This window comes from Legionella waltersii, assembly GCF_001468085.1.
Lineage (GTDB): Bacteria > Pseudomonadota > Gammaproteobacteria > Legionellales > Legionellaceae > Legionella > Legionella waltersii.
On the sequence record NZ_LNZB01000060.1, the window covers coordinates 378,790 to 436,460 of the forward strand.

A 57,671-nucleotide genomic window follows, 5' to 3' on the forward strand; every position below is an offset into this window, starting at 1 on the left:
AAAATTTTTTAAATCATTTATTTTCAATAAGTTAAATCAATTATTCGTGTGGAACTCTCAGGGTCCGTCCCCATTCAGCCATTTGAATTTTAGTCACGGTTTTTATTTTAATGCCCAACCATTAAAAATTAAGTTAGAATCGCTGATTTACCGGTTGTACAAACTAGCAAATATTATGGCAGTAAAATACAAACCCTTTGATGATCTCGATCTGAGCATTCAACTTAAACGTGGCCAGAAGTATAGAGAAAATCAAATTGATTTTGACAATGCGTCCATTGTTAATAGTGCTTCACGTGTACTTAAGAGTCTGAATATCGATGATTTTATTGCCGTTATGGTAGGTCCAGACAGAGTAGGTCGCAGTTTTATTCTTGCTGATCAGCTGCAAGAAAAGAAAATGGATTTTAGTCAATCTGCCCCCCGATACGTGTTTTTCTCTTTGCCAACAAAACTAGGTGAACACTCAAATGCAGTGGTTATCGATAAAAAAAAGAAAAAAATACATATCATGGATTCCTTAAGTGAAACCTATCCCGAAGCAAAAAAGCAGCTGACTCGGTGTATAGAACAGGGAGTACTGAAAGGGTATGAAATAACCTGTGCTTCTGGAATACAACAAAAGGATAAAATAAGTTGTGGGGTACATACGGCAGCAAACATGATAGAACTGATTTCTGGACACATTGAGCCTTGTGAGGGACATCAATTACCAGAGCGCTCAGAGAACGAAGTCATTAGGCTAACTGGTCTTTTGAGTACGGCAAATGACGATGAGGCAGTTGACAAACAAAAGCGTGAAAAAGAATCGCAAGTCGCGTATCGTCAAAAAGCAACAATTAAAGCGGTACTTTCGAAACTGACACAAAATAGAGATATCGTGCAGTTCTTAACAGCGCTAAATCAAGAAATCCCACCAGACAGTGACTTCAATCAAAGACCTTTGCACGATTTTCTGAACGAATTTGAAAAACGATGTCCTAAGAATGCATTAAATGCCGTGTTCAAAAAGCCAGCGTTCAATAATCTATTAAAACAATTTCCGCCGCTGGATGGAAAACTTAGAGAATCCTTAGAACATGGAATTGCTGAACTATTCCGTAAGAAGAGCTCTTTTGAAAAGCTAAAAAGCCTATTAGGCCGACGAGCTTCTTTTCCGTTGAGTAGTCAAGAATCAAAGAAAGTAAAGCTAGCGATGAAACAGATCGAACTTGAAATTGAAGCAGCTAGTAAATCGCTCAGTGAGGAGGCACGGATAGATTTAGACCGCTTCAGAAAAATATCGGAAATTGATAAGGATTGCTTCGTCAATGGGATTACAGGATTTAATTGCCTCGAGGCAATAAAGGAACTACTAGAAAACAAAAGAGCTTTCACGGAAATGGGTTATGAGATGATAAAATTAAATCCCGCTCAACCTAGATTATTAGTGATCCAAGGGCTGGAGTTACACATTGATCCCTATGCTCCTCTTAATTCCTATTATGCGCATGTGAGTTTGCTTAATGGCCTAAATAGTATTATTGATTCCTTTATTTCTCAGTATGAGAGAGCAAAAAAATTAGATTTATTGTATGAATGGAGCAGTAATTTTTTGGGTTATTGTCTAGATGGCCAGCTTGAGTCGGCCTTTAATTTTTTACAAGTTAGAGATCAACCTAAGATGTCACTTCACGTTGGGATGCACGCTTTTTTATCAGAATATGCGAGAGATTTTGCAGAGGAACAGTTTATAAGGTGTGTAAAAAACTGGGAAAATTTATGTGCTCTTTATGAGGATTACGGGCTTGCACTAACAAAAGTGAAACAAGGTCAACATTACCAAATGACTCGCTCAGACATCAAGGAAGTTTTCACCGAAAAGAGTATTGGTATCGTAGAATGGCATATCTCTCATTTGAGAGTAGCCTTTAGTCCATCCCGGATAGCAAAATTTATGTTAGAAAAGCATCCTAAGTACGTGTTGAGTGATGACCAGGAATTAACTGAGGGATTGATAAAAAGTTATTTAAAAGAGTTTTTAAAGATGGAAGAGCCTATTCAATCAGAAAGTTCCTATACTCGTATGAGGGCACTACATGGTATGGATACAAACTCAGCTAAAACAACGGTTAAAGTTGATCTTGAAAAAGATAGTCAAGTATTCGCGAAACCCAGAAGCGAAACTAGATCAGACGTTTTAAAGTCTGAAATTGGCCATGAGTTAGTGCTTCAAACTCATGGCATCTGATGGCGAGTGGTTTAAACTTTCCGGTATATTTTTCCAGCTTAGGCTGTATGGCTTATATTTGGGGAGTTGGAGTTAACTCATCTTCCTTTTTTTCAACAGATTCTTCTTTCTTAAGTTTAAAACCTCTTTTAACGAGGTCAGCTGAGTCTACAGGTAGGATTTTTCCCCAATAACTTATGCTAATATTTTTCGCTGGGTGAGATTTTTCAAGCAATGTATTTACCACATCATTTTCAAAGCCAGCCGGACCACAAACGAAAACGGAAGTTTCTGGATCAATCTTTCTAGTTTTTAAATGTTCTGTAATACGACCTGATTTAAATTTGCCGCCCGTTTCTTCTGTAAGAGTAATGTAGTGATTGCTGTCACAATTAAGTTTCTTCACCAGCTTAGGAAAGGGGAGGTCTTCAAGGCGTTTTGCAGAATAAATCACTGAAACTTCTTTGCCTTGAGCCCATAGATTCATATATATGTTTCTCATGATGGATTCTGCGGATCCAGCACAAATGAGTAATACCTTTTGTCCTACCGGTTTAAATTCATTTCCACAGGGTGCATCAACTTGAAGTTTCGCATTAACAGCACTTTCAGTTAGAATATTTTTAGCACCACCTTTTAAAAGTTGGCTAATGTATACGTATGAATCATTTGGCCCAGATGCAACTGCTAAATAAATGGGTTTCTTGTCTCCATGAACAACTACATATTGACCGCTCTTACAATCCTTTGGTGAAACATTTTCTATATTAAGAGTATAGACTTGACTCTCTCCATGAACAGATTTTCCGATAAGCTGAGCTTCATGACGTGATAACATAATTTTATTCTTCCTCCAGAGGCATTATAAAAGTCATTTTGAGCTGTTCAAGCCAAAAATGACTCAAAATTATACAATGTATTCCTTAAGGGATTATTAAGCATCCGTTGAACATGTAATCTCGCTGTGACTCAAATGACTTTTTTCAAAGTTTCTATCCCGGGAGAGGGGGAAGTTCGAAGTGAAATTGAAAAATCGGTGTTCAATTCAGGATGAAATCCTGTAAATAGTGAACAGTAATTTTAGTTCTAGATTGAGGCACCCAAAGCGCTATCGTTGCGATTCTCCGCACTTGGTTTTACTTGCTTTAACGTTTCTTTGTAAGAAGTAAACACAAAGGGATCTGGAGAAAATTTAGAGGATTCAATTGCGGCAAGCTGGGCGTTAGACGAATTGATGGTGGTTTTTAGTGTTGATTTTAAAGCCGCAGGTAATACCTTGTCTGGCATGGATTCAATTGTGGCAGACATGTCCATGATCAGTGATTTTAATACTGGGATACGAACTTCTCCCTCTGATTTTTGCATAACAGCAAGTATTTCTTTTACTTCTCTGGGTAAAACTATTTTCTTACCATTCATGTTTAAGGTTATTACGTTTTCATAATCACCAAAAATCCCATATTTTTTGGTTAAATTCCATTTTTTAAAGGCAACTAGCTGATCGAAAACAGCCGAAAACTCACCCTGCATCTGGGCAATGTTTTTTTCATAGGAATCAAACAAGGGTTTTAATTCCGCGACAAGTTGACCTTCCTTCATCAGTGTTTGGCTGAGCCCCCATTTTGTGTAAGGGTTTGCGTGGTGTGATAGTAAAAATTTACACCGTTCAACGTTTTTCTCGACAATCGCAACCCGCAAAGGCGGCAGAGGGGTTCCTCTAATAGTATCTACTTCTGCGTTGACGATCTCTGGGTATTTTCCCAAAATCGCATCCGCAACCTCGTAATTGTCATCCCTCAAGGCTTTAATAAACATTTTTTTGCACCACTCTTCTCCTGCATTTTTAGCCAAAAATAATTCTTTGAATAAGGCAGTGTTTTTGTTCTCATAGCAAAGGTCTAAATCGTCTGTACGGGAAAGGTACAGAGAATTTTCTTTTAAAAGTAGGATGCATTTTCGATAACTATTTTGATGATTATGGAGCAAACCTAATTTGTAGACTTGGTTGAGTGCCTCAGGCTTTAAATCAGCCAAATTAATGTGGCCTATCATTTGATTGAATAAAGCCCCATCTTTTGCAAATAGTTGATTGGGATCGATATGACAACGCTGGCTTTCGGCAAATAGAGTATTTTTATCTTTGATATGCTTGTTAATGGCTACACATAAATCGGTTTGTTTATACCTCAAGGCAATCAAGTAAAAATCAACCAACTGCTCTTGAGATAATTGGGTCATGTCCACGTTTTTTGCAACAAGTTCAAACGCAGAAGAATTTTGAGACAGGAGTACTCCTGGGTTGATATGAAGGTGAGGGCTCTCTAGAAAAAGGGCATTTGGATTCATCTTACCTGTTTTAAGTACATTGGTGATAATATCCAACTTATTATTGGCAAGCGCTAACAAATAGATGTGGTGTAATGTGTTAGCCTCTTGTTCTGAGTAATTCAAACCAGATAAAGCTTGGATAAAAGGATGTATTCGTTGATCAGGTAATTCTTGTGTCTTGCAGAGTTCAATAAAAACACCCATTGATTTCTTCGAGTTTATATCGCGAGTAAGCATGTCTGCAAAGCTGATGTTTTCCTGGCACTTCTTAATCATGACTTGATTATTGAGCATCAAGGCTATCAGGTATGCTTCGTACCATTTGCCCTTTTGGGCTAATAGAGGAAAGAGTCGTTCACTTAATTTACCCCCAGCTTTAAGTACACGATAAAAAGGTTGTTCAGCAACTTTCCCTTTATCTGGAGTGAGTAGATCAGGATTTTTCATTGCTATTTGCGCAAAAAGATCAACTTGTTGTGTCGACAAATAATGCAAGCAATTCTTACCAAAATCATCGGTTTGGGCCAAATCAACCCCTCTTGCTATTAAGAGTCGCATGACTTCAACGCTATTGTATCTTGCCGCAATATTCATTAATGGCATTGGACCATCGGACTTTTTCTGCTGAACTTTAACGTGTATAGGGTTCGTTAACTGAGTAGGATTATTGTTGTACTTGTCGTAATATTCGAGTAATAAACTAAACGTATAACCTTGGTCCTCTTTTGCTGCCTGAGCCAATAGGTAATTAAATGCTTCTGTCTCAAAACGATGACCTTTTTCAAGAAGAAAATGAATCACATTTAGGTCACCTCGATAAAACGCTTTGATCAAGGTATTCTTGTCGACAAACTCTTTTTTATAGTAACGTTCAACAAACCCAATCTTCCCTGATGAAACAGCTGCTTTAAATGCCCGAGGTTTACAAGCCTCTAACTTATCAGGTCCAAGAGTGGCTTCAAGGTAGCGCACCAATTCCTTATCTCCATTTTGAACTGCTTGGGATAATGCGGTGCTGTTGGTGTGTTTATCTTGTTCTCCAAGAGTGTCTGTTCTTTTGCTGTAAATTGCTTTTAATTGTTCACTAGTACTGGGGTAAATCGTCGGTCTTGTTTTAGGATCTTGCAATCGTGAATACACATGCATGCGAACTTCGTGGTAGGTTCCCTCATAGTTGGGGTCATCAAAATTCAATGCATCACTAAGTACTTTCTCAAAGAGATCATTGACTATTTTAGTCAATTCTGCGGCACTCTCTTGTGGCGTATCCTTTTGAGGTATTTCGATAGGAATAACCACTCCTGTTTCAGGATCAACCACTTCAATGAGATTGCCCACACGAGTCATGGATATGGCGTGATTATGAATACTCAAAGTAAACCCTACTCCTTTTTGTACTTTGGGATCGGTGGTTAAATAATTAACAAGAGTTGCTTTAATTTCCTCAACAGTAAGTACTCCAGAAAAATGATGGTGATACGTCAGTGGAAAGGGCTCGCCCTGCCTCTTAAATAAGGCTTCTAAAGCTCCAGCCATTCGATCTTGAATTGCTCCACTCTCTACAGCCAAAAGACGATGCAACCATAGACTATTTTGAATCACGGTTTCATACGCTTTATGGGTTTCAGCGCTTAAATCGCCTGATTCTGGCTCCGATTCATCGATGAGTTTGAGCAGCTTTTCATACTCATCGTATTTTCCAGTTAATGTGCAATACAATCGCCAGACGCTTAAACCCAAACATAATCCTTCATTCATTTCTTCAGTATTTAAGCTGGCTGTTTCGCCCAGAAATCGGCTTTGCCACTGAATGGCCTTCTTGATTAGGTTTTTTTGAGGAAATCGAGGCATAGTGAGCTTTTTGGTTTAAAATAGCACCCATTGTTAATATATAGCACATTAAGTGGTTTTCTGACAAAATAAGCCTGAAAAACAGACCATTAGCCTAATTAATAATTTCTTAATAATTTAATTGTATAATTTGGATTCAATCTTTAAGGGGTGAACCTATTATGCAAGAAAAAAAGGAAGAGTTTGATATTGATGCAGAATTACCACCAATGCCGCCTACGTTGAGAAGGCAAAATGCCATGATCCCTGGAGAGACCACTCAGCCAAGATTTTTTGACACAAAAACCCATGAGTTAGTTTCTGGAAATCCAGATCTTGAACATAAAACAAACAAAGACTTAGTGAAACTATTGTTCTGGCAATCAGGACGATGTAAGCCAAATCAACTTTCCGACATGAGGAAGAATGATAGGAGTGATAGGGATGATGCTAGCGCAAGTTCGCTAGTAGAATGCAAAGCATAAGATTGTTCAAATTTTGATTATTGTGAATGGGGCGTTACATGATAGGAAAGAAAGATACAACAGCAGTACCTCAGGTACCGATTGAAGAAAGAGTTAAGAAGAAGAAATCAGTGCATTGGAATGATAACAACGATCAGGGAAAAATAGATAAACAATATCTACAGTTTTTTGAGGCTTCCAGTCCAACCAAAGAGATTTTGGATGCGGAGATACGTCGTTTAATGCAAGAAGAAGGTTTTTCAGAAACTGATGCCTGTTCTTATGTAGCAAAACCCAGCCTCTCAACAGGTGAGCATCTCTTATACAACCCGGTTTTTTACGATTCTCAGGAAACCATTAAAAAGCGATACGCTGATGTCACTCCAGTTTCTAGTTCAGACTCGAGTCCAGCGACGAATCAGAATAGTTTCTTTACCAGAGAGAATCTCGAAAAGGGCATTGCTGCTCTAGGTATTGCAGTGACGATTGGATTTGCTTTGTCTAAAATTAGGTAATCGGATATCTTATCTCAGTGAGTTTAGTTGTGCCGTAAACAAATAACGACACAACTATTTCTTACGAACTATCGAGTGGAAATGAAAGGAGTCGTCTATGAAGAACGGACATCATCATGAGCATCCTAATGAAACTGAACACCATGCATGTTGCCATAAGAGCCATCCGGTAACCTATCCAAAGACTGCCTCACCTACAACGAATGATGAGGTACTGTACACATGTCCTATGCATCCAGAAATTCGCCAACCATCACCGGGGAATTGTCCTTTATGCGGCATGGCCTTGGAGCCTTTAGTGGCAATGATCTCAGAGGATGAAAATACTGAATATGTTCTCATGAAACGACGATTCTGGATTGCTTTCGTTTTGAGTCTACCTGTGGTAATCATCGAAATGGGTGGGCATGGATTAGTGCAGCTTATTCCATCTAGGATTTCCACCTGGATCCAACTTGTACTTGCAACTCCTGTTGTTTTGTACGGTGGCTTTCCCTTTTTTGAGCGTGCCTGGCTCTCTCTTAAAACCCGTCAATTTAATATGTTTACTTTGATTGCGATGGGAACTGGTGTTGCTTGGATTTATAGTATGATAGCTGCAGTACTGCCTGGTTTGTTCCCCGATGCATTTAGAAATCAAGAGGGGCAGGTTGCCGTTTATTTCGAAGCAGCTGCAGTGATAACGACATTGGTTTTATTAGGTCAAGTGCTGGAGTTAAAAGCTAGGGAGAAAACTGGAAGTGCTATTCGTGCATTATTGAGACTTGCCCCAGAGATCGCTAATCGCATTAACTCCGATGGCAATGAAGAGGAAATATCTCTCGATAAGGTGCATGCTGGTGATAAGCTTCGTGTTCGTCCTGGCGAAAAAATACCCGTTGATGGAGAAGTATTGGAAGGTCTTAGTTATATCGATGAGTCGATGGTTACAGGAGAGCCTCTTCCGGTCACTAAAACAGTTGGGGACAAAGTCATTGGAGGGACTATCAATCAAACTGGTAGTTTTGTAATGACAGCCTTGCTTGTGGGCAGTGATACGATGTTGTCCCGTATTGTGCAAATGGTCAGTGAAGCACAGCGAAGCCGCACTCAGATTCAACGTGTAGCAGATAAGGTTGCAGGATGGTTTGTTCCATTCGTTCTTTTGATAGCTATAGTGTCCTTTATTTTATGGGTGTTTTTAGGACCAGCTCCTTCATTAAGTTATGGTTTGATTGCAGCAGTCTCAGTGCTCATTATTGCATGTCCCTGCGCTTTAGGTTTAGCTACACCGATGTCCATCATGGTTGGTGTTGGAAAAGGGGCACAAAATGGGGTGTTGATAAAGAATGCTGAAGCCTTGGAGCTCATGGAAAAAGTCAACGTCTTGGTTGTTGATAAAACAGGAACACTCACCGAGGGACGACCTCAATTAACTCAAATAGTCAGTGATGGCGTGCTCAGCGAAGAGGAGCTCCTTAAGATGGCTGCTACTCTTGAACGTTTGAGTGAGCATCCGCTTGCGCACGCAATTGTAAAAGCGGCAAAAGAAAAACAACTTGCTTTAGGGGCAGTTGATGGCTTTGAGTCGGAGACTGGCAAGGGAGTCACCGGCCTAGTAAACGGACACCAGGTTGCTATCGGCAATAGGAAATTAATGCAGGAGCAGGGCAATAATAACCTGGCACTTCTTGAAGAAGCGGATGAGTATAGGAATAAAGGAGCCACTGTGATGTTTATTGCAGTGGATGGAAGTACTAGAGCTCTACTGGTAGTCGAAGATCCCATCAAATTAAATACCCCTGAAGTGGTTCAAGAGTTAAAACAAAATGGCATCGACATAGTCATGTTAACCGGAGACAACAAAAAAACGGCTGAAGCTGTCGCGTCTACTCTCGGCATAAGCAAAGTTGTAGCGGAAATTATGCCAGATGATAAAAGTCGAATTGTAGGTGAGCTCAAGGGCAAAGGTTCAATAGTGGCGATGGTTGGTGATGGTGTGAATGACGCCCCTGCATTAGCGAATGCAGACATAGGTATTGCCATGGGTACAGGTACTGATGTCGCTATTGAAAGTGCTGGCATTACACTCTTGCATGGTGATTTACAAGGCATTGTTAAAGCAAGGCGTTTATCCGATTACACCATGAGTAATATTCGTCAGAATTTGTTCTTTGCTTTTATCTATAACGTACTAGGCGTACCCTTAGCTGCGGGTATTCTCTATCCACTAACCGGCTTGCTCTTAAGTCCTATCATCGCAGCAGCAGCCATGACACTTTCATCAGTTTCAGTGATTATCAATGCTTTGAGGTTGAGAATGATGGATATTTCACCCCGTAATCGTGTAAAAAGATGAGATCTCATTTGCTAAGCAATAAAAGTCGTCAGAGAATTGGAGAAACCCAAAAGTTGTATTATAGTTGTACAGTTCTTGCGAAAGGAATCGTAGCCATGTTTAAGTCACTGATTGGTGCCAAAATGCCAATCCAAATCAGCAAAAGGAAAAACAATTGACTAAGAATTTTCTGAGTTACCCGCAGCCGGTGGATTTTATGAAATAATTCTTGGAAGGACGGTCATGGAGTTGATCTAAACTCCCTCAATAAAAACACTGTTTGCCTCAATCTTGGATTTTTTCGTAAGTCCTGTAAATGTACTAAATGTTCCAATATATTAAAAAATAGACTAATATTGGTTTGCCTAATCACCTAATGATAGAGAACAAAACATGTTAAAGCGGGATATCACTACAACCAATATTTTAATCGCTTCTGCTGGAGGCATGATAGGATCAGGGTGGTTGTTTAGTCCTTTTATCAGTGCTCAGATTGCAGGGGGAAATGCCTTAATTAGTTGGGTGATTGCAGCTGTCTTTATGCTCTTTATCGCCTTGCCCTTATGCGAGTTAGGCACTATGTTCCCTGTTTCAGGAGGCATGTCAAATTATCCTTCTTATACTCATGGCCAGGAGGTGGGGTTCCTATTTGCGTGGACTTCTTGGTTGTCTTATGTGGTGATGACCCCAATTGAAATACAAGCTATTTTGCAATACGGTAGTCATTTTTTCCCAGGCCTCGTGGTTGATAGTTCGCAAACCTTAAGTTTGTCGGGAGTGGGCTATGTGGTTGCTTTTGTCATCATGCTGTTCGTGGTCTTACTAAATTCCTACGGTATTAAGTTGTTGGCTGAGTGTAATAAATACGCCAGTCTTATTAAATTTATACTTCCAAGCATCGCTATAGTGGCTTTGATATCACATGCGCCAAATTTTGCGAATCTTGAAATTAATCTGAGTCATCAAAGCAGTTGGCAAGATATTTTTAGTGCTCTTTCTCTTGGGGGGGTCGCTTTTGCCTTTACGGGTTTTCAAAATGGTTTAATGCTCGCAGGAGAGGTTAAAAACCCTCAAAGAAACATCCCAATCAGTATATTAGGTGCTGTACTAATCGGCTTTTTATTGTATTTTATGTTGCAATTGAGCTTCATCATTGCAGTACCCTCACAGTATCTTTCTAATGGATGGCACGCACTGAGCTACCCTGGCGATAGCGGCCCATTAGTGGGATTAACTTTATTATTAGGTTTGGGCATAGTCGCCAGTTTGCTCATGTTTGATGCGGTGTTTTCACCCTTTGGTACGACCCTTGTGTATACCGCAGCAACTTCACGTATTCTTTATGGTATGGCACAAAACAGCCATTTACCTAAGATTTTTCTTAAAGTGAATAAACATAACATTCCTTACGTTACTTTATACGCGAATCTGGCTGTGGGATTGTTTTCCTTTATGCCATTCCCGGGATGGCAAAAGCTGGTGGCTTTCTTGTCTTCAGCAAGCATTTTGTCCTATTGCATTGGGCCTATCTGCTTAATGGCAATGCGCCGTTTGCAACCAACAGAGCATCGACCGTTTAAATTAAAAAACCATTTGTTTTTCTCCCATATTGCATTTTATGTCTGTAATTTAATGCTCTATTGGTGCGGATTTTCCATCATATGGAAATTGGATGTGGCCTTGTTAATCGGTTTATTGATAAGTTTACTCTACCAACGTAAACGCATCGCTGATTGTGATGCCTCTATAGTTTGGTTCTTAACTTATATGAGCGGTTTAACACTTATTTCCTATCTTGGTTCCTTTGGTGGGATCAATTTATTGGCTTTCCCAGAGGACTTACTGTGTATCTTACCTTTTAGCATGTTCTTTTTATGGATGTCGCAAAAGGTTATTGTTTCTAAAATTGGAACTGAAGACCTTATTCTAACAAATGAGTCTTATTAGACGGTAAGTGGGGTCGTTTGACCCATCCAATGATCCCTTAATGCTTAACGGACAGACCCTCACCAGGGGCTGTCCCCATTCTTTTTTCAATAAATGCTTTCCAAGCAGTAGCGATAACTCAGGTCATTTGCTCCAACAAACGATCCCTATTTACCATTGAGTCTTAAGAGAGCACTGTGTTCATGAGGTACCGATTTGGTGTATAATAAAAGAACACAGGGTTAAATTTGTATCGCATAAATGACTTCCTCGCACCAAAAAATGAAAGATCTAACAACTCTTTCACCCCAAAAACCAGTGGAAGGGAATCAAGCAAAAGCCTCCCAAAATCAATTCGACATTTTTTCAAGTGGATTTTCCCTAAAGGTATCTTTTGTTGAGGAAGAACTACAGAATGCAGCAAGACATGGTGTGAATACGTCTCGTTTTGGTTTACTGACAACGTCTTATTCCGATCATCTACCCATTAAGACAACCTTTCAAGAAAAAGGCATTATGAGTTGGAACATGTTGGCTGATGTGCATCTTAAAAATCAGCTGATGGCTGTTTCTGGGTATAAATTGATTGTTGAAGTCATCAAAAAATATCGAAAAGAACTTGAAGAAGAGGATCTTCTGTCCAAACATAAAAACGATTATTTCAAAAATATGCACGTATTTTTAGCTGAATTCGCTCAATTTGCTCTAAGTACAAAATCACGGGAAAATGAAGTGATTATTGATGTACAGTTAATCAATCGATTTATTAATTCCGACCCAAGCAAGGCAATAGCAAGAAAAGAAATCGTTAATCTATTCAATAATCAGCCAACCGCTATTCGTCAGGAGTGGTTATTAGCAGTTGTCCATGCTTGTCAGATGTATGAGCAGATAAGCAACACCTTAAAATGGGATAAGAGGTATGAACATCTTGCACAAGACAGTGAGCTGATTTCTGAGTTTAGATCGAGGGATTTTATTTGCCTGCAGGAGTGCTCCAAACCTAAAGATATTTTAGACAGCATCAATGCCGCAGACCTAAAAGCAAGTAAACAACCAACCTACGGAATGATTACTCATAAGGTCAGAGGAGATGATCATTGTGTCATCATTTACAACGTTCAAAAATATAAACCTGTTGGAGAGCCTGTCAAATTTGCATTAGGGAAGGGTGAAGAAAAGAATAAACCGTGTATTCTGTGTAAATTTGAAAAAATAGACACTACTCCCGATAAACCCGAGCAGTTTATTATAGGCTCAATTCACCACCCTGGTGGGGACAGGCAACTCCAACTCACGGATATTTTCGAGCATGAGCAAACGTTACAAAACACTGAGCGAACTGTTCCTTATTGTATTTGTGGAGACTATAACAACACAGCGGATACTTTAAAAAGAGGATTGAAATCAGTTTCTTCATCGACTGCCCACTTTCACACAGCCTGTTCATTCGGGGGAACCATGGCAGGCCAGGATTACGGTAATGCAAACAAGGCAATTGATGGTGTTCTAAGCTCTCAAGAACAGATGGAAGTTTCCGTTGTGACTCAAAAAGTAGCAAACCCAGTAGAGAGCCAAATGCGAGTCCGTTTGTCTTAGTCTATGTCCCTGTTTTTTAAGCAAATAGCGCAAGATCGATTCCTATAATTGGTGTGTCTTTATGCACACTAAGATCATCATTTATGCGTTATGAAAAACATCATTATCATTTTGCACACTAACGCTACCAATTTCTGTAAATTAATTGTAAGATTCATTCCACAATTAATCTTCTGAGGAAGGTTGATTGTTAATAGGTTGAGTAATTATTTTAATTGATTAAAGGAGTTTTAATTATGCCTACACCACCTAATTCACCTAAATCTGATCAAAAACAAGAAGAACAAACAGTAAACAATCCTGGACAGAATGGGGTGAATCCGAATGGGGAGCAACAGAATGCTCAGCCTAATCCTGAGAACCAACCTAACCAAAACGCTCTACCACGTGTTAGGGGTGCGGTGTTGTCGTTATTTGGCTTTTCACCAAGAGCTCATGTTAGTTTATGCCCACATTCAGTAGGGACTTTTCATCTAGCAGAAGTAGTGGATGGCGTTTTCAGATTTGGTCATGTTGGAACTAATCATCCAGAAATTTTCTTAATATTATTTGCTGCTGCGTTAAATGAGATGAATGTAGAAGAACTTGATAACGAAAACCAAGAAGTAAACACACCGGCGCAGCCTTCTGAAGAAAAGAGCGAGCCATCACAAGAAGCAAGCTCAGAAAGTGAAGAAGACGAAAAAGAAGAAGATGAAGAACATGATGAAGAGAATCAATCAACTTTCTCTATGTAATTCTTTGCTTTATTGATACGAAACGAAGCTGTAAAAAGGACGAGCCTCATTGAGGCCCGTCCTTTTTTTGTTTTAAGAACATCCGCTCCCTTACGGTCACGGCTCGGATTAGTGTCGTACGGGGACGGACCCCACTGGGGTCCGTCCCCACGAATAGTACAAATCAAATCCGAGCCGCGACCGTAAGGGAGCGGATGTATTTTCTGCAAATGATCATCAAACAAAGGGAAGCCCAACAACAAGCCTTAATTGTCTTTGGGACCCATATCAAGGTTAACACTCGGATCTGAATTCATTTCTGGTCCTCTATCTTGCGGGATGGATGGTTCTAATTCCTCAAATTGATTTTTAAGTATTCCTGCAAGATGTTTTGCCTTTTCTATCAGTTTACTATCGTCCTTATCAGACAAGACGCTCTCAATGTTATGCTTGGTAATTGCCCTATGGATGATGGGTAGTGCATTTTTGAAATTAGCAAGTCGGTCAGAAAGCAAGGAAAAGTTAGCTTTTTCACAGCCAGTAAAATCCACTACCCCAGCTAAATGTTTGACAAAGACTAGGGCGTCATGCTCAGCTGCGTCACTATCGGACTTAGCGACAATTCTTGCTAAGGCCAAATCCAGGTTGTGTATATTTTTTTGATTCGTTACAAACTCTTCTAACTGCTTTTCTGCTTCTTTTCCAAATAAGCCTTCCATGATTTCTGTCATTGAGCTATGTTTTGCATGAGGGTCCAATACTTGGGGCTGATTGCTTTCTTCGAACAGGTTTCTATGTTCATCCTTGTTTTCATCCTCATCCGATTTACTGAAGTATTTTTCCTTTATCGATTTAAAGGCCGACTTAATATAAGGTGCTACTAGTGGTACAGTCACGCGCCCAACCACGTATAACAATCCAAGTGCTGCTGAGCCAACCAATAGTCCTATTCCTACAGGTGGGAAAAACAATGAAAGAATGGCGCCCGTTAGTGCGACCGATGCTAAACCAATACCTACACCTTTATCCATAAAGGCAGTTAACCCCATCTTTTTCAGTTTGGTTTGTTGTTCAACCTGATTGTCCTTTAATTCCCTTAACGTTGTTTCGAGTTTAGGTCTTTCATGTTCCAATCGTGTGAGTTCTTTATTGATTTGATCGAGACTTTCTTGGGAAATATTTTTATTTTCTAGCTGAGTAAGAAGATCTTTGGCTGTTTTAACATTTAACTCTAACAGCCCCTCATTTTCACTAATCTCTTTTTCGGTCTTTGCTAGTGCTTTCTTTATTTTGTTGCGCTGAATAATTAAGTGTCCAAGAGTGACAACACTACCCACTAAAACGAGGCCAGCTGCAGCGATAGCTAATGGAGGAGCAAGTGCAGGTAGAGCTAAAGAAGTGATTGTTAAAGCCAATAAAGCTGCCGAGTATCCCCATTGAGCACCTTTAGTCAGCTCAATCGGAGGTTTTTGACCAGCAATGACACCAGCAAAGAAGACAGCTGGAATTCTTACAACATTAACGGCACTGAACACTATATTCGCGCCATGAAAACCTCCACCCACAGCTTGACTAGTATTTGATAAATGGCCGGTCACTTGAGCTAGTGCAGTGGCTGTTGACCCCACGGCAGTTGCAGATTTGAGAAGTCCTGCAACAAAAGGGAGATCGATTAAAGGCTCTTCTTCAGGCAATTTGCCTTCATAATCAAAAGCCTGACTCAACTGTTCAGCCTTTTTTCGAGCTTCTTTTCTAGCTTTTTCTTTGAGATCTTCCGCGCTCTCTTGGTGTAGAAGGTGCTCTTCTATACTACTGATCATGGATTGATCGGACTTCTGATTACTCATTTTTATGGGCCTTTTGTTACTTTCTATAAATATAGCTTAAAACAGGTGGGGATTAAAACCGTAGTCCTGGTAGTTTTCACTACTTTAGTCTATTAATTAAATAGTTAGGCCAAGGAAATTGGTTCCAATGATAACAATAAAGCATTTCTCATTACGAATTGCCATTCAGAGCATATTCATTGCTACGTTTATAGTTCTTATAGCCGCAGTGATGTATTTATCCACCAATAAATTTTCTGAATCCATATCTTATTACTCTAAAGAATTAATGGAAAAAACGGCTATGAATGTTATCCATGAATTTAGTAATGAAGTTAGTCCCGCTTATTCCTTCAACAAACTCACCCAAACTTTGTTTGAGCAAGACATAGGACAACCTGAGGAGATGATAGAATACACCTATTATATTGCAAAGAATATTCCCCATTACAAACTCAATTACCCAATGCGAATTGCAGCATGGGGGGATGTTGATGGAAATAGCGTGATCACCGTTCTAGAAACGGATGGCACCTTTTCAACGTTTTTGATTAAACCATTTGAGACTCCTCCAATTAATGTCAAGTATTATCGAAATCTACAAGGTGAAATCATTAAAGAGGAAAGCATTTCCGTAAACTATGATCCCCGAACACGCCCATGGTATCTGCAAGCAATTAATGCTGAACATCCTGTATGGACAGACATCTATTATTCACAACCCTACAGAAACTTAACAATCGCTTCTGCTGTTCCTTTGTTCAATAAAGAGCAAAAAAAGTTAGGGGTATTCGAAATCGAGATTAAATTGATAGGCCTTTCAAATTTTTTATCAACGACTAAGATATCTAAAAATTCTCAGATATTTATTTTGAATGGCAAAAACCAACTCAGTGTTTATCCAGGGATGGAAAAAATCACTGGTGAAGGCTCTGAGGTCAATAGGACCAACGCTTTAAAGGCTAAAGGAAAACTTTGGCAAGTTAAAGCAATAGAACTGTACAATCAAACTCAGCGGGATTTTTTTAAATATGAATTCGAAAATAATGTTTATTTGGCGTATTTCAAAGTCATTCCAGGATTAGGCAATCATGGTTTAAAAATTGGGATTGTAGCTCCGGAAAATGATTTTATGGGGGACTTAAAAGAAGCTAATTTCCTAGTCCAATTGATCAGCCTAGGGATTTTAGTCATAGGCATTTTTCTAATACGAATTTTCTCAAATTTAATAACAAGGCCTTTAAAATTAATTATTGAAGATACAAGACGGATCAAGCAATTTCATCTAGACACTTCAACAACAATAAAATCTCATGTCACTGAGATTATTGTTCTAGCTGAAGCCATCCAATCGATGAAATCCAATTTGAAGTCCTTTCAAAAATACGTACCAACCGATCTTGTTCGACAACTGATACAGACAGGACTTACGAAAAACCCCAAGGTCGAGGCAAAAGAACTTTTTAATGAGGGAGTTTAGATGGACTAAATGACCGAATTAAAAAGTTCTTTTAACAAAGAGATTGGGGTTTTTCGTAAGTCCTGACAGAGTGGCGATGACGTAAAGATTGGTGGCGCTAAGCGTTCAATAACCGCTTTTTTTAGCGACATCAGAAATTTTACTGACATTTCAGAAAACATGGATGCAGAGTCTTTAATGTTGCATTTATGTGACTATTTTGAGGAACTCTCCAAAATCATAACCAGTGAGAACGGGACTATTGATAAATACATAGGGGATGCCATCATGGCCTTTTGGGGAGCGCCAATTGAGGATGAAAGCCATTGTTTAAAAGCATGCAATGCCGCTTTGAAGTGTCAACTCCGTTTAAACGAACTTAATGAACAATGGGAAAAACAAAAGAAACCGAAGTTACTTACGGGAATAGGAATTCATACGGGTTCTGCAATCATTGGTAACATTGGCTCTTCCTCTAGACTTAATTACACAGCGATCGGTGATACCATTAATACAGCCAGTCGCCTAGAGTCTTTAAGCAAACAGTATGGCTCTGTCATTGTGGTGAGCGAGGATGTGGTCAATGCTACCCAAGATCATTTTGAGTTTCGGTTCTTAGAGCAAGTAAGCATTCGAGGGAAAACGGGAAGCTACAAAATCTATGAATTAGTGGGTGTTAAGAGCATAAAATCATCCTCTTAATTTTTACAGGACTTACTAAAATCTCCCAATCTCTTCATTAACACTACAGGTCAATTCAGTCATTTAGAGCATTGAAATTCCTTCATTGACATGTATTGTTACCTCGATCTTGAGCTTTTTCGTAAGTCCTGTTTTCAACACGAATCCCGTTCATGTGCTAAAATAATAATCAAGAAATTAAATTATAAATCAAGTTAAACCATCATAGCTATTTAAAAGGATTTCATGATGAAAACAATCATAGTAGCGATTATGTGTTTCTTATCATTTCAGCTTCATGCTGCAGCTTGTAAATGCAACACTAACCCAGCAGACATTACTCTTTGTGCCAGCCAAAACGATACGGAGCATCCTTGTCATGCGGTAACTCCTTCTCCTTCATTGGGAGTAGCACCCATATTTAATGCCTGTCCTGTCACAAAAATCAATGATCCAGTCACTGGACTTCCCAGATGGGTGACTATGTGTAATTGGTAAGTCCTGTCCAAATAGGAAGCGGAGCAAGCGTGTGCTGGACTGTAAAGCCCAGCGTGATTTGGAGAACATCTAAAATGTTGTGCTTCGTTTCATACAGTAACAACCTACAACTTGAAGAGTCAATAATGTTTATGCTCTGGACAATGAAGCATTTTCAATAGCACTTGATGAGCTCTGCTGTTTCGAAAGCTTATAAATCAAGTAAATGAGTAGGGTTCCTAAAAATGCGCACAAGGGAATCACAGTCAGTGCATATTGGAACGACTCGGGATTGTATTGTTTTAATCCTTCAGCATTGACAGTTCCATCCCAATAGAAATCCATTATTTTTCCTATAATGGTGTGAAAAAAAGAGCCGCCAAACATGTTGATGCAGTTTAGAAAAGCGATCGTTATTCCCAGATACTTTGTCGATACGAGAGATGATCCCGCTGCAAAAACAATCACTTGGTAGCAGCACAACAGCCCAATTGAGAAAAATAAAGCACTTAACAACCACCAATTAGTAATCGCATTCATAAGAAGTGCAACAAAAGCTAAAGCCAATCCAGTACCACATAACCCAATCACCGAGTAATTACCTATTTTTTTACTCAGATAGGCAAGTATGGGACCTCCAAAGATCATGCCTATAAATATGAAAGAGGTTAGAAGTGCTGCGTCAGATTTACTAAAACCGTAGACAGTTGTTAGATAGGGAACTCCCCAAATATCTGCAAAGCCTTCTAAAGCACCTACCATTAATAAATTAGCCAAGGCTAATATCCATAATATTTTTGAAGAAAATAACACAGACAGGTGTGACAAGTTGATGTCACTGGTTTGTGTCTCCTTCACTGAATTTGGAGTACGTAATACAAAATAAGCACAAAGACCTATAACTCCTGAGAGAATAGCTAATGCAACACCAACGGATTGTCCATCATAAGCAAGGATCCATTTTGCAACCGGTTTGCCTCCATAAATTGCACCTAATAGACCAAGACTAAAGGAGAAACCTATCATTTTTGAGTAGTGGAGCTTGCTGAACCATTGCGAAACCACTTTAGAAACTCCAAGAAAACCAACTGCAGACCCTGCACCAATTAAAAATCGGCTTAACAATGCCAGATAAAAATTACTGGTATAAATAAAAAGAAGCGCCCCAAGACTGCAAAGGCTTGCAAAAGCAAAAATCACTTTTCGTGCGCCATATTTATCAAGTAGGAGAGCCACTGGTATCTGCATGCCAGCGTATCCGTAATAATAAAACGCTGCAAGAAGACCAATTCCTGCTGCATCTATTGAAAATTGTGCCATTATTTCCTGCATCATCAACCCAGGCCAAAGCCGTAAAATGAATTGAAAAGCAAAAAATGCAACGGGAAAAAACCACATGAATATGGGTAAATACTTGTATTGTTGGATTTGTTCTGTTTGGTTCATTGTTACCCCTAGTCGTATAAATCAGTTAGTACAAACGCTTGCTTACCTCCCTAGAGAGGTGCGTGAATTTGTAACTGCTAGCCGCTCTAGGGTACGAAGGGTAAAATAATGACCACCACAGAAGATACGACTGAAGAAGAGACATTACCACGTAGCACAACATCTACAGTATTTACTGCATGATGTTTTGCATTCATGTTCATTAATTGGTAATTCATCATCGTAGTGGTGTGTTTAAACTAAATCTATATCTCTATAAAGTACCATGATGTTCCTATATTAGTCAATATGTGCTTTAGTTTTTTCTTAATGTAGGTTTTCAAAGGCCTGATCACGCATTCTTTTTGTTATCAAGGAATGGCAAGGCCAAGGAATGGGGACGGACCCCTGTGGGGTCCGTCCCCTAGTGTCGCTAGTTTCGTCGTCCCTAGTTTTATCCTCTAAATGTATTTAAAGATACAAGCCTTGGTACAGCCCAAGACGCAACTAAGGCATTTATCTGTAAATAGTATGTAAAATTAAAGGAATGGTTAAAATAACATCCATTTGAATTAACTATAATCTCAATTTCCCTTAATCAGATTGAAACCAAAAATGCTAGAATCCATTAAAAAATTGATTGCCACTGTGCCCAAGAGTGAGTCTGGTGCTATAGATTTAAGTAAAGCAACTCGTATTGCTGAAGGAGGCACGCATATTCTCTACCGATTCCCTGACGCTCCTTTTGTGATTAAAGTCATGAAGCAAAATCCTAACCCCAAAGAGATAGAAGAGTTAGTGAAAAAATACGTTGTTTTATACGAGTGTTTTGACAAAGATGGGAAACACAGATGCATTAGGGAACAACATCTTACTCATCCAGTTCTATTACCGGGCCAAAAAGATCCTCAAGATGCAGCACTTTCAATAGTACCTTATGAAACCTGTTTCAGGTCTAAAATAAAATTTGATTTTAAAATAATGCCAGCAGAACTTGACCCCTATTTGTTGGAACATCATCAAGAGTTATTCAATAAAGTCAATAAATCTTGTATTAACAACCCAAGCGCTGAGTTGGGGTTTGAATTTAATGAATACGGAGTGATTGATCCAACCATAGGGGCTATTTTACAACGTTTGGATCAAGATCCAGGACTCCGAGGAGTAATGGTCGAGTTTCTAAATCACTATCGTGATTTTTATCAAAAGACAAATATCATTTTAGATGCAATGGGATTTGAAAATATATTGTTTTTCAAAGATGAGAGTGATAGTTGGCAGTTTAAAATAGGCAGTGTCATTAAGCACGATACAGGGAAATACACTCAAGCGTTGTTCGTTGCAGTACATTCCGGAGCAGAAGTGAACTTTACTAGTTTCGTTAATTTTACTCACGCCTATTTTTCACCTGCAAACATTAGAGCAGTGAATGTGTGTGCGATGAAATTGGGAATAGAGCCAGTTATTAATGATGTGCGGATAGACACTAGGGATTTGTGTAAACTACCCCAGAATTTATCCGTTGGTGAGCGTATGCTTGCCTATGCGCGACATGGTGATTTTGAAACACTGAATAAAATACTCCAGGAAAATAAGGATACACTTAAGTTTGAGATCAGAGATTTCTGGGCCTATGAACTTATTGCAGACGAATACATAAATCATGGACAAGCAATTATAGACCTTAAAAAATACTTAGATGCAGTCAGACATCTTCCCATTGTTTTACCTGAGAACTTGGATGATGCACAAAGGGTGAAAGCCGCTAAAGCAGCGATTATTGACCGACACAGCATGCTAGATAGAAAATGGTTACTTCACAAAGAGCTTGTCACTTTCTTTTCAAGTTCTAAACTGGAGCATGTAGACCAAACACCTATGGAAAGGAACCTGTTGGTCTAATCCAGAGTTTAGCGACAGTCCTATCTGATTGATCACATTTTATTGTTTGCAATTCGGATAGGATTTACCGGTATCAATCGAGATCTCCTTATCTGAAATAGGTAGTTCGTGGTGATGCATAGCTCTTCTCTAGAAGTTTATGTGATAAATTATAGCTTTTTAATAGGCTTTGTATTGAGTTTCAAGTGCGGGGGTAATTATGAATGTTCCCCATATCAAATGGGCTATCGTGACTTTAAGTCATATGGGCTATCGTCTCAAGAAAATACGTTACGAAATAGTTCAAGAAACCGCTTGGTCTCAAGTTTATCGTTTTCATACCAATCAAGGGTTGGTGTATTTGAAAAAAGTCCCACCAGCACTTTCATTAGAGCCTGATGTAATTCAATTATTAGACAAACAATTTCATGGCCATGTTCCTCACATCCTAGCTCAAAATAAGGAACAGCATTGTTTTTTAATGCAAGATGCTGGAGTTCCTTTGCATGATTATTTTAAACAAGGATACAATGCTGAAGTGCTGATAGAGACTATGCAACATTATTCAGAGCTTCAGTTGTGTACTGCGGATAACATAGAGTGTTTTTTCAACTTGGGAGTACCAGACTGGCGCTTACAGCGATTGCCAAACTTGTATCGAGAATTACTTAATGAAGAACAATTATTGCTTGGTGATGGGATTACAGCCAATGAACTTGAGCTATTAAAGGGCTTGGATAAAAAAATACAAACAATTTGTGACCAATTGGCTCAATACAATATTCCTGACACCTTTGGTCACGCTGACTTTCATGACAAAAATATTCTAGTTAATCCCTCTACCCACCAAACTACTCTGATTGATTTAGGAGAAGTCGTTATTACCCATCCTTTCTTCTCTTTGGTTAATTGCATCTATCGATCTACCGAACCCTTTAAATTACCAAGTAGTCAATATAGACAGCTGATGGAGGCGTGCTTTAGGCAATGGCTTTCCCGTGAATCATCCATTCATTTATTTGAAATGATTAAGCTCATTGAGCAGTGTTGGTCGGTTCATGCTGTCTTAGGGGAGTATCGACTCATTAGAAGTATAGAGCCTACCGCATCCATGTCATTAAGTCGTCAGGGTCGGTTTGCTGAAAAGTTAAGAGCTTGGATGAGTGCGCAATAGGGTATCCTCAGGTGTACGAAGAAAGTATATCCGCTCTCTCACAGTCGCGTCTCAGTTAGAACAATGCCAACCGAGCCGCGACCGTAAGGGAGTGGATAACAAATTTATGTTAAATCACGAATTTTCGTTTTCGCTGTGTTTAACCAAACCTTGTGTCTCTATCTCTTCATTAAAAAATTTAACAAAAAAAGTCTTACTTAACAGGGGATTCTTTTTATTTATTCTTGTGAACTCAGCAGTAAACCCACATTTTCTATAAAATTCAGGTGCTTGAAAGGCGCTAGTCACTAAATTGATGTTATTAAACCCTTGGCCTTTAAAGTGATTTTCAAGTGCGATCAATAATTGTCTTCCTAACCCTTTACTGCGGTGGTTACGGTCTACCCAAATGTCATCGACATAGATTTCTGCAAATGCGGTGAACGCATTAATTACACCTAAAGCATGGCCATTTTGATTGGAAATAGTTATGGAAAAACGACGGTAATTAACATCAATACCATGACTCGTTTCATAAGCGACGAGATCATGAGACATACGCTTTTCGGTAGTTGCATCAATTTCATCAACAAATCGGATTTTATATTCTTCCTGCGTTTTTAAAGAATCGCAGTTAGGATACGCACGAGTATCAAAACGAAAAATAATCCGTTTGACGGGTTTGGTGTCGTATTTAACTGTTTTAACCTCTTCCTGATAGTCATGAGCTGTAAAGCGTGAAATGGATTTTTCCCAAAAGAAAAGACCGCGGGTATTTTCTGGAATAACAGAAACCTCCCATACACCAGGATGCCTCTTCCACAGTTCTGCAGCAGCAAGATTAGCGATGCCTTTTCTTTGAAATTTGGCGAGAATGAAAAATTCGCCCATGTTCCAATCAGTATTCGGATAGTGTCCTTCTTGATTCAGAAGAGCAAAACCCGCCAGTTCATTGCCAACTTTGATAAAATACGCTTTTCTCGTGGGGTCTTCGAAGTACGTTTTGAAGTCAAAGCTTTCGTACAAACCATCAGAAGGGCAAGCCCAGTCCTCTGATGTAAAACCACAGTCACGCGAAAGATCATAGACGTAAAATCTGGCCATGTTTTGGAGGATGGGGTAATCATCCAAGGTTGTTGCAACAAGGTTTAGAGAAGCCTGTAATTCTTTGATGTTCACCGCATTGTCTCCCAAACGACTAAAGCTCGTAAAAAAATCGTAAAATTTTACACCATATCCGCAGCGAACCTACATTTTTCATATAATTCTTAAATTATTTTTAAGTTTTAATCGGGTGTTCTTCATGAAAAAAGAAAAATTGGCGCTTCACATCGATCCATTAGCTCATTCAAGAGCTTCATCTACCGCCTTAACATTACAACAACTGAATAAAGAAAAGGAAAAGAAAGATACTGCTGAAGAAACTGTAAAAGTACGTTGTAAGATTTGTTTTAAGGAGATTGCGCCGATCCCTCGTTGCTTTGGTCATGGCGGGGGTGCAGGTGGCGGAGGAACTGATTCTGAGAACGCCGCTGAAAAGAATGATAAGCAAGACAATGAACCTCCTTTCAACATGGATGATCAATTCGCCGTGGACCATGAGGAGTTGATGGGTGAATTGAATAGAGTGGATACCATAGAGATTGGAGAGGAACTTGATCCAGAGGATCGGCCTGATGACAATAGCTTTGATCCAGATGTTATTGCAGAGTTAGTCGCTAAGGATTTATTGCTTATTAATCCTGATCGGAAATCAATGACTCTAACCATTGAATTGCAGTGTGATCTAAAGACACTTTCTAAAGAACAAAGAAAAGAGCTAAAGACCTTCATGAATGCTATAAAGAAGGAGTTCAATGCTTTCAAAGAGCAACATCATTTATCTGATGAATGCATTCAAGTAGCAGAGGATGAAAAAGGGAATTTACTTTCACTTCGAATCAATTTACCAAAAGTCGCTTTATACGATGCATTTATCCAACAATTAGCGGCTCATTTACAGCCGAGGCCAAGTCTCAATTCACGGAATAAAGACGAGCCACAAATAAATGGTTTTGAACCTAATCCGCTGTCTATGAAACCTAATCCATCAAGTAAAATCAAGGAACATGGACAAGGTGAGATGAATCAAAATCAATACAATACTGCCGAAAAAGTTGAGCCTCAATCTGAAGAAAGTGTTGTTTTTAACCCATCTCCTTTATCAATCGATTTGAAACGTTGGTAAAACAGTACCTTAGTAAGGATTGTCAGGTTGTAATAGAAGTCTAAAACTAGGCACTAAGTTTAAAACTTGGTTTGTTAATCAATTGATTGTATGATTCCGAAAAATTAAATAACTAGGAGTTATACATGTCAATTCCATATATTGATCAAGGCGAGTTTTTAAAAGCGATCAATGCTGGTCTCTTGTATTTAGGCGGAGGCACAGCGGGCCAATTTGTTGTTGAACAAATTTTGTTTGGTAATAAAAAGTCCTTCAAGTCCTTTTTCAATAACTCTTCAAACATGGGATTTTTCCAGCCCTTTAAAACCAGAGAGGATTTGCTAAAAATTTATTCTCCCTTAACTGCGCCAGTGGTCTTTGGTCTATACGCTGCTGAGATGTTTATCGGTTTTGCAGTGAACGTATTAAAGCTTGCTCTATCCGCACTTAGTTTTAATGGAGAGGCTTTAAAACAAAATGCTATCGATTCTGCTAAATGCTTAGTGAATACGATTGCTTTATGTATCGCTGCTCTAGTGAGCCCACTCGTTAATTTAATGGATATCATTGGTTCAACTCTGAACACAGCGAATGAAGAGTTAGAAGGATGCTGCGTAGAGCGACCCTCCATTTTTTAAGACGATAAAAACCTTGATGCGGCCTCAGGCGTAATCAAGGTTTTCATTAACCAATTAAATCAATCACATCAGCAAAATAACTAGGAGGCTCATTTCTCATATACCACGCTAAGACAAGTGCGTTCTCGTACGATTGACCAGAGTTAAGTACTGATAATTGATTTTGGTCCAGGTAAGGTTGACATAACTCAGTAGACAACACCCCAAAACCATAGCCTTCAATAAATAAACCCAGTAATGATTCATTGATATTCACAAAATGACGTTCTGGTCGGATGTGTTTTAGTAAATCATAGTGCTTGAGATAATTTAAGGTCATGGTATCGGATTCATCAAAATCGATGATTCGTTCTGCTTGCAATATTTCTTTCAAATCCCTGTTTTTCCAAGATGATGGACCGACAAGAACATATTGCTCTGCTTTGATCGGCTTGATCTGCATTTCTTTGAAAACATATTGAGGTTCTATGATGACAAAATGACTGGCGCCAGTTTGTAGCGAGTTAATTCGTTGTGGCGAATCATTGATGTCGAAGCTGAGAAGCAAGTTGGGGTATTTTCTCATTAATGTTCGGCACTTAGGAATAATTCGCGAGGTCATGATACTAGTAGGACCACTAATGCTTAGTCTTACTGTTGCTTCAACACCGGCTCCATTAATGTTGGCCAATGCATGTCCTTCAAGTTCTTGAGTTGCATAACAATAACGTAGTAGGGCTTCGCCCTCAGAAGTGAGTAACACGCCATGATGCGTTCGGATGAATAAGGTCGTCTGTAAACGGGTTTCAAGAGTTCTAATTCTTTGAGTCACTGCGGTTTGTGTTAAATGGATGGCTTTCGCTGCGGCGTGCATGCTTTTGCGTTGAGCTACAGCAAGAAATACCTGTAAGTGCGGATCGAGTAGAGAAGCTTTTAAGTTCATGATTATTTATCCACGACCTCAAGAAAGTTAGCTTCCGTTTTATCTGGAAATTTTTCCTTAATCAGGGCCATTCCTCGGTGATTGGGTAAAATAAATTTCCCTATTTCTACTAAATAAAATTGCTCAAATTCTGGAATAATACATTTTAAACAATGAAATCCAGTATTCGTTCCAGCGATCGTTGCAGTATAAATTGAAAATCCTTTACTGCGAATACGTTCGATAATGGTATGAAATTGCTTCTCCAGAGACTTGTCTCCTTGATAGCCAAGTAGCGAATCAAAAGTGACAGTACGAGCATGTTGAATTAATGGCAAAACATCGGCTTTTGCACAGCGTGCTAATAGTGGGGCTTTGGCAAAATTGCTCATTATTTGGTCTTGATTACTTGATAAGTGTTTATTCAATACATGTAAGGGCTGCAAGGATTCTAACAAAGCTCTTTCTAGAGCATAGTCTTTAAATAAGGAGGTTCCACAACCAATTGGCTGTATGGTCATCTCTTGCTTAGTCATAGAAACAAGAATGGTAGGAATCCCAATATCACTGGTAATATCTACTAGAATAAGTTCTTCGTTATATTCTTTTTCAATGTGGTTGATAATCACTTGTAAGTGCTGAGGTACCGATCGTTTATCGATGATATTCATTGGATGATTCAGTAAAAATGCTTGGATTAGGAATAGGGAATAGGCGTCACGCTCCACTGATTCATTTAAAGCATGAATACTTGCTTCTAATTCACTTGTCCCTGAAGCAATGCCTGAATCGCAGGCATTCCAAGCATAGGGTTTATAATCAAACTTATCTCCTGGTGCAGGCTTTTTTGCATAGCGCGGATCAAGCATATACAGAGGATAATAGAGCTCTTCTCCCGTGATGATTTCTAAACATCGCGTAAAAGGGATTTTTTCTTTGCGTTGATAAATTTGAGGATCCAATAAGCCGTATTTCTTAAGAGAATTGATAATGATTGGGTTCTCTAAAGAGTCATATCGATGTGTAGGATGATCGAGTTGGCAGAAGGCATGTACAGCAAAATGCTCTAATGCTTCGAAGCATGAGCTGACTTTCGATTGCAAGCCTATTCCCTTCCCACAACCATAAAATACAGTGTTATTTTGAGGGTCAATCAATTTGCAATGATAGGTTTTAATCTCTTTCCCGTAGGCGCAAAATTCAGCACTTAAATGGAGTTCTTTGATTGTTGACTCAGCGATTTGCATTGCAATTTCGGGTGAATACTGCCTTTCAGCATTGATGTTCATGAATTACTCCTAAACCACGTGCTTTTATCGGAACAAATTTTCCATCCCTTATTAAACTAAAGTTTTCCAATTCCGGAATGAGGGTGTATGTGATTGCAAGACCAGAATCTGACTCATACAAAACAGTCGTGTAAACATTGGCTTGGTGTTTTGTTAACTGCACGATCATTTGTTCAATTTGGCTCTTTAGATTGTGACTCAATGAGTACGAGACAATTTGATTCCAGTTTACTTCAACAAATAATTGTTTATCGATTAATGAGTTCAAATCACCAATCATGGCTTTATGCAATAAAGGGCATTTAGAAAAAAAATGCAAGGTTTTTTCTCTATAGGTTACGGCTTCCTCATTTAATCTATCTTTGTATTGGATTGTCTCAAACAGTGCTTGTTTTAGGGCCACTTCTTTGGAGAGTGAAGCGCCAAAGCCTTGTGGTTGGAACACCATATTCTGTTTCGAAAAACTGACTACAAAGGCAGGGATATTCAAATCACTCGTTATCTCTAAAATAATAAGATGTTCATTACAATTCTTTTCAATGGCTGAGACTATGAGAGCCAAACTCTTTGGAAGGGTTTCTTTTAAGAGGAGTCGAGCTGGGACTGGGTTCTTAGTTACAATTGATTTTAAAAGAAACAAAGAATAAGCATCTCGTTCTATCCATTGATTAATGCCATGGATAATTGCCTCCTCACGCGTAGCTCCTATCGATAAACCAGTATCATCGCTTAATTCACACAGATGATCATTTTGCAAGGGATATAACTTAGGAATGAACGAGTAAATTAAACTTAGAGGGTAATACAGTGTATTAGATGGGTTTAGATAATGCGTTAATTCCATCCATGGGTAGTTTTTTTGTTGGTATTGTTTTTGAAGAAGGAGTTTGGGCATTAATTGATTATCTTGCAAAAATTGGCTTGAGGGGGAAGTAACAGAGGAAAAGGAGTGAATGTTATTCAGACGACGATGCTTACATAGCTTAATACTGATGGATTTCTCTAAGGATTCATACAACGCTTTGACTTGAGCCTGTTGACTTAAACCACTCGCACCTCCTAAGGAAGACAATTGCAGTTGGTCATCGTTTGCAGCACAGAGATAAGTGCTCAACTGAATCTCATCTCGATCCATTTCACCAATGCACTTAAAACGAGGAGTAATGAGGTTTTTCCTAGATTCCTCTAAACCTATTAATAATGCATCCTTTAGATTATAGGCGCGTTGTGCAACAACCTCATCGGAAATATCCATAACCATTACTCCTTGTATTGAAAGGGAGCTACTTCAGTAACTCTTCTAATTCCTCGTATTTTTCGATATCAAACTCGCCATATCCTGGGCCAGCAAACTTAGTTCTGCCGTAGTCTTTGTCAAGTGTTTTATATACGATGATGGGTTCTTGTTGATCGGTATTTTCAAACATAATTGCTCCTTTGGGGTGTGTTAAAATTCACGTTTTGCATGTCAGGACTTACTAAATACCCCAAGGTCGAGGCAAAAGACATTTTTAACGAAGAGATTGGGGTTGTTCGTAAGTCCTGATCTAGAGGATAGTTCTAGTTGAAGGCTTGTGGGTAATGGAAAGAATCCATCACGTAATAAGAAATTTTAATAGGTAGGATTTATTTTAAGCGCGAAGACCCTGCAAAACTTAGTTAGAGCTGCCAAAATATTCATTAACACAACCAGGCGCAATTCGAACTGCAATGGGCTTGACTTCACGTTTTGCTTTTTCAAGATCTTCTGTATCGTAGGCGTTTTTAAGAGCCGCTTGCATTTCACTGTTGTTTGTCATGCATTCACATAGAGGTTCAATCGCAGCCGTTAATCGTGGATCAGTGACTTCCTTTTTGCCCTCTTCAATGCAGCTTTCCTTGAACGTTTTAACAAAATCGGTATAGCTACCTTTGTCCCAATAATGGTGTGTATAAACACGAATCAGGGCAACAACAATAGCAGTAACAACTATGTTTTTTATGGATATCATTGCATGACCTTGGTAAAAGGATTGTTATTTTTCTTTTCAGGTTGTCGGCACGAATTTAAATAACTTTAAATACCCAATTTCCAATGTCTTTTGCTTAGCTAGTCATTATTTGTGCATAGATTTCTGGGGTAGTTGTATTTTCTAATCCTAAATCTTTCTTTGAGGGGGCTGGTTGCTGCTTTCCAGTGAAAAAGGATGCAATACTTTTCGAGAAATATTTTGCAGGCAAGTAGGGTTTCCCTAAATGGGAATAAGCTGGTTTCCCTTCCAGAATAGCTTGGTTTAGTAATGCACCTGGTACTGCTTGGGCGATTCTATCAGCAACCGATGCTGCTTCTGAGCCTGAAATAGTAGCCTTAATGAATGCATTTGCATAAAGGGGTTTATTCATCGTTAATTCCGGTGTTTTAAGCCTTTTGGCAATATCATCGGGGAGGATAATTTTAAATTGCTTGCTGATCAGTGGATGTTTTTCATAAATGGTTAGTATCGTTTGTAAATAAGTGTCTAAATCTTGTATACCAGGATGTAAACCGAGACGAACTTGGATAGTCGGATGATTCTTTAACTCTGTTAACAAGCAATTTAAAAAATCAGTATCAACCTCTAAGGGTTGAGTCGTACTGCTTACAAAAGCAAGTGACTGCTTGGGCTCAATGTGTAAAGCGTCTAGTATTGCTTTGGGGTTTTTTGAGCTCATTGAAGTTGCGGCATAAGCATTATCAATACTTAAATGACCCGTAAAATAGATTTTGTCTTCCTGGACTTCAAAATCCTCTTTGGCAGTAGCTAGGGGGAGGGCCCATTTCACATTGGATTTTTTACTCAAAGCAGGTAAATGATCCCATAAGCTATGTTTTACTGGCTTAAACATAAACTCATAAGCCATTAATACAGGAGTATCTAATTGAGTCGCTATCTGAAATGGTAGTGTGTTATTCACTGAAGGTATACCAATAAATGCGTAATTAATGTGAAGCTTTTGTGTGTATTGTTTGATTGCATCTAATTGTTGTTCAGTTACACCACTTTCGGGAAATTCATCAGATTTAGATTGAAGAATACTTGGGAGAGTTATTATAGAGACTTGAGATTTCGTTCTAAAATTCTCTACTCTTTGTTGAGCGGCTTTGGTCAATGAAATAATCACTGATTCATGTTTACCTTTCTGCTCTAGAGCATTGATTGTTTTTAACGCTAAATCACTATCCCCAACACTATTGACGATAAATGCAATTTTCATGGATGTTCACACTTAATCACTTGGTATCAAATTTTAGCATTTTTTGTTTTTAAAAAGCCATCCCTTAAACACCATGTCAAAAACAAAATACGGACTTTGTTAACCGAGCCGCGAACCCTGAGGGTTGAGGAATCGACTCATTGTTTAAAATGGGGCATTTATACCAAAGGTCGGGCGCTTCACCTAATGGCGCTGCCTTAAGCGGTGTCATTAGGTTGGCCCCCATCGGTCCGCTTGCTGACGCGCGCGGCTCGGTTTCTTCTTTGTTATCTAAATCAAATGCTAGTCACAGCAGGGAGTGAATCGGTCCGCTTGCTGACGCGCGGCTCGGTTTCTTCTTTGTAATCTGAATCAAACGCTAGTCACAGCAGGGAGTGAATCGGTCCGCTTGCTGACGCGCGCGGCTCGGTTTCTTCTTTGTAATCTGAATCAAACGCTAGTCACAGCAGGGAATGAATCGGTCCGCTTGCTGACGCGCGCGGCTCGGTTTCTTCTTTGTTATCTAAATCAAACGCTAGTCACAGCAGGGAGTGAATCGGTCCGCTTGCTGACGCGCGGCTCGGTTTCTTCTTTGTTATCTAAATCAAATGCTAGTCACAGCAGGGAGTGAATCGGTCCGCTTGCTGACGCGCGCGGCTCGGTTCGTTCTTTGCTGTCTGAATCAAACGCTAGTCACAGCAGGGAATGAATCGGTCCGCTTGCTGACGCGCGTGGCTCGGTTCGTTCTTTGCTGTCTGAATCAAATGCTAGTCACAGCAGGGAGTGAACCGAGCCGCGCGCGTCAGCAAGCGGATATGGAACTATCCGCTTTCACGAATGATACTGCTTAAGGCAGCGCCATTCGGCGAAGCGCCGGACCTTCGCTTACTGACCATCAGGGAAGAGATTAGTGGGGCACTATAATAGGAGTCGATTCCTCAGCCGTCAGGGAGCGGAAAACCAGACTAGAAGGAATCCTCGTAACTGTTATAATTAACGAAAACCAACTAATTACCATTTATCTGTTACATACACTAAAGAGCCTGATAAGATACAGTTCCCCTATTCATACATGAGAATAAATGATGTCAGCCAAAGAAGAGCGCCGATGTATTGAGGTAGTTTCTTATAATACCGATTGGCCTAGGCAATTCGAAGAAGAAGCAGCGGGGGTTAAAAAAGCGTTAGGCAATAATGGCATTCAGATTCATCCTATTGGTTCAACATCAGTGCCTGGCTTAGCAGCAAAACCAGTTATTGATATGATTCCCTTCATATCAATGAAAGCTACGCAGCTCGCTTTATGGTTGCTCATGATATAAGGCAATTAGCTCTTTACTTGAAGTACACCCTAAAGTTTCCATCAGTTTCGCAATGGTCCCTTCGACTGTCCTATAGGAAACATGGTTATCCCGTGCAATTTCTTTAGCTGATTTTCCTTGGGCCAACAGCTTGAAATAAAGTGCTTGCTGTTCCGACAAATCGACTTTGGTATGATGTATCTTATGAAACACAGTGAAATCCTTTTTTTCCAAAGTTGATTTTAAGGGTTTTGGTGGAATTATGTCATCACCAAACGCAGCTTTAATGATCGAGTGAGCATGCGCATCTAATTGCCCATCATCTCCCTGAATAGTTAGTTTGGCGATTTGTTTGTATAAACTGTCTCTCTTGTCATGTAATTGATCAAAGAAATCATCCAAACTGGTCATGGGCAATAAATGCGGGGTATTGCGTGAGGTACGTTCCATTTGCACAGGTGTGCTCACATTTAAAAATACAGTCATCTCACTCTGTAATAACTGTCGATTTTTTTCAGAGCAAGCAACGCTTGCATCGGTTGTCACAACAATGTGTTCCTGAGTGCATAAGTTAGATAGGATGTTGTACTGACAATCATAAAAAGAATCTTGACCTTGCTCTCCAAGTATTTCATGCAGGTGGCGCCCAATTTGAAATTCTAAGCCGAAGTCAACATCAACAAATTGCCAGCCTAATCTGTCTGCAATTGTCTTTGCAAGTAACCCTTTGCCTGCACCAGGTTGTCCAATAATAAAAATTCGTTGTGGTTGGTTCATTCTATCTATCTCCTACATCCGGTTGATATAATAATTATACAGATTGCGCGTATTGTGTATCAATACGTAGAACCACGTGAAAATCGAACATAGTGATATTGTTTCACCTTAAGTTTAATATAGCAGATCAGATTTAACATGTTGCAACTCCAAAACCTGACACTAAATAGGGACGGACCGGGACGGACCCCTGTAAGAAATGGTCTCGGACCGTCCCCAAATTGGCACACAATTTTTATAAAATTGTCTTACCCGCGAAAGGCGGGGACCCATCTAAAAAAGTAGCACAGTGATACTTTTCCTTGATAACGAGGTATAAATGGATTATAATCGCTCAAATTGAATAAATTTAATATCAACTCATATCAGTGAACTTAATAGAATGAAAGACCAAACAATCAATCCGATTCAAAATCAGTTGGGTTTTGCATACTCTCAATCTATTGTGTGCACTCAAAAAGAACCAAGATACCCCAGCCATAAAATCATTCCTAAATTGATTTCCTTGTAATTCTTAACACAAGCAACAAAACAAACAATTATTTAATGAATCAATATGAGGAATATTTATCATGCCCGGTTTTTTTGAAGAAAATAGGAAACTGTTAGCAAACGCTCGAGAAAATGGAAATCAAGATAATTTAGTTCATAAGGACTACCTACCTCTTGCCTTATTTAGGACAATTCAGAAGGAAGCTCAATACAATAGCTATTTATTATTAAAAGAAGAGGTTCCCAACAAATTGAAATTAATATGGGAAAATATGAGGTTGAATCAAAATGAGGATGCATTTTTAAATGGTATCAAAGAGTTAACTCAACAAATTATTCAAGTGCCAGAATATATAAACGAACTCTGTCCCCCCTTCCACATGAATATCCCTGCGGATAGAGACAAGCATTCTATTTTTCTAGTTGAAGCGATAGCACGTTCACTACTGGACGATTTGGGATTGAATTTATGGAGAGCCGCCAATTTGGGAGCAGCTAACTGCCCTAAAAACAGTAACTTATTTCTTACTGAGATGCATGATCTGCTTTTTGCCTTGATGAAAGCAGGATTAGAAATTACAGACGATCTAGGTATATTAATAATGCATATCGAAAGCTATAGAACAGATATGAATAAACACAATCTTATCGAATTGTTACAGGAGATGAATCAGTCTGGATTTGATTATTTAAAGGTACGAAACTTCGAGAGAATTCAAGGGGTTTTAAATGATTACATGAAAATTGAGGCAGACTTGAATCCTAAGTATCCTCCTTTTTTTCAATATTTAAATAAGGAGCGAATTCAAGAGGTTAAAGATACCTTAGAATTTATAGAAAATAAAAAGTCAGAAAACCAGCCTAGGTTTAATTAATTGCGGAATCAAGAAGGGCTCCTAAAAACTTTACCTATTAGGGGCCTCCTGAGCTCGTTTCATTCATAACTTCAAATAGAACAGGCTAATTCTATTTAATACTGTCTTGGTAGTAGGGACGGACCGGGACGGACCCCTGTAAGAAATGGGCAGTTTGTATGAATTAATGTATGAATTAAAGCAGGGCCTATTCTCGTAAGTTCCATTTGAGTTAAAAGTTTGCTAAGTTAAGTTTTTCAATGACTGTTTTGAATCCATATGAAGCGATTTCATTATGTCTTGTTTCTGGTCTTAATGAGTGGACTTTTAGGCTCTCTCAACCTTTATGCTGCTAATGAAAGTAACGATTATGCTTTATTTGAAAAACTATTTACTGATTGGACGCTTGCATTTAATCAAAAAAAACTGGCGCAAACTTGTGCGCTATTTTCCAAAGACTTAAAAGCTGATTTTCAAGGTGCACCAATAAAGAGCTATGATTCCATTTGTGAAGGATTTAAAAAAGTATTTCGGCAAAAAGAGAAGCGCTATCACTATCGCTTTAAAATAAACCAAGTATATCGCTCTGGTAATCTTGCAGCAGTGAGGATTACCTGGTATTTCCTGGAATACAAGAAGGGAAGGCTCATTTCGAAGACACAAGATGAAGGTTTAGATGTTTTTTTAAAGGACTCTAATCATCAATGGAAAATTGTAAATTACATTGCATACCCAGTCGTTTGACAGGTATTTTTAGGGTAAGTGTCATTGTCCTTCAATTGGCAATCATCTAATGGATAAAATAAGCAAAAATGAACTTTAAACGTCATTGGCAACTATCTGTTGCACTGTTATCGATAGCAGCAATTATCACCCATTTTTTTTTGCAAGTCGGTGACTTACCTTATGCAAACGGGCCATTGCTGATAGCCTTAACTATTGGTGGCATTCCTTTACTGTTACAAATTCTTGTCAAGTTTATAAAGGGTGATTTAGGCGCTGATTTATTAGCAGGGTTGGCATTAATCACGGGTGTTTTTCTGCAAGAATATTTGGCATCCATCATTATTATTCTAATGCTAGCTAGTGGGCAGTCCCTCGAGCGGTATGCAATGCGCAAAGCTTCTTCCGTTTTGTTAGCGCTTGCTGAACGCATGCCTTCCATAGCTCATCGAAAAGTAGATAACCATATTGAGAACATTCATTTTGACACTATTGGTCTAAATGACGAAATAGTCATTTATCCTCATGAAACATGTCCAGTTGATGGCGTCGTAGTTGAGGGACATGGTTCCATGGATGAGTCCTATCTAACTGGGGAACCTTATCAAATTTCAAAAGCTCCAGGGGCTTTTGTGATGTCTGGGGCAATTAATGGTGAATCCCTGTTGGTGATTAAATCCACACGTTTAGCTACTGACTCACGTTATGCTTCTATAGTAAAAGTCCTTGAAGAAGCAGTGCAGAAGCGCCCGGCGATAAGGCGTTTAGGTGATCAGATCGCTATGGTTTTTGCGCCTGTTGCTTTGTTATTTGCTATCTTAGCGTGGTACTTTACTGGAGATTCATTACGATTTCTTGCTGTTTTAGTCATAGCCACGCCTTGTCCATTATTGATTGCCATTCCAATTACCATAATCAGTGCAATTTCAAAAGCCGCAAAAAAATCCATCATCATTAAAGATCCAACCGTGTTGGAACAATTACCAATTTGTAAAACGGCGATTTTTGATAAAACTGGAACATTAACCTATGGGAAACCAATTTTAAACGAAGTCCGTGTTGTTTCACCGTATACGCGAGAGCAAGCAATACAGTACACAGCAAGTCTAGAACGGTATTCAAAGCATCCATTAGCATCTGCAGTTTTAAAGGCAGCTGAAAAGGACGGAATTGTATTACTCGAATCATCCAATATTTCAGAGACTCCTGGTCAAGGTTTATGGGGAATGATTGATAATCACTCCGTTCATGTTACGGGGCGTAAAAAACTATTAATAAATCATCCAGAATTCCGTTCAATAATTCCCGATGAAAAATCTGGCCTAGAGTGTATGGTATTGATTGATAACCACTATGCAGCAACATTGTATTTTCAAGATGAGGCAAGACCTGAAAGTCAACCTTTTATTAGCCATTTAAAGCCATCACATCAATTTAATAAAGTGATGTTGGTTTCTGGAGATCGTAAATCAGAGGTCGATTATCTTGGAAAACTACTTCATATAAGTGATATCTATGCTTTGCAAACGCCCGAACAAAAATTAGCTATTGTACGTGAAGAGGTTAAAACGGCGCCTACTGTTTTTATGGGAGATGGTATTAATGATGCGCCAGCATTAACTGCTGCTACGGTAGGCATTGCTTTTGGTCAAAACAGCAATGTGACCTCAGAAGCTGCAGGGGTTGTTATTATGGAAAATACATTAAATAAAGTAGATGAGCTTTTTCATTTGTGCTTGACTACGCGGAAGGTTGTTTTGCAAAGCGCATTAGGTGGAATGTTACTGAGCATCATTGGAATGTGTTTCGCTGCTTTTGGATATATTTCCCCTGTAAGTGGTGCAATCATTCAGGAGATTATAGATGTTTTGGCAATTATAAATGCTCTTCGCTTAACTTGGGGTTCCGACATTAAAATTGATTTATTCACGTTTGGGCAGAGCAACAAATGGAATCCTTAGTGACTGTGATATGGGTTTGGTAACAAAACGATAGAGGCTAATGACCAGCCATCAATAGAATGGGGGGGTAAATATGATCATACAAATGCAAGTGGTTTTAGGTGGAGTGCTGTTGGGTTTAGCAGCGGGACTAATGCTTTTATTGAGAGGCAAGGTATTAGGGTGTAGTGGCATACTGTTTCGTACATGGGATTTAACAACCCATACACTGAATATGGAGAATCTTCTATTTCTAGCAGGCTTATTTTTATCAGGATTGCTTTTTAATTATTATCAGAACATCCCAAATCCCACGTCTCTTTTCAAAACAAATTATTGGCTTATGGTCTTGGGAGGGGTTTTAGTGGGTAGTGGTACTTTTCTAAGTAATGGTTGTACAAGTGGACATGGGCTGTGCGGGTTATCTCTTTGGCGTAAGCGTTCAATAATCGCTGTTTGTGTCTTTTTTCCCGTAGCAATAATCATTTCTCATCTTGTGCATTAGGAGTGTCCTTTGAAAATGCTTATCTCTTTTATTCTAGGCCTTGTATTTGGACTGGGTTTAATCTTATCGGGCATGTACAGCCCTGATATTATTCTATCTGGATTGAAAATTGGCGCAGATACTTTTCAGTTAAATTTATACGTCACCTTTATTTCTGCTCTATTCGTGACATTTGTTTTATTTCAAGTACGTCGAATCCTTGAAAAACCTGTTCTTAATGCTTGTTATGACCTACCCACTTCAGTTGCAATTGATTGGAAATTAATTGTTGGGGCAACACTATTTGGTGTAGGTTGGGGAATCACTGGATTATGCCCAGGGCCGAATATTGTTGGGCTAGGAATTATTTCGTGGCCCATTTACTGGCTTAATTTTTTAGGCATGGTGATTGGATTTTTAGGCACGCGATATTTGATTGTGAAATGGGGTAAATAAGGTGGGGATGATGGAGTTTTCTGGTCGATGTTTATGCGAAGCAGTTCATTTTCAGTTAAAGGGCACACTCAATGGTTTTTATTTCTGTCACTGCACGCGTTGTCAGAAAAGTAGTGGCAGTGCCCATGCCAGTAATTTGTTTTTTCATAATGCCAATTTGGTGTGGGAGCAAGGAGAAGAGTTTTGTGTGAACTATACTCACCAAGGAACTCGCTTTAGTAAAAGCTTTTGTAGCCAATGTGGCTGTCCTCTACCCAGAGTTATCGATGGTAAAAATAGGGTCATTATGGTACCAGCAGGATGCTTGGATGGTGATCAGGATTTTGAGCCCACAGCCCATATTTTTACTGACTCTAAAAAATCTTGGGAAGAAAAATTATCCCATGCGATAAGATTTTCTGGGTTACCGAAGTAAGCTTAGCTTTGGTGGAGTCATAGGTTTTAGATATTGAAAACCTTGGTTACGCCTGCGGCTGCACCAAGGGTCAATGAGCTATTTGGTGGTATTCATGATGGGTAGAGAGTTATTCAAATTCATCTATTTTAATTTTAAAAGAAGCAAGTAAAGAAATAGCTTCAGGGAGACAAAAGTGTGCATCACGTACATTATTTTCTGTTGGATCAATTCGATAATTGATGCTTCTTCTAAAATCAGCTGACTTAAGATTAGTATGATTGAATTCTGAGTTTTCAAAATCAGTGCCGCTTAGATCCGAGTTCGAAAGATCTGCGGCTCTAAAATCAGCATCATGCGCTTTGCAATCAACAATGGCGATACCAGGAAGTTTTAATTCATAAAATGAGGAATAACTGATATCACAGGTATTCAAAAAAATAGGGCTAGTAATAATAACCGATGGGAAGGTTATTTCTGTCCAATTGATTCCCTTCATTTTACAATCGGTAAACTCGGTCTCAACAAATGACGAGCCAGTCAGTTTTACCAGATTCATAGAGCAGGACTTAAAACCACACTCAATAAACTTACACTGTCTGATGAAGCCAGCATCAAAAATACAGTTTATGAAAACGCAATGTTCAAATCGATTGTTTTTGATTTCAATGCTCTGACAATCCAATTCAATAAACTGCTTGTCTGAGTATTCGGTACCACATTCAATCATTAATGATACTTCCTCAGCAGGAAAGACGGACCGCTATAGCTTCTGTCTATGAAAGAGAACCATTATACAATAAAAGTAGGATAATAATCCCTGACTTAAACAGATGTAAAGCATCCATCTTTTTGTGAGTGGTTTGGGCCATTTTGGCCCAACATTAGAAGTTTAGAGGTCTTCCTTTGCCGTGTTGCTTTCCAAGTGAATCTTTCGAAAAAATTTATGAATCACAGGAGAAAGCATGATCACAACTATAGCAATAAAAGCGAGTCCACTGAATAAAGCATAACATCCTGCAAATAATTTACCTGCAGTAGTTGTGAGCGTTGAGGCAGGCCCCATTCCTGAGAGAATCATAGATGCATTTAAAAATGAATCGATCCAAGACATCTGCTCAGTGAAATGGTAACCAAGTATCCCAATGCAAAGCGCTACAGCAATGAGCATTAAACCTATAAAGCTATTCCGAACGATGTGGTGATAGATGGTTGGTGGTTCAACAAAAAACGGTGTATGTCTTAAACGCATTCCAGTCCCTATGAAGATCCTAAAAACAGAGTATAGCGTATTAGTCTTTCAAGGACACTGAAAGCAAGATTCGGTTTAAGCTTTCCAGCCTATTAATTATATGTCCTAAAATTACCCAGTTTTGTCCCCAAATAACATGCTCAATACTGGATCATAAAGTACAATAATATGTCTTGTTGATGGTTGTTCATAATGTGTTCACCTCCATTGATAAGTACTATTCCCAATCGGGATTCACACGAATTTTAGAGGTAATTGATATGTACACTGCAGATGAAATCGAAAAAAAAGCAACGGATTGGTTTTTTGTTAAACGGTTACTCGAAGAGTCACCTGAGTCGCGACCGCTTTTAGCCGCGCATATCCAATCCCATTCCAACCACTTCTTAAAGGACTGGTTTACGTTGGAAACTGCAAAAAATACCTTTCCTGAGTTGATGGACTACTTAATGGATTTTGTCATTCAAGGTAAAAACCAATATCTTAGAAGCTGGTTTGAGATATCTCGAGCAAAAGAATTGTTTCCAGGGTTAACAGACTACTTAATGGATTTTGTGATTCAAGGTAAAAACCAATATCTTAGAAGCTGGTTTGATATCTCTCGAGCAAAAGAATTGTTTCCAGGGTTAACTGACTACTTAATGGATTTCGTCAGCCAAAATAAAGATCAGTTTCTTAGAAACTGGGGAGATGTATCGGATGCAAAAAGAGTGCTTCCTGGGTTGACTGATTACTTAATCGATTTTGTCAGCCAAAATAAAGATCAATTTCTTGCCAAGGAATATAATCGCGAACAAGCCATTCGAATTTTACCTACAGGTATGCAAAAACTAGGGCTTGAAAATCCAACTGAATCAACACCTAAAGTGACGTTATCTAGACCAATATCGATAAAGTTTTTCGAAGACAACTCTGCATCTTCCTCATATCCAAAGCCAGATGCAATGCATCATGGTAAAGATACAGGTGTCTACTCTCGATATACTGAAAGGGAAATTCTTCAAGCTGCTCAAGAATCTGACGACAATAGGGCAAAATTATATCTAAACCCTCACTTTAGAGCGATAATTTCAGATGACAATAGAGATCAGATGGTACTCAACCTTATTTCAGATGGCCATTTGAGCTATCGTGAGCCAGGATATGTGCCTGAAAAACCAAAAGACCTGTCAATAGACGCTTCAGCTGAAGATACGCTAGACGATTTGATCGAGAAAATAGAAAGCGGAACTATTGATTGGGATACCCTGGATGCAATCCAAGCAAGATTGCCAAAACCATAAATGCAAGTAGATTGGGGCCAAAACGACCCAGTCTACTGTGCTATACTTTCGGATTATACAAACACAATTTCTCGCTATGAATCTATCTATTGCTGGCGCTAAAACACTGGGGATATTACTTTTTCCGGACTTTGAGACTCTTGATGTCTTCGGACCACTCCAAATATTTGGGATGCTTCCTGATAAAATGACCATCGCGATGATTTCCCAAAACAAGGGCTTAGTCAAATCAACTCATGGACAATCGGTAATGTCTGATTATGATTGGGATAATGCGCCACATTTAGATTATTTATTGGTTCCAGGTGGGATGGGTACTCGAAAGGAGATTTATCATCAGGGTTTGCTTGACTGGATTAAGGCACGTTCGGCCCAAACAGATATTACATTGTCAGTCTGTACTGGAGCGGCATTGCTGGCAAAAGCTGGAGTGCTTGATGGTCATAAAGCCACAAGCAATAAACGAGCATTTAATTGGGTAACCGCACAAAGCACGAAGGTCGAATGGATTAAGAAAGCCCGATGGGTTGATGATGGTAAAGTCATTACTTCCTCAGGAATTTCCGCAGGAATTGATATGAGTTTATACGTTGTCTCACGTTTATTTGGCAAAGAAACTCGCGACGAATTGGCGAAGAGAGCGGAATACAATTTATGCATTGATTCGTCCTCAGATCCGTTCTCAGTGTTATAAACAGGACTTACGAAAAACCCCAATCTCTTCGTTAAAAGACATTGGGGTTTTTCGTAAGTACAGATAAAGCATTTTTAGACTGATCAACGAATTTGTTGAGTCATTTTTACCGAACAAATTAGGCTAATCAAATGACGTAATTTCAGAGTGTAATGCCAGATCATACAATCGTAACAATTGATTAGCAGTGACCCGATGTATTGATAGATCAGGAAGTTGATTCATTGGGAAGAAATCAATTTCAGAGATTTCCAAATTTTCCTTTTTCTCACCAGAAACAATATCGCATTGAAAAAAAATTTTGTAGGTATGAGGCCATCTTGGTGGGTGATCGTGTTTTTGCTTGTCCCATAAAGCAAGCAATCGATTCACCTCCACATTGAAACCAGTCTCTTCAAATAGTTCTCTGACAACAGCTTCCGATGGGGATTCATTCACATCAACCCATCCACCAGGTAAAGTCCACAAATTATCGGATCGTTCTCTGACGAGAAGCAATTTATCGTTTTTTAAAACAAACCCTCTGACATCTAATTTAGGTGTTGTATACCCATTATCCATCGAAAAACATTGTGCAACGGCATCAAAATTTTTATCAGAGAAATGAGCTGCCATCTCTTTGGCTATTTCATCCAGTCGATGATAACGTTCAATATCAAATTCATTTTTTGAAAAGGTAAGGCCGTTTTGAGAGAGGGCATGAATTTCAGAGACCCATTTCAATAGCTTGTCATTCATTGGTCTACCTAATAATTGGACGGAAATTAGTAGAAAACATCATTCTAGCTTACAGTACATACTTTAGGACATCAATTGGCTGATCAGGATGCTAAGCAAGGGGCTTAGATCAAAACACCTCAATCTTGCCTAATTACAGGTGGTCTATACTGTATAATAATCATGAAGCAAATCGCTTGGGTCAAATCCCCAAAGCTAAGATTACTTGATACAAACTAACTGCTAAAGAAGAGATTATGAAAAAGCTTATTTTCTGCATTTTAGTGATTCTCTTTCCTGCGAGTCTTTGGGCCACTCCTGTCGTTCATTTCTCTCAGACCTATTATAAAATTAAGGGCTATACCGCAGAAGAGTTGCGTAAACAACTTGATGCACTAGGGCCAGTTAACAAAGGCAAACACTATGATGCTTACCTCTCGTGGTACATCAATTGGAACTATAATTGGCGTTACGATAACCCTAGTCAAAATCCTTGCTACATTACTGATGTGCAAGTCACTGCAAAAATTGTTAGTACTCTTCCTGAGTGGGAGGATAAAAGTTTAGGCGATCCCACCATTCAAATGAAATGGGATAATTATCTTAGTGCTTTAATCGCTCATGAAAAAGGACATGAAAAAAACGGTAATGAAGCAGCGACTGAGGTAGAAAATACCCTGCTAAGCATTCCACCACAATCCAGTTGTAAGCTGTTGCAGGATGCTATCCAAAGTCAAGCTCAGTCAGTTATTCAGAAACACAATGACTGGGATATTAATTACGATGCTACTACTGGTCATGGGAAAACCCAAGGTGCAGTATTTCCCTAATGCAGAAAATAAATAATAAGTATGTGTCGCTCAAATTAGAGCACGAAGTGTAATCCGGTAAATAATACATTGAACCTCGGATTACGACTTTGTCTAGTATGGGCTAGGTATGTTCAGGCCTTTTTCTTAATGACTTTAGCTCACTTTGCCTTGATTTATCATCAAGGATTTTTTGTTTTGCTCGTCTTGAGCGTCGTTTCTTCTGACGTTTTATTTTTTCAAGGTCTTGCTGGGCTTTGGTTTTTTCATCACTGATCATCGAATGCAATTTCTCACAAAGCCTCATTCTAGCAAAATAGCGATTATCCTCTCGGCTTCGAGATTCCTGACATTTGATTTCCAATCCTGAAGGTAAATGCTTCAAATACACCGTTGAGGATGTTTTATGCAGATTTTGTCCACCCTTACCACTGCCTATTATAAATTTCTCAATGAAATCTGCTTCTTTGATTTGAAGTTTCATCATCCAATCTGCTAATTTATCCCACTTTTGTTTATTAATCATATTGAGTATTTATTTTGAATATATCGAAGTCTTCGGTTCTATAATCTTAACTGCATTCGACCCAACAGACTAAGCCGGGCCTAGACTGATAATATTGCCTATACACCACAAAAAAGATAGCATTTGGCTTCTAATATTTTCAGTCAGCTAAAGGGAATTATGGTGCACCTCATTAAAGCATTAAAATCACTTAACCTTCTCATTATTTTTTATGCACCAATAGCGCACTCAATAACGAACCCTTCCCAGGAACTCTATTTCCTACACCAATTGTTCATGATCTTCAGGAACTAACCAACACAATTGGCGGTCGACCGACAGGTTCAGAAGCGATGAATAAAGCCGTTGCTTGGGTTGTAAAACGATTTAACGATGCTGGTCTTGAACCTGAGGGATCGACACATTTTTTAAAAAGGGGCATTTATACCAAAGGTCAGGTGTTTCGCCGAATGGCGTTGTCTTAAGCGGTGTTATTAGGTTCATCTATCTGGCCCTCATCGGTCCGCTCCCTCACGGTCGCGGCTCGGTTTCTTCTTTGCTGTCTGAATCAAATCTTAGTCACAGCAGGGATTGAGTCGGTCCGCTCCCTCACGGTCGCGGCTCGGTTTCTTCTTTGCTGTCTGAATCAAATCTTAGTCACAGCAGGGATTGAGTCGGTCCGCTTGCTGACGCGCGCGGCCCGGTTCTTTCTTTGCTGTCTGCATCAAATCCTAGTCACCGCAGGGAGTGAACCGAGCCGCGCGCGTCAGCAAGCGGATACGGAACTATCCGCTTTCACGAATGACGCTACTAAGGCAGCGCCATTCGGAGAAGCCCCGAACCTACGCTTACTGACCATCAAAGAAGAGATTAGTTGGGGCACTATAATAGGTGTCGATTCCTCAGGGTCCGTCCTCATTCCATTTATGGAATTTCAAATTTCGTATCCATTTAAATAATTAATACCTTAGTACCGGGATTGGCTCTTACCCAATTGGCTACGTATTCAATGTAGTTGTTTTTGCCAACGGCAATGCATCCGCGTGTTGAACTTGGTAAGTTGTTTAACCAACCAAACGCTCTGGACGATTGAGTAGGACCATGAATCCCTACATCTCTACCTGAATAGCCTGCTGCTAATTGTTTTGAGGTTGGATAGAGAATTGGAATAAAGACTTTAAATTGGCTGGATTTTCTTGGATAAGCTAAACCATATAAACCAACAGGAGTTTTATTATCCCCAGCACGTTTTTTTCCCACACCTTTGTAACCCAGAGCCACTTTAAAGGATTTAACCACATTTCCTTGTTTACAGATATTTAAAACTCGCTTTGAAGTGTTTACATTGATTCCGCTTGATAAAGGACAAGTCGAACTGCTTGCAAATAGTGCTACAGGAAACAAAATAGATACCAGTAAAGAAATTGCTTTTATTTTCATATAAGTAGACTAATACAATTAAAATTGGTCAATAATTATTCCATAATAGTGCTTTTTTTCCTAGAGGCTATCTGGGTGAATTTTGCCCATTAAGTCATAAGTAGATCAAAATGGATTAAATTAGCTCGTTTTAATGGTTTGGAAGTTGAGTTAAATGAGCTGGCCTAGGTTTGTTTATGGAAGTCAATGCATTCTCTAGGAATCGATGTGTTATATTTCTCATCAAACATGAAAACAATCAATTAAGGATAATGAAGATGTACAATTCATCAGATGTATTCAATTTACCAATTTCTTCTGACGCTGACAAACGTCAATCTGACGTGTTTTTACCCTCCTCGCTAACGTCTGCAAGAGACATTACCGGTATTCCAGAAGCGATGACTGTAAGTTATTGGGATGATAAATCGCAATTACATCAAGACTACGTCGTCATTGGTGGGGGGATTATTGGATTAGCAACAGCTGTTTTTCTTAAAGAGTCAGAGCCAGATGCACGAGTTTTGGTGTTAGAAAGTGGTGTTTTACCTTCAGGTGCTAGCACGCGAAATGCTGGTTTCACCTGTTTTGGAAGTTTAACTGAGATTTTAGACGATGTAGAGGTAATGGGCATTGAGAAAGCCATTGCCCAAGTTAAAGATCGTTGGGAGGGGTTAAAATTATTACGGCAGGCTTTAGGGGATGACGCCATAGGTTTTAGCCAAAAGGGTAATTATGAATTAATTAGCGAGGAATTAGTTCCTCAATTACAGCACCTAGAAAGCACCAACAAGCTCTTACGCCCTATTTTTGAAGACGATGTATTTGTCCGTGTGGACGAACAAATTGACGAGTTTGGATTTTCCAAGAACCATGTCAAAGCACTCGTCCTGAATCAATTTGAAGGCGAGCTAGATTCAGGGAAAATGATGCAAGTATTGCAACAAAAGGCACAATCCTTAGGGGTAGTGATTCGATATGGAAGTAAAGCAGAGCGTCCACGTAATAGTGTTGGTGGATTAGAAATTCCAGTTAAAAGCGAGCAGGGAAAAACAATATTATTCCGAGCAAAAGCAGCGGCAGTTTGTGTGAATGGGTATACTCAACATCTTTTACCTGAGTTTGGTATTCAACCAGGTCGAGGTCAAATTCTTGTAACGGCGCCGCTTGAAAAACCTCTTCGATTTAACGCACCATGCCACATGGGAAAAGGATATTGGTATTTCAGGGCTTTGCCTGATAATCGTATTTTATTCGGCGGAGGAAGAAATTTGAATTTTTCTCAAGAAACCACCACTACACTGAGCACCACGCCTGACATTATGGGACCACTTAAAGAGATTCTAAAGCAAGTGATAGTGCCTGGACAAGATCCTAAAATTGACTATTCATGGGCAGGTCTGATGGGTTATTCTCATGATCATTTGCCTAAAGTTGAAGTAGTCCCAACACAGCCTCATCTCATTCTAGGTTTTGGCTGTAATGGTATGGGTGTGGCAAGAGGCTTTCATACTGGACAAAAGACGGCAGCACTTTTGAAAACTATGGCATAAATTAAGCTATGTGAGAAAAGGGAATACTTCGAGGGTTCGACTGAGCTTCACGTTCTTCCACCACCATTGCTTCTTCAATTTGTTTCTCAATCGTCAGTGAAGTTAGAGACTCAATTGTTGTGTCAAGGGGAGAGTAGACTCCATGACCAGCCCTTGGCACTTTAGATTGAATCCCCTGATTTAATTGTCCTTTAGGATCTAATACAATTAAATCATCAAGTGATTTTGCTCCTAAGTTAAAAACCACGCTACTGCCAAATAAAGGGGTAGGATTCGCTTTTTCTTGAGTTAATCGTTTAAACGTTTGCTTATAACATAAACTAGGTTCTTCGGTGTCACTTCCAGCACCAACCAAAGTCACCTGATTTCTTAATGTTGACCAAGTGAGTTTTCTACCCGTAAGATGTTGTACGTCTGAAAGTATTTTGTCCAGTTCTTTTTGAACTTCCAATTTTGTTGTGCGATTTCCGTTGATATGCGCGACATAATAACAAGGAGTTGCATGTTGATCATGGGTGGCAATCAAGAGACCGACACAATCTACAAAACCTTCGGTACCTAAAATGTCTAAGTCATCTTCTTTAAATCCTGCTCCTGCATCAACGCCTACCCGATAACAACTTAATCTCTTCATGCTTTTAATCGTATTCGAGTTAGATAACTCTATAAATTCTTTGCATTTTTTTACAAGTAAGGAAAATTCTGGTTCTGCAGCTTCGTCCCGTTTCTTCTGTAAGTTTTTTAAGAGTATAGCTACTCTCCAGTTGTCCTCATCGTTAAGGTCTATTTTTGACATTGCGTCTATTGCGTCATCGAATTTGCCGTAGTGTGAAAGTTTTGTATAATAGTCTGACACGTCACCGAGTCTTATGTGTTCTGTATCCAGCAGAACGACCTCATGGTTATCTTTCTCTATAACAATCTTGACCATTTTGTTAAACCTATCACATAATGTATTTGTATTATACACTTGGGGTGTGATTTGTGTAAATATAATGCTCAATTGAGGTAAGCTATTGAGCCATCATCAATCGTTAATACGCAAGTTAGACCAAAATAACCAAAGCTACCTTTATTCATGAATCGTTATCAATGAACATGAAACAAGGTGTTCTGAGTTGTTTATGACAAACCTTTTGGTTAAGATCTCCTTGAAATTACCTCTGTTCTGAAGAACAAACGCATGGTCTAAATCCAGTGAATTATCCAGTACTCTATACTTTCAGGCGCTGTCCTTTTGCGATTAGGGCAAGAATGGCACTTGCTTACTCCAAGATAAATGTCGAACAACGCGAGGTAGATCTTAAAAATAAACCCAAGGAGATGCTTTTAGCCTCACCCAAAGGCACTGTTCCAGTGCTGGTTTTAGAAGATGGGCATGTTATTGATGAAAGCATTGAGATCATGATTTGGGCTTTAACACAATCTGATCCAGAAGGATGGTTATGTAATACACTCAGAGATCAATCCAATGAGTTAATTCGCTTGAACGATAAAGAATTCAAACCGATTTTGGACAGCTATAAATACCCACAAAGGACAGCGAAAAGGGATCCAATTTATTACAGAGACGAATCCAAGGATTATCTCAATGCGTTAAATTCATTATTGCTGAAAAAGCGATTTCTGTTAGCAGATCGCATCAGTATAGCTGATGTTGCGTTATTTCCTTTTATCAGACAGTTTTGCATGGTTGACCCACAATGGTTTGAACAAAGTGAATATTCAAATTTGTACACCTGGTTGCAGTTTTTTTTAAACTCGGAATTGTTTCTTGGGGTAATGAAAAAACTGGATTGACAAGCATAAAAACAAGCTATTCGTTTTTAATGCATTTGCAGTGTCAGGAATTTAGCTCAGAATGATTGGCATACTATCCCTCTGTTTCTGCACGCGTAGTTATCAATACCAGCAATCCATTTAAATCTCAACCTAAATTGGTTTCTTCTGTTTCTATATCGGCCAACAATGACTCTAAACCGCTTAGCATTGCAATCACCTTCTCGTTTAAAACACACTCACTAGAGAGCGAATTAAAACTCGAAGTTCGAGTATTAAAAACAATCATAAAAAATCAATGCTCGTTTTTCGGTGGCAAAGTCTAGTGAGCTTGCTATAGTTTAATCATTCGATGGGTTTAGTGTGTATGAATTGATGATTGAGAAGCAGACACAACTGTATTATAAAGCTCTCCTTGCAAAAGATAATCAGTATGAAGGAGTATTCTATGTGGGAGTCAAAACAACGGGTGTTTTTTGCCGACCCACTTGTCCAGCAAGAAAACCTAAAATAGAGAATTGTGAGTTTTTTAAATCAGCACAAGCTGCATTACTTGCATCCTATAGGCCCTGCAAGCGGTGTAAACCTTTATCTCATCCGAATGAAGTGTCAGACTTAGTACGCTTTTTGGTTGACGCTGTAGAAAGAGAACCTACAAAACGATGGAAGACGGTGGATTTTAAGAATCTTTCCATTGATGAATCTACTGCGAGACGGCAATTTAAAAAACGATTTGGAATGACCTTTGTGGCTTATGCTCGTGCTCGCAGAATGGGAGAAGCGATGAAAGAAATTAGAGGTGGGAGTTCGGTGATTGAGGTTCAATTGCAAACTGGTTATGAATCAGGAAGTGGCTTTCGTGATGCGTTTTCAAAAATACTAGGTGATGTACCTGCCCGAGTTGATCAGCATTTGCAAGTGTTGAAAGCAACATGGACTGATACCATTTTAGGACCTATGGTTGCTATGGCAGATGATAATGCTCTTTATTTACTGGAGTTTGTCACTCGACGAGGATTGGAACGTGAAGTAGAACGTTTGCGACGCAGGGGTTTTGCCATTATTCCAGGAGAAAATAGCATTTTATCGTCGATTACTCGTGAACTTAAGGCGTATTTTGAGGGCACCCTTTTCGAGTTTAAAACACCTTATCGTGTGTTTGGAAGTCCCTTTCAACAGCAAGTCTGGGATGCGCTTTGTAAAATACCCTATGGAGAAACTCGAAGTTACAAGGAACAAGCTATTTCGTTAGGGAAGCCAAGTTCTTTTAGAGCAGTTGCCAATGCCAATGGGATGAATCAATTGGCACTCATTATCCCATGTCATCGCGTAATAGCCAGCGATGGAACTTTAGGGGGATATGGTGGAGGTATTGCTGTAAAACAATGGTTGCTTGAACATGAAAAGCAATGCTGCAAGCATGGCTCAGTTGAATAGGTTGAGCTTTTTCTTTATTCTTTCACTAGTTGTCAATGCTCTATCAAGGCAAATAGGAATAACCTTGATGGAACATCGCGTAATGAGTGAAGAACAACATGATTTTACATCCAATCCGTCATATAATTTTATATTGAATGATGAGGTTATTGCTTTTATTGTGGAGCAACGCTTTTGAACTTTAGTAATTGATTCCAATTCTTTCAGCATGAATAAGATCCAGCGGCTCTCTATTCATTGGCTGGGTTTATTTACAATAAGGGAGTGTCCATGCAGGATTGTGTAGAAACTATTAATAAGGACTTAATTCATGCGGAAAATAAAGGACTTGATGACTTACATAACCAAATGAATCAATCTCTCATGGAAGCTCAGCATCTTGTCTTTGAAATTCTTCCTGAGCTTATTAAGCAAATCATTGAGCAAAAACTATGGCAAGAGAAGAATCACATCAATTTTGGTGAGTACGCATTAGATGCATCATCTAATGGTTTGAATGTAAACAATAACAACAAGTTATGGCTATTAAAGCGCATTATGGATATTTATGGACAGCATGCGGTTGAATGGAGTGATGTTCTAACACTAGTTGATGGAGCAGCCAGGAATTATGCTAAGAAGAATAAAATTCAAATGAAAGCCTTGCATCGTAGTTTGGATTATACAGATAAGGCCCAAACTGCTTCTACAGACGACGCAATTACCTACTTACCATCCCGCACTAAATCAGAAGATGGTCAACTTTTAAAATTACGTCACACGGACCAAGAGGCTTACCATAAGGTTACAAATGGCGAGATGTCTTTAAAAGAGGCATTTCCCAAAAAACCTCGAAAATACATAGAGCCTATTGAATGGGTGAAAACCAAATTTAATTCTCTATCTAGCTCTGATCGAGAGTCATTTATTGCTTGGATTGAACAGCAAAAAGACTCATAAAAGATGAGTTGCCTTGTATTTAATAAGTATTCAAGAGTTCGCATGAAAAATAGCCTAGTGATTAAAGTCTGGCGCTGTTCTATCCAAATTCCAGTTCCTTAAACTGTTTGTGACATCACTAGAACAACCGGATCTTTTGCTTCCCAAACTCATAGCGTTGGTTAGACTACCATCACCCGCTCTAATGCCCTTGGCAGGCTAATTTTTGCAAAGCTTGTCTACAATACTGTTAAAATCACAAGGTTTAGCAATGTAATAGCCTTGAACATTATGACAACCTTGTTTTTCGCAAAAAGTATAATGTTCCTTTGTTTCCACCCCCTCAACCGTAATTTCTGTATTGAGTGAATGGCAAATGTTTATGATGGAACAAATCAAATTCATCTCACGTGGATCCGAAAATATCGATCGTAAAAACTGCTTGTCTATCTTTACAGAATCAAAATGAAGATTTTGTAAGTAACTAAAACTTGAATACCCTATTCCAAAATCATCCAGGGCTGTGGTAACTCCTAATTCTTTTAATTGTTGAATAAAAAACTGGGCTTTATCTAAATCAAAAAGCAAATCTTCTGTAAATTCAAACTCTAATAACTCCGGTGGGCATTTTGTTTGACGTATGGTTTCCAATAATCGATCTATGTCCTCAGCTGTTTTCAATTGCTCTGCCGAAATATTGATTGAAAATCGTATGGGTTTGTCACAATGATCTAATAATTCCAGACGCTTTTGACAGGATTGCTCTAAAACCCATAAACCTATTTCGTTCATTAATCCTATTTCGTTCGCGAGCGGGATAAAGACATCTGGGCCTACTTGATCCCTCCATCGTAATAAAACTTCAACTTTTACCCAATCTTGCTGTTCTATATTGTAAATGGGTTGAAACACCAAATAAAAGTTATCGTTTATGATGGCGGACCTTAACTCTTCACTTAAGTACTGTTTGTGTGAGATTTTTTGTGAATACTCAGGAATATAGCGTTCATAAAATACAGTACCCTTTTTTTCCTTTGCTTTATACATCGCTATGTCAGCATAGGAAATCAATTTATCAATATTGATGCTGTCACAAGGGAAAAAACTAATGCCCATGCTGGTTGTTATTAGGTGCCTTTGACCATCGATTTTGATAGGGGATTGTACTTTTTTAATTATTTTATTAATCAACGGATCCACATCGGATTTGTATTGAAGGTTGGACAAAATGCAAATGAACTCATCCCCGCCAAGCCTCCCGACAACATCAATGGGTCTTATTGCCTTTTTCAATCGTTTGGCAAATTCAATCAACACATCATTTCCTACTTTATGTCCCAAACTATCGTTTATTAGTTTAAAATTATTAATGTCCATAAACACCAAAGCAAAAAGACGGTCTTTATTTTCATGACTATGAATGAACTCTTGGATTCTAGTATAAACCGTTCTTCGATTGGGTAATTGTGTTAAACTATCGGCCATACCCAGTTCATTCATTTCCTCTTGAATCTCGGTCTCGGTAATATCTTTAAAAATCCACACATAAGTAGAAGATGCCTGATCTTGGTAGGACAGCACACGTACCTCAAAAATGCCTCCTTTATTTTTCTGTATTTTAAAAGGAGCCAAAGACCTGCCATGAATAGGGAAGGGGAAATTCAAAGAAAAATAATTCGATCCAGTGATTTGTTGTTTTAAATGATCGACCAAATCAGTCATTTTCTCAAAGGCTCCGATCTCCAAGTCCCATTGGTTGGAGAACAGATTATTTACATGGTATTTCTGAGAATACTTTTCAATGTACAGAACGCCTGAATCCAATTTTTCCAGCAAAAAACTTAAATCACCTTTTAATTCTATTTCTTTGTTTACCATGTTCTGATTGAGTTTTCGAATTTCTTCAATGGATTGCATAATCTTGTTTTCAATTATTGATCTTTGATTGATGTTCTTCTTAATGGAGGCATTGAGTCGACCTATTTCTTGAACTTGTTGGGATTCAGTTTCAATGAGTTGAGAGTTTGTCTCTAAGCTGTCATAATATTTTTTTAATAAATTATGATACTGTATGGCCATATTGGATAAAAATAAAAACAAGGTGATTAAGCCTATGCCCTCATAGAAAAAAAGCTCTCCTTTTAATAAGATACTAAGTCCAAAAAAAGCCAAGGTAAAAAAACCGTATACTACGTAGAAAAAATGCAAATAAACCAAGAAGGTGGTAGCACCCGCAGTTACCCCAACAATAACCAATCCGATGAGTATGCAATTAATTTCGGGATGAAAATAAACAAAAATACTCAAAGCAAACCAAATAATCATCGAGCATAAATTACTAAGTATAAAAAGAGCTCTTTTATTCGCGATACTATTTTTTACAAAAAGTAGAATAATCCTTATGAACACCAATATTAAGGACAAAAAACACCAGTCGACCAAGGAGTCCTCAAAAATGAGCCATGTTAAGAGGACTGCAAAAAACTCAGAGGCAACGCTAAGGGGCAAAAGATCCAACCCCCTATTTAATAATGGAGAGTTATTGAAAGATGAACGAAAAAAAGCCGTATAGCTATTCATTCTTTCTCATCCTAGTCAGTTTATTCACTAAGGTAACAAGCTCATAAATGCTAAAGGGCTTTACTATATACTCGGTTACTCCAAAATTTAAAAACGATTGGATGTGATTTTCTTCAAGACTAGGAAGACATATTAAAGTGGGCATGTCGAGTTCAACAAAAAGACCCTCCAGGATAGTAATCGCCTGTTTAGACAGGGTATTTAAGTTAACCATAGCTATATCGGCTTTAGCATGTGTCGACTTGCAAGCGCATGCCTCCGATCCATAGGGAAATACTTCGTAACCTAAGGCGTGCAATACATTAGTAAAGAAAAACAGAGAGTCTTTATTAAAATCAATCAGTAGAATGGATTGTTTTTGACAATCAAGCTTGGGCAGGGCATTTTGCTGATCAGGAGTGCTCACTAAGCTTAATCCATAACGAAACAATGTACTTTGTAAATGCTGCATCCAGAATTCCCCCTCAATCCTTACCAACGGAACACCTAATTTGAGTGGTCCATTCTCGTCCGCCCTCCCCAAAGCAATCAATCCTAAGAAATCGGGTGTTAAATAACTGGATATTTCCAAAAGAACTTCTTTATGAATTCGTGATAAATCATCAAAATTCGTAATAATCAAATGGTATTCATCCTGCGTCAAGCGTCCATCTTTAATAAGCTGAACAGCCTCATCTGATGAAGAAGTGGCTTTAAATCGAAACAATTCTGTTAATCCATACTCTGTTAGAGATCCTAAAATGGACGATTTTGATTGTTCTAATACAAGGGCCTTTAATTTTACTAAAGAAGAATGATGGTTAAATCCATCCAGTTGGATAGAGAAATGAAGTCTAAAATCAATTGTAAAGTTACTTTTTTCGTTATTGATTATATAGTATTCAATAAAACGATAAATCGGACTCCTTTTTAAACAGTCCAATTTATAGGTAATGCGCTCATCAGGGAGTTCATCTTCTTGACTAAATTCTACAGAAAGGACTATTTTAGGCTGGGAACCGGCAGAAAAATGCACCGGTTTGAAGCTTACTTTCGTAATATCGGATGTAAAAAAAAACTGGATAAGCTCAGTAATGAGGTCATAAAAAAACTCAGAAAAAACATCGAGTTGTTCTTTTATTTTAACATCTACTGGACATTCTATAGTATTTAACTCATTTTTTAAGAAGTTATTTAATCCTTCCGTAAAATAAGGAATAAGGGCATTGAGATAAAATCCTTGTTTTTCTTGATCATCGTTATAAAATTTGTGTTGCATGAAGATTTCAGCTCCAGAGTCTTTTCGAAGCATATTATGAAATAAAAACAATTGAAGGCTCTGTAACTCAGGATTTGCATTGCATCTTAGTAATTCTTGAATGCTCAAAATTTTCTGGTTATTTGAGGCCATTATTTGGCTAATCTCATGAAGACTTTCTTTTTTTAATTGCAATTCCAGTAATAATTTACTGTACCTGGCGTTTTCTTTTAATTTTTCAATAAAAATTGGGCCAATGTCCTCAATAATAATCGCATATTCACTTAACTTATCATCAGTATAGATTGGTTTAATGCAATATTGGGTAATAAACTCTCTTTTGGGCGGACCCAAAGACACCAAGGCCCCTTCAGGACAATGGTAATTCGCTCCGCATTCAAAGTAATCGCTTAATCGCTCGAAATCAACGATCCGATTTTGGGAGTTATAAAATACAAAATGATCGGTTAGTGGGGTATTGACCAACTGACTCATCTCTTTATAAAATGTTGATATGGCTTGGTTATTTAAACTCTGAATACGCCATTGAGTATCAACACTAATGATACTGTCCTTGTTCATGCTATGTATTTTGTTGATTTCATACTGATATTTTGTATTTACTTTATTGATTTCATCTGAAGCGATATCTAAAGATCGCTCCATTGCATATCGGTATTCATCGTAATCTTCATAAGTATCCGATACCATTTTTAACAGTTTTTTCCACGACTCGTTTAAGCCATCAAAATCAAGGCCTATATCCTGTCGTTTAAGTTGATTCAGCAGAATATCATGTAATTTGGTCATCGTTTAACTCGTATAAGGTTGAGATAGTCATGGTCTGGTTGTGAAGCTTTGAATCGATCCCTTTTTTTTCACAAATTTCGCCATATGAATAAAAACCAATATCAATATGCTTATTCTCAAGGTACGAGGAGTGCATGGAGTTCAATTCATTAAAGGATCTTGCCCCTAAAACCATTCTTCTCCCAATACAAGAAATCATAATGCTTACAGAAGGCTCTATGGAATTGGAATTGCTTTGAACAAAGGCTTTTCTTGCTCCGTCAATTAATCCTTCATTAGTGCATCGCATCAAAGAAGCAAACCATCCTTGAGGAATTTCCCCAGCAAATATGATCGATTTATCGTCCTCATTGATGGCCAAAATGGTTCTTACTACGGGTAAGGATTCGGTGTTTTTCCTAATCGCCAATGGAAAGAGCAAGCCTGATGAGGGTAATTTGCTTGCAAGATGACCCAAGTAACGCTTATACACTTCTAAAGCTGGCTCAGCGTCTATCTCATAAAGGATATTTTTAGTGGACTTGGTGATTTTGCGTTCCAAACCAAACTTAACCCAACCTCCCTCACACCCCGAGGATACTTGTATACTATCACCGTACAAGCCTAAACAAAGGATCCCACTGTCATGAAAGCCGTTGTGGTATATCCAATTGCTGGTAAAATTCTCCCCATCTGCAGCTACGCCGCCAGAAATAGGGATCTCTCGTCCTGAGTTTTTTTTGAAACCTAAAATAAAATCATCTATGTTCATGTTAAAACCGCTACTTAACATAAAAACGTGCACTAAGTCTTTGTTGTACAATTTATCCGCCACGTGCTGACCGATTTGTACTAAATTTTTTTCACGGTAATCTGCAAGGGTTTCAATGAAAAACTGAGTCCTCTCAAATTGCATGACGACGTAAGTAAGGCTCTCATCATAAACCTCTCCGTTTAGTATTTCTCCAGCAGTAGAGCAACCAATGATTTGGGATTGGGGAAACGCTTGTTTCAGTTCTGCAATGATAGGAGCATCCTTAAGCATTTGAGAGCCAAAAAAGACTATAAGGGTTTGTTTTGAGTCCAATTGGGTATTGTGTTTATATTTCCAACCCAAATCGTGGAGGTATAGATTTTTCTCAATTTTCATTTTTCATCCGATCCATAAAGGTTTTAATGCTTCTCTTTTTCTAGACAAAAAAAGAAACTGTCTTTATATACATCGGCAACATACATCATTTGTTTAATTTTCTTTGGACTTTTTTAAAAAGCACTTATCTCTCCGCCGCAGTCACAATGTTCATTGTGAGCAACCTAGTCGTACCACATCAAGTGGAAAAATGCCAAAGTCGAGTTGCAAGCACTTTGCGAAATAGCAGGCTATATTTAGCAATAAGGTCTATACCTTTTCAAAATAGGTGATGAGCTGATGTCAAAAAATTACAAGTATAATAATCTAGAGGGCATTGAGCGTTTCGGAAGCGATATATCAACCCAATTAGATAGCCAGCTGCAAACACATCTTCCATCATCCATAGAGCATATCCCCTTGGAACATCATAAGAAAAGAGACAAGGACGAAGAATTGCTTGCAATGTTATTCAGTAATATACCCCTTTCTTTGTTGGGCGAGCTCATCGCTTCATTGATTTTTGTAAAAATAGTTCACATCACCGAAAATATTTTTATAGAAAAATGGCTTTATTTTGAAATCAGTGGGTTGTTTGTTCAGCTCTTGGTGGTCCTTATGTATTATAATAGAGACAACTTTTCTAAATTACCGTATCTGTATTATTACAAAATCAGTCTGGCCTTGACCTATATCAATATAGCCTGCTTGACTCTCTATACCTTCAACAACAATACCTTAATTATATCCCTTGGGATTGTCTATATCGCTTTGACTTCGGGCGGAAGCTTATTTCATTGTTACACAAAAAACACACATATTTTTTATATTGCATCGATTTTCATTCCCTACATATTCCTATGTTTGGCTCAAGGAGGAGAATTTATTTTTATTGGGATAGGTGCCTTAATTTATATGGTTGTATCGATGTACGCCTCCAATCTATTGTATTTCTATCTGGTCCAATCCCTTGAACTTTCTTTCATCAAACACAAACGGTTAAATAAAATTATGAGGTTTCGAGAGCTTCTAAATAGAAAACAGCGTTCATTAACTCTACAAAAGAACAAACAAATTAAACTGGAAAAAGAGTTAC

The 57,671-nt window shown here is 38.7% G+C and carries 53 protein-coding genes (1 of these 53 running past the window's edge); 31 read left to right on the forward strand and 22 right to left on the reverse strand.

The features are described 5' to 3' along the window. Positions 1-175: 175 nt before the first annotated feature. Complete coding sequence (locus tag Lwal_RS14860; RefSeq protein WP_095197574.1) at positions 176-2,230, forward strand: hypothetical protein; 2,055 nt, start codon at positions 176-178, stop codon at positions 2,228-2,230. A 52-nt stretch (positions 2,231-2,282) separates the two neighbouring features. Here the strand turns inward: Lwal_RS14860 and Lwal_RS14865 are convergent, their stop codons facing one another. Next, the gene (locus Lwal_RS14865) at positions 2,283-3,047 is read right to left on the reverse strand and encodes a ferredoxin reductase domain-containing protein (RefSeq protein WP_058481581.1); all 765 of its coding nucleotides are present in this window, start codon (positions 3,045-3,047) and stop codon (positions 2,283-2,285) included. Between the two features lie 248 nt (positions 3,048-3,295). After that, positions 3,296-6,388 carry an ankyrin repeat domain-containing protein gene (locus Lwal_RS14870; RefSeq protein ID WP_058481582.1) on the reverse strand — a complete coding sequence of 1,031 codons (3,093 nt, stop codon included), beginning with the start codon at positions 6,386-6,388 and terminating at the stop codon, positions 3,296-3,298. A gap of 161 nt (positions 6,389-6,549) precedes the next feature. Between Lwal_RS14870 and Lwal_RS14875 the strand changes: the two genes are divergently transcribed. From Lwal_RS14875 to Lwal_RS14900, 6 genes are all read left to right on the forward strand, one after another. Further along, the gene (locus Lwal_RS14875; protein WP_058481583.1) at positions 6,550-6,852 is read left to right on the forward strand and encodes a hypothetical protein; all 303 of its coding nucleotides are present in this window, start codon (positions 6,550-6,552) and stop codon (positions 6,850-6,852) included. Between the two features lie 38 nt (positions 6,853-6,890). Next, positions 6,891-7,346, forward strand: a complete 456-nt coding sequence (locus tag Lwal_RS14880; RefSeq protein WP_058481584.1) for a hypothetical protein — start codon at positions 6,891-6,893, stop codon at positions 7,344-7,346. Positions 7,347-7,443: 97 nt separating this feature from the next. Further along, positions 7,444-9,684, forward strand: coding sequence for a copper-transporting P-type ATPase (locus Lwal_RS14885; protein ID WP_058481585.1), 2,241 nt, complete (start codon positions 7,444-7,446; stop codon positions 9,682-9,684). 372 nt (positions 9,685-10,056) lie between these two features. Further along, entirely contained in the window at positions 10,057-11,610 is a 1,554-nt protein-coding gene (locus tag Lwal_RS14890) for an APC family permease (RefSeq protein ID WP_058481586.1), read from the forward strand. Between the two features lie 261 nt (positions 11,611-11,871). After that, the gene (locus Lwal_RS14895) at positions 11,872-13,188 is read left to right on the forward strand and encodes an endonuclease/exonuclease/phosphatase family protein (protein ID WP_133141265.1); all 1,317 of its coding nucleotides are present in this window, start codon (positions 11,872-11,874) and stop codon (positions 13,186-13,188) included. Between the two features lie 236 nt (positions 13,189-13,424). Continuing rightward, positions 13,425-13,925 carry a hypothetical protein gene (locus Lwal_RS14900; protein ID WP_058481588.1) on the forward strand — a complete coding sequence of 167 codons (501 nt, stop codon included), beginning with the start codon at positions 13,425-13,427 and terminating at the stop codon, positions 13,923-13,925. 245 nt (positions 13,926-14,170) lie between these two features. Here the strand turns inward: Lwal_RS14900 and Lwal_RS14910 are convergent, their stop codons facing one another. Continuing rightward, complete coding sequence (locus Lwal_RS14910) at positions 14,171-15,751, reverse strand: hypothetical protein (protein WP_133141264.1); 1,581 nt, start codon at positions 15,749-15,751, stop codon at positions 14,171-14,173. Positions 15,752-15,878: 127 nt separating this feature from the next. Between Lwal_RS14910 and Lwal_RS14915 the strand changes: the two genes are divergently transcribed. The 3 genes from Lwal_RS14915 (at position 15,879) to Lwal_RS14925 (ending at position 18,368) form a co-directional block, all read left to right on the forward strand. Beyond that, complete coding sequence (locus Lwal_RS14915; RefSeq protein ID WP_058481591.1) at positions 15,879-17,210, forward strand: HAMP domain-containing protein; 1,332 nt, start codon at positions 15,879-15,881, stop codon at positions 17,208-17,210. A gap of 108 nt (positions 17,211-17,318) precedes the next feature. Next, positions 17,319-17,891, forward strand: coding sequence for an adenylate/guanylate cyclase domain-containing protein (locus Lwal_RS14920; protein ID WP_269458327.1), 573 nt, complete (start codon positions 17,319-17,321; stop codon positions 17,889-17,891). Positions 17,892-18,119: 228 nt separating this feature from the next. Beyond that, positions 18,120-18,368, forward strand: coding sequence for a hypothetical protein (locus Lwal_RS14925; protein ID WP_058481593.1), 249 nt, complete (start codon positions 18,120-18,122; stop codon positions 18,366-18,368). 129 nt (positions 18,369-18,497) lie between these two features. Here Lwal_RS14925 and Lwal_RS14930 read toward each other — a convergent pair whose 3' ends face one another. Beyond that, positions 18,498-19,793, reverse strand: a complete 1,296-nt coding sequence (locus tag Lwal_RS14930) for an MFS transporter (RefSeq protein ID WP_058481594.1) — start codon at positions 19,791-19,793, stop codon at positions 18,498-18,500. Positions 19,794-20,387: 594 nt separating this feature from the next. On the opposite strand from Lwal_RS14930, the gene Lwal_RS14935 reads away from it, so the two are divergent. Together Lwal_RS14935 and Lwal_RS14940 are read left to right on the forward strand one after the other, a co-directional pair. Further along, positions 20,388-21,674, forward strand: coding sequence for a hypothetical protein (locus Lwal_RS14935; protein ID WP_058481595.1), 1,287 nt, complete (start codon positions 20,388-20,390; stop codon positions 21,672-21,674). A gap of 199 nt (positions 21,675-21,873) precedes the next feature. After that, positions 21,874-22,827, forward strand: coding sequence for a phosphotransferase (locus Lwal_RS14940; protein WP_058481596.1), 954 nt, complete (start codon positions 21,874-21,876; stop codon positions 22,825-22,827). A gap of 114 nt (positions 22,828-22,941) precedes the next feature. Here the strand turns inward: Lwal_RS14940 and Lwal_RS14945 are convergent, their stop codons facing one another. Next, positions 22,942-23,985, reverse strand: coding sequence for a GNAT family N-acetyltransferase (locus Lwal_RS14945; protein ID WP_058481597.1), 1,044 nt, complete (start codon positions 23,983-23,985; stop codon positions 22,942-22,944). Positions 23,986-24,109: 124 nt separating this feature from the next. On the opposite strand from Lwal_RS14945, the gene Lwal_RS14950 reads away from it, so the two are divergent. Further along, positions 24,110-25,033, forward strand: a complete 924-nt coding sequence (locus Lwal_RS14950; protein WP_058481598.1) for a hypothetical protein — start codon at positions 24,110-24,112, stop codon at positions 25,031-25,033. A gap of 125 nt (positions 25,034-25,158) precedes the next feature. After that, positions 25,159-25,650, forward strand: coding sequence for a hypothetical protein (locus Lwal_RS14955; RefSeq protein WP_058481599.1), 492 nt, complete (start codon positions 25,159-25,161; stop codon positions 25,648-25,650). 46 nt (positions 25,651-25,696) lie between these two features. Here the strand turns inward: Lwal_RS14955 and Lwal_RS14960 are convergent, their stop codons facing one another. The 6 genes from Lwal_RS14960 to Lwal_RS14980 all read right to left on the reverse strand — a co-directional run bounded on the left by Lwal_RS14960 (position 25,697) and on the right by Lwal_RS14980 (position 31,074). Then, the gene (locus Lwal_RS14960; protein WP_058481600.1) at positions 25,697-26,572 is read right to left on the reverse strand and encodes a LysR family transcriptional regulator; all 876 of its coding nucleotides are present in this window, start codon (positions 26,570-26,572) and stop codon (positions 25,697-25,699) included. 2 nt (positions 26,573-26,574) lie between these two features. Next, positions 26,575-27,840, reverse strand: a complete 1,266-nt coding sequence (locus Lwal_RS14965) for a YcaO-like family protein (RefSeq protein ID WP_058481601.1) — start codon at positions 27,838-27,840, stop codon at positions 26,575-26,577. After that, on the reverse strand, positions 27,824-29,095 hold the full coding sequence (locus Lwal_RS14970; protein ID WP_058481602.1) for a YcaO-like family protein: 1,272 nt from the start codon (positions 29,093-29,095) through the stop codon (positions 27,824-27,826). Before Lwal_RS14970 ends, Lwal_RS14965 begins: the two co-directional genes overlap by 17 nt. 28 nt (positions 29,096-29,123) lie before the next feature. Beyond that, a complete protein-coding gene (locus tag Lwal_RS17460) occupies positions 29,124-29,267 on the reverse strand; it encodes a hypothetical protein (protein ID WP_157066290.1) in 144 nt (47 codons plus the stop codon). Between the two features lie 228 nt (positions 29,268-29,495). Beyond that, entirely contained in the window at positions 29,496-29,831 is a 336-nt protein-coding gene (locus Lwal_RS14975) for a hypothetical protein (RefSeq protein WP_058481603.1), read from the reverse strand. Between the two features lie 94 nt (positions 29,832-29,925). After that, a complete protein-coding gene (locus Lwal_RS14980) occupies positions 29,926-31,074 on the reverse strand; it encodes a hypothetical protein (protein ID WP_058481604.1) in 1,149 nt (382 codons plus the stop codon). A 1,061-nt stretch (positions 31,075-32,135) separates the two neighbouring features. Between Lwal_RS14980 and Lwal_RS14985 the strand changes: the two genes are divergently transcribed. After that, positions 32,136-32,375 carry a GrpB family protein gene (locus Lwal_RS14985; RefSeq protein WP_058481605.1) on the forward strand — a complete coding sequence of 80 codons (240 nt, stop codon included), beginning with the start codon at positions 32,136-32,138 and terminating at the stop codon, positions 32,373-32,375. Here the strand turns inward: Lwal_RS14985 and Lwal_RS14990 are convergent. Beyond that, positions 32,355-33,131 carry a shikimate kinase gene (locus Lwal_RS14990; RefSeq protein WP_058481606.1) on the reverse strand — a complete coding sequence of 259 codons (777 nt, stop codon included), beginning with the start codon at positions 33,129-33,131 and terminating at the stop codon, positions 32,355-32,357. The two genes, Lwal_RS14985 and Lwal_RS14990, sit on opposite strands and share 21 nt — an antisense overlap. 572 nt (positions 33,132-33,703) lie before the next feature. Between Lwal_RS14990 and Lwal_RS14995 the strand changes: the two genes are divergently transcribed. The 6 genes from Lwal_RS14995 (at position 33,704) to Lwal_RS15020 (ending at position 38,495) form a co-directional block, all read left to right on the forward strand. Beyond that, the gene (locus Lwal_RS14995) at positions 33,704-34,498 is read left to right on the forward strand and encodes a hypothetical protein (protein ID WP_058481607.1); all 795 of its coding nucleotides are present in this window, start codon (positions 33,704-33,706) and stop codon (positions 34,496-34,498) included. Between the two features lie 258 nt (positions 34,499-34,756). Next, entirely contained in the window at positions 34,757-35,221 is a 465-nt protein-coding gene (locus Lwal_RS15000) for a YybH family protein (RefSeq protein ID WP_058481608.1), read from the forward strand. A gap of 68 nt (positions 35,222-35,289) precedes the next feature. Continuing rightward, a complete protein-coding gene (locus Lwal_RS15005) occupies positions 35,290-37,161 on the forward strand; it encodes a heavy metal translocating P-type ATPase (protein WP_058481609.1) in 1,872 nt (623 codons plus the stop codon). Between the two features lie 73 nt (positions 37,162-37,234). After that, complete coding sequence (locus Lwal_RS15010; RefSeq protein ID WP_058481610.1) at positions 37,235-37,645, forward strand: YeeE/YedE family protein; 411 nt, start codon at positions 37,235-37,237, stop codon at positions 37,643-37,645. 15 nt (positions 37,646-37,660) lie between these two features. Then, on the forward strand, positions 37,661-38,080 hold the full coding sequence (locus Lwal_RS15015; protein ID WP_231951058.1) for a DUF6691 family protein: 420 nt from the start codon (positions 37,661-37,663) through the stop codon (positions 38,078-38,080). A gap of 7 nt (positions 38,081-38,087) precedes the next feature. Continuing rightward, positions 38,088-38,495, forward strand: coding sequence for a GFA family protein (locus Lwal_RS15020; RefSeq protein WP_065235679.1), 408 nt, complete (start codon positions 38,088-38,090; stop codon positions 38,493-38,495). A 109-nt stretch (positions 38,496-38,604) separates the two neighbouring features. Here the strand turns inward: Lwal_RS15020 and Lwal_RS15025 are convergent, their stop codons facing one another. Both Lwal_RS15025 and Lwal_RS15030 read right to left on the reverse strand, forming a co-directional pair. Next, complete coding sequence (locus Lwal_RS15025) at positions 38,605-39,204, reverse strand: pentapeptide repeat-containing protein (protein ID WP_058481613.1); 600 nt, start codon at positions 39,202-39,204, stop codon at positions 38,605-38,607. A 162-nt stretch (positions 39,205-39,366) separates the two neighbouring features. After that, a complete protein-coding gene (locus Lwal_RS15030; protein WP_058481614.1) occupies positions 39,367-39,726 on the reverse strand; it encodes a hypothetical protein in 360 nt (119 codons plus the stop codon). Between the two features lie 260 nt (positions 39,727-39,986). On the opposite strand from Lwal_RS15030, the gene Lwal_RS15035 reads away from it, so the two are divergent. Both Lwal_RS15035 and Lwal_RS15040 read left to right on the forward strand, forming a co-directional pair. Then, positions 39,987-41,009 carry a hypothetical protein gene (locus tag Lwal_RS15035; RefSeq protein ID WP_133141263.1) on the forward strand — a complete coding sequence of 341 codons (1,023 nt, stop codon included), beginning with the start codon at positions 39,987-39,989 and terminating at the stop codon, positions 41,007-41,009. A gap of 76 nt (positions 41,010-41,085) precedes the next feature. Beyond that, positions 41,086-41,703, forward strand: a complete 618-nt coding sequence (locus tag Lwal_RS15040) for a DJ-1/PfpI family protein (RefSeq protein WP_065235674.1) — start codon at positions 41,086-41,088, stop codon at positions 41,701-41,703. Positions 41,704-41,826: 123 nt separating this feature from the next. On the opposite strand, the gene Lwal_RS15045 is transcribed toward Lwal_RS15040, so the two are convergent. Continuing rightward, entirely contained in the window at positions 41,827-42,441 is a 615-nt protein-coding gene (locus Lwal_RS15045; protein WP_058481616.1) for an NUDIX hydrolase, read from the reverse strand. Positions 42,442-42,677: 236 nt separating this feature from the next. Between Lwal_RS15045 and Lwal_RS15050 the strand changes: the two genes are divergently transcribed. After that, the gene (locus Lwal_RS15050; RefSeq protein WP_231950957.1) at positions 42,678-43,250 is read left to right on the forward strand and encodes a DUF922 domain-containing Zn-dependent protease; all 573 of its coding nucleotides are present in this window, start codon (positions 42,678-42,680) and stop codon (positions 43,248-43,250) included. A gap of 103 nt (positions 43,251-43,353) precedes the next feature. Here the strand turns inward: Lwal_RS15050 and Lwal_RS15055 are convergent, their stop codons facing one another. Then, complete coding sequence (locus Lwal_RS15055) at positions 43,354-43,755, reverse strand: peptide chain release factor family protein (RefSeq protein ID WP_058481618.1); 402 nt, start codon at positions 43,753-43,755, stop codon at positions 43,354-43,356. A 332-nt stretch (positions 43,756-44,087) separates the two neighbouring features. Here Lwal_RS15055 and Lwal_RS18085 point away from each other — a divergent pair, with 332 nt between their 5' ends. Further along, a complete protein-coding gene (locus Lwal_RS18085) occupies positions 44,088-44,219 on the forward strand; it encodes a hypothetical protein (protein ID WP_269458306.1) in 132 nt (43 codons plus the stop codon). 466 nt (positions 44,220-44,685) lie between these two features. On the opposite strand, the gene Lwal_RS15065 is transcribed toward Lwal_RS18085, so the two are convergent. Continuing rightward, positions 44,686-45,174, reverse strand: a complete 489-nt coding sequence (locus tag Lwal_RS15065; protein ID WP_058481620.1) for a L,D-transpeptidase family protein — start codon at positions 45,172-45,174, stop codon at positions 44,686-44,688. 257 nt (positions 45,175-45,431) lie between these two features. Here Lwal_RS15065 and Lwal_RS15070 point away from each other — a divergent pair, with 257 nt between their 5' ends. Next, the gene (locus tag Lwal_RS15070) at positions 45,432-46,706 is read left to right on the forward strand and encodes an NAD(P)/FAD-dependent oxidoreductase (protein WP_058481621.1); all 1,275 of its coding nucleotides are present in this window, start codon (positions 45,432-45,434) and stop codon (positions 46,704-46,706) included. A 1-nt stretch (position 46,707) separates the two neighbouring features. On the opposite strand, the gene Lwal_RS15075 is transcribed toward Lwal_RS15070, so the two are convergent. Next, the gene (locus Lwal_RS15075; RefSeq protein WP_058481622.1) at positions 46,708-47,637 is read right to left on the reverse strand and encodes a hypothetical protein; all 930 of its coding nucleotides are present in this window, start codon (positions 47,635-47,637) and stop codon (positions 46,708-46,710) included. A 266-nt stretch (positions 47,638-47,903) separates the two neighbouring features. On the opposite strand from Lwal_RS15075, the gene Lwal_RS15080 reads away from it, so the two are divergent. After that, on the forward strand, positions 47,904-48,506 hold the full coding sequence (locus Lwal_RS15080; RefSeq protein ID WP_083500119.1) for a glutathione S-transferase: 603 nt from the start codon (positions 47,904-47,906) through the stop codon (positions 48,504-48,506). Between the two features lie 127 nt (positions 48,507-48,633). Here the strand turns inward: Lwal_RS15080 and Lwal_RS17465 are convergent, their stop codons facing one another. After that, entirely contained in the window at positions 48,634-48,774 is a 141-nt protein-coding gene (locus Lwal_RS17465; RefSeq protein ID WP_157066291.1) for a hypothetical protein, read from the reverse strand. Between the two features lie 86 nt (positions 48,775-48,860). Between Lwal_RS17465 and Lwal_RS15085 the strand changes: the two genes are divergently transcribed. The 3 genes from Lwal_RS15085 (at position 48,861) to Lwal_RS15090 (ending at position 50,861) form a co-directional block, all read left to right on the forward strand. Further along, a complete protein-coding gene (locus tag Lwal_RS15085) occupies positions 48,861-49,922 on the forward strand; it encodes a bifunctional transcriptional activator/DNA repair enzyme AdaA (protein WP_083500137.1) in 1,062 nt (353 codons plus the stop codon). Further along, positions 49,885-50,100, forward strand: a complete 216-nt coding sequence (locus Lwal_RS17470; RefSeq protein WP_133141262.1) for a hypothetical protein — start codon at positions 49,885-49,887, stop codon at positions 50,098-50,100. The genes Lwal_RS15085 and Lwal_RS17470 overlap by 38 nt, the downstream gene beginning before the upstream one ends. A 92-nt stretch (positions 50,101-50,192) precedes the next feature. Next, entirely contained in the window at positions 50,193-50,861 is a 669-nt protein-coding gene (locus tag Lwal_RS15090) for a hypothetical protein (RefSeq protein WP_058481624.1), read from the forward strand. 198 nt (positions 50,862-51,059) lie between these two features. Here Lwal_RS15090 and Lwal_RS15095 read toward each other — a convergent pair whose 3' ends face one another. The 3 genes from Lwal_RS15095 to Lwal_RS15105 are packed head-to-tail and all read right to left on the reverse strand — an operon-like array spanning position 51,060 to position 56,596. Then, positions 51,060-53,420: a putative bifunctional diguanylate cyclase/phosphodiesterase gene (locus Lwal_RS15095; protein WP_058481625.1), complete on the reverse strand. Its 2,361-nt coding sequence runs from the start codon at positions 53,418-53,420 to the stop codon at positions 51,060-51,062. Continuing rightward, positions 53,413-55,467, reverse strand: a complete 2,055-nt coding sequence (locus Lwal_RS15100) for a response regulator (RefSeq protein WP_058481626.1) — start codon at positions 55,465-55,467, stop codon at positions 53,413-53,415. Before Lwal_RS15100 ends, Lwal_RS15095 begins: the two co-directional genes overlap by 8 nt. Continuing rightward, entirely contained in the window at positions 55,451-56,596 is a 1,146-nt protein-coding gene (locus Lwal_RS15105; RefSeq protein WP_058481627.1) for an FIST signal transduction protein, read from the reverse strand. Before Lwal_RS15105 ends, Lwal_RS15100 begins: the two co-directional genes overlap by 17 nt. A 279-nt stretch (positions 56,597-56,875) precedes the next feature. Between Lwal_RS15105 and Lwal_RS15110 the strand changes: the two genes are divergently transcribed. After that, positions 56,876-57,671: the start of a putative bifunctional diguanylate cyclase/phosphodiesterase gene (locus Lwal_RS15110; RefSeq protein ID WP_058481628.1), read on the forward strand. 1,676 nt of this gene lie beyond the right edge of the window; 796 of the gene's 2,472 nt are visible here — the first part of the coding sequence; the start codon lies at positions 56,876-56,878; its stop codon lies off the right edge, out of view.

Bases quoted from the DNA above. Each gene is read 5' to 3' on its own strand.
- Lwal_RS14860 (WP_095197574.1), top strand. From the start codon at position 176: ATGGCAGTAAAATACAAACCCTTTGATGATCTCGATCTGAGCATTCAA.
- Lwal_RS14865 (WP_058481581.1), bottom strand. From the start codon at position 3,047: ATGTTATCACGTCATGAAGCTCAGCTTATCGGAAAATCTGTTCATGGA.
- Lwal_RS14870 (WP_058481582.1), bottom strand. From the start codon at position 6,388: ATGCCTCGATTTCCTCAAAAAAACCTAATCAAGAAGGCCATTCAGTGG.
- Lwal_RS14875 (WP_058481583.1), top strand. From the start codon at position 6,550: ATGCAAGAAAAAAAGGAAGAGTTTGATATTGATGCAGAATTACCACCA.
- Lwal_RS14880 (WP_058481584.1), top strand. From the start codon at position 6,891: ATGATAGGAAAGAAAGATACAACAGCAGTACCTCAGGTACCGATTGAA.
- Lwal_RS14885 (WP_058481585.1), top strand. From the start codon at position 7,444: ATGAAGAACGGACATCATCATGAGCATCCTAATGAAACTGAACACCAT.
- Lwal_RS14890 (WP_058481586.1), top strand. From the start codon at position 10,057: ATGTTAAAGCGGGATATCACTACAACCAATATTTTAATCGCTTCTGCT.
- Lwal_RS14895 (WP_133141265.1), top strand. From the start codon at position 11,872: ATGAAAGATCTAACAACTCTTTCACCCCAAAAACCAGTGGAAGGGAAT.
- Lwal_RS14900 (WP_058481588.1), top strand. From the start codon at position 13,425: ATGCCTACACCACCTAATTCACCTAAATCTGATCAAAAACAAGAAGAA.
- Lwal_RS14910 (WP_133141264.1), bottom strand. From the start codon at position 15,751: ATGAGTAATCAGAAGTCCGATCAATCCATGATCAGTAGTATAGAAGAG.
- Lwal_RS14915 (WP_058481591.1), top strand. From the start codon at position 15,879: ATGATAACAATAAAGCATTTCTCATTACGAATTGCCATTCAGAGCATA.
- Lwal_RS14925 (WP_058481593.1), top strand. From the start codon at position 18,120: ATGAAAACAATCATAGTAGCGATTATGTGTTTCTTATCATTTCAGCTT.
- Lwal_RS14930 (WP_058481594.1), bottom strand. From the start codon at position 19,793: ATGAACCAAACAGAACAAATCCAACAATACAAGTATTTACCCATATTC.
- Lwal_RS14935 (WP_058481595.1), top strand. From the start codon at position 20,388: ATGCTAGAATCCATTAAAAAATTGATTGCCACTGTGCCCAAGAGTGAG.
- Lwal_RS14940 (WP_058481596.1), top strand. From the start codon at position 21,874: ATGAATGTTCCCCATATCAAATGGGCTATCGTGACTTTAAGTCATATG.
- Lwal_RS14950 (WP_058481598.1), top strand. From the start codon at position 24,110: ATGAAAAAAGAAAAATTGGCGCTTCACATCGATCCATTAGCTCATTCA.
- Lwal_RS14955 (WP_058481599.1), top strand. From the start codon at position 25,159: ATGTCAATTCCATATATTGATCAAGGCGAGTTTTTAAAAGCGATCAAT.
- Lwal_RS14960 (WP_058481600.1), bottom strand. From the start codon at position 26,572: ATGAACTTAAAAGCTTCTCTACTCGATCCGCACTTACAGGTATTTCTT.
- Lwal_RS14965 (WP_058481601.1), bottom strand. From the start codon at position 27,840: ATGAACATCAATGCTGAAAGGCAGTATTCACCCGAAATTGCAATGCAA.
- Lwal_RS14970 (WP_058481602.1), bottom strand. From the start codon at position 29,095: ATGGATATTTCCGATGAGGTTGTTGCACAACGCGCCTATAATCTAAAG.
- Lwal_RS17460 (WP_157066290.1), bottom strand. From the start codon at position 29,267: ATGTTTGAAAATACCGATCAACAAGAACCCATCATCGTATATAAAACA.
- Lwal_RS14975 (WP_058481603.1), bottom strand. From the start codon at position 29,831: ATGATATCCATAAAAAACATAGTTGTTACTGCTATTGTTGTTGCCCTG.
- Lwal_RS14980 (WP_058481604.1), bottom strand. From the start codon at position 31,074: ATGAAAATTGCATTTATCGTCAATAGTGTTGGGGATAGTGATTTAGCG.
- Lwal_RS14985 (WP_058481605.1), top strand. From the start codon at position 32,136: ATGATGTCAGCCAAAGAAGAGCGCCGATGTATTGAGGTAGTTTCTTAT.
- Lwal_RS14990 (WP_058481606.1), bottom strand. From the start codon at position 33,131: ATGAACCAACCACAACGAATTTTTATTATTGGACAACCTGGTGCAGGC.
- Lwal_RS14995 (WP_058481607.1), top strand. From the start codon at position 33,704: ATGCCCGGTTTTTTTGAAGAAAATAGGAAACTGTTAGCAAACGCTCGA.
- Lwal_RS15000 (WP_058481608.1), top strand. From the start codon at position 34,757: ATGAAGCGATTTCATTATGTCTTGTTTCTGGTCTTAATGAGTGGACTT.
- Lwal_RS15005 (WP_058481609.1), top strand. From the start codon at position 35,290: ATGAACTTTAAACGTCATTGGCAACTATCTGTTGCACTGTTATCGATA.
- Lwal_RS15010 (WP_058481610.1), top strand. From the start codon at position 37,235: ATGATCATACAAATGCAAGTGGTTTTAGGTGGAGTGCTGTTGGGTTTA.
- Lwal_RS15015 (WP_231951058.1), top strand. From the start codon at position 37,661: ATGCTTATCTCTTTTATTCTAGGCCTTGTATTTGGACTGGGTTTAATC.
- Lwal_RS15020 (WP_065235679.1), top strand. From the start codon at position 38,088: ATGATGGAGTTTTCTGGTCGATGTTTATGCGAAGCAGTTCATTTTCAG.
- Lwal_RS15025 (WP_058481613.1), bottom strand. From the start codon at position 39,204: ATGATTGAATGTGGTACCGAATACTCAGACAAGCAGTTTATTGAATTG.
- Lwal_RS15030 (WP_058481614.1), bottom strand. From the start codon at position 39,726: ATGCGTTTAAGACATACACCGTTTTTTGTTGAACCACCAACCATCTAT.
- Lwal_RS15035 (WP_133141263.1), top strand. From the start codon at position 39,987: ATGTACACTGCAGATGAAATCGAAAAAAAAGCAACGGATTGGTTTTTT.
- Lwal_RS15040 (WP_065235674.1), top strand. From the start codon at position 41,086: ATGAATCTATCTATTGCTGGCGCTAAAACACTGGGGATATTACTTTTT.
- Lwal_RS15045 (WP_058481616.1), bottom strand. From the start codon at position 42,441: ATGAATGACAAGCTATTGAAATGGGTCTCTGAAATTCATGCCCTCTCT.
- Lwal_RS15050 (WP_231950957.1), top strand. From the start codon at position 42,678: ATGAAAAAGCTTATTTTCTGCATTTTAGTGATTCTCTTTCCTGCGAGT.
- Lwal_RS15055 (WP_058481618.1), bottom strand. From the start codon at position 43,755: ATGATTAATAAACAAAAGTGGGATAAATTAGCAGATTGGATGATGAAA.
- Lwal_RS18085 (WP_269458306.1), top strand. From the start codon at position 44,088: ATGAATAAAGCCGTTGCTTGGGTTGTAAAACGATTTAACGATGCTGGT.
- Lwal_RS15065 (WP_058481620.1), bottom strand. From the start codon at position 45,174: ATGAAAATAAAAGCAATTTCTTTACTGGTATCTATTTTGTTTCCTGTA.
- Lwal_RS15070 (WP_058481621.1), top strand. From the start codon at position 45,432: ATGTACAATTCATCAGATGTATTCAATTTACCAATTTCTTCTGACGCT.
- Lwal_RS15075 (WP_058481622.1), bottom strand. From the start codon at position 47,637: ATGGTCAAGATTGTTATAGAGAAAGATAACCATGAGGTCGTTCTGCTG.
- Lwal_RS17465 (WP_157066291.1), bottom strand. From the start codon at position 48,774: ATGATTGTTTTTAATACTCGAACTTCGAGTTTTAATTCGCTCTCTAGT.
- Lwal_RS15085 (WP_083500137.1), top strand. From the start codon at position 48,861: ATGATTGAGAAGCAGACACAACTGTATTATAAAGCTCTCCTTGCAAAA.
- Lwal_RS17470 (WP_133141262.1), top strand. From the start codon at position 49,885: ATGAAAAGCAATGCTGCAAGCATGGCTCAGTTGAATAGGTTGAGCTTT.
- Lwal_RS15090 (WP_058481624.1), top strand. From the start codon at position 50,193: ATGCAGGATTGTGTAGAAACTATTAATAAGGACTTAATTCATGCGGAA.
- Lwal_RS15095 (WP_058481625.1), bottom strand. From the start codon at position 53,420: ATGAATAGCTATACGGCTTTTTTTCGTTCATCTTTCAATAACTCTCCA.
- Lwal_RS15100 (WP_058481626.1), bottom strand. From the start codon at position 55,467: ATGACCAAATTACATGATATTCTGCTGAATCAACTTAAACGACAGGAT.
- Lwal_RS15105 (WP_058481627.1), bottom strand. From the start codon at position 56,596: ATGAAAATTGAGAAAAATCTATACCTCCACGATTTGGGTTGGAAATAT.